General features: G+C 72.5%; 40 protein-coding genes and 1 pseudogene (2 of these 41 running past the window's edge). 26 read left to right on the top strand and 15 right to left on the bottom strand.

Going from position 1 to position 57,671, the window contains the following annotated elements:
- Positions 1 to 288, bottom strand: the beginning of a protein-coding gene (locus OOK41_RS20395; RefSeq protein ID WP_117667324.1) for an SDR family oxidoreductase. It extends 447 nt beyond the left edge of the window; only the first 288 of its 735 coding nucleotides appear in the window; its start codon is at positions 286 to 288; its stop codon lies beyond the left edge, outside the window.
- A 342-nt stretch (positions 289 to 630) separates the two neighbouring features.
- Between OOK41_RS20395 and OOK41_RS20390 the strand changes: the two genes are divergently transcribed.
- The 3 genes from OOK41_RS20390 (at position 631) to OOK41_RS20380 (ending at position 5,479) form a co-directional block, all read left to right on the top strand.
- Positions 631 to 2,781, top strand: coding sequence for a glycogen debranching N-terminal domain-containing protein (locus OOK41_RS20390; RefSeq protein WP_266266336.1), 2,151 nt, complete (start codon positions 631 to 633; stop codon positions 2,779 to 2,781).
- A gap of 108 nt (positions 2,782 to 2,889) precedes the next feature.
- The gene (locus OOK41_RS20385) at positions 2,890 to 3,390 is read left to right on the top strand and encodes a DUF2231 domain-containing protein (protein WP_266266335.1); all 501 of its coding nucleotides are present in this window, start codon (positions 2,890 to 2,892) and stop codon (positions 3,388 to 3,390) included.
- Positions 3,391 to 3,793: 403 nt separating this feature from the next.
- Positions 3,794 to 5,479 carry a sugar ABC transporter permease gene (locus OOK41_RS20380; RefSeq protein WP_266266334.1) on the top strand — a complete coding sequence of 562 codons (1,686 nt, stop codon included), beginning with the start codon at positions 3,794 to 3,796 and terminating at the stop codon, positions 5,477 to 5,479.
- A gap of 113 nt (positions 5,480 to 5,592) precedes the next feature.
- On the opposite strand, the gene OOK41_RS20375 is transcribed toward OOK41_RS20380, so the two are convergent.
- Positions 5,593 to 5,781 carry a hypothetical protein gene (locus tag OOK41_RS20375; RefSeq protein WP_266266333.1) on the bottom strand — a complete coding sequence of 63 codons (189 nt, stop codon included), beginning with the start codon at positions 5,779 to 5,781 and terminating at the stop codon, positions 5,593 to 5,595.
- Between OOK41_RS20375 and OOK41_RS20370 the strand changes: the two genes are divergently transcribed.
- Entirely contained in the window at positions 5,758 to 6,135 is a 378-nt protein-coding gene (locus OOK41_RS20370) for a CdaR family transcriptional regulator (RefSeq protein ID WP_165878054.1), read from the top strand. The genes OOK41_RS20375 and OOK41_RS20370 overlap by 24 nt on opposite strands.
- A gap of 63 nt (positions 6,136 to 6,198) precedes the next feature.
- Here the strand turns inward: OOK41_RS20370 and OOK41_RS20365 are convergent, their stop codons facing one another.
- Both OOK41_RS20365 and OOK41_RS20360 read right to left on the bottom strand, forming a co-directional pair.
- On the bottom strand, positions 6,199 to 7,176 hold the full coding sequence (locus tag OOK41_RS20365) for a glycosyltransferase family 2 protein (protein ID WP_117667313.1): 978 nt from the start codon (positions 7,174 to 7,176) through the stop codon (positions 6,199 to 6,201).
- Between the two features lie 59 nt (positions 7,177 to 7,235).
- The gene (locus OOK41_RS20360; RefSeq protein ID WP_266266332.1) at positions 7,236 to 9,080 is read right to left on the bottom strand and encodes a hypothetical protein; all 1,845 of its coding nucleotides are present in this window, start codon (positions 9,078 to 9,080) and stop codon (positions 7,236 to 7,238) included.
- Positions 9,081 to 9,732: 652 nt separating this feature from the next.
- Here OOK41_RS20360 and OOK41_RS20355 point away from each other — a divergent pair.
- Entirely contained in the window at positions 9,733 to 12,876 is a 3,144-nt protein-coding gene (locus OOK41_RS20355; RefSeq protein ID WP_266266331.1) for a GH92 family glycosyl hydrolase, read from the top strand.
- Positions 12,877 to 13,009: 133 nt separating this feature from the next.
- On the opposite strand, the gene OOK41_RS20350 is transcribed toward OOK41_RS20355, so the two are convergent.
- From OOK41_RS20350 to OOK41_RS20340, 3 genes are all read right to left on the bottom strand, one after another.
- The gene (locus OOK41_RS20350; protein ID WP_266266330.1) at positions 13,010 to 14,836 is read right to left on the bottom strand and encodes a glycoside hydrolase family 15 protein; all 1,827 of its coding nucleotides are present in this window, start codon (positions 14,834 to 14,836) and stop codon (positions 13,010 to 13,012) included.
- 136 nt (positions 14,837 to 14,972) lie between these two features.
- Positions 14,973 to 15,587: a peptide chain release factor H gene (gene prfH, locus OOK41_RS20345; RefSeq protein ID WP_117667307.1), complete on the bottom strand. Its 615-nt coding sequence runs from the start codon at positions 15,585 to 15,587 to the stop codon at positions 14,973 to 14,975.
- Positions 15,584 to 16,768: an RNA ligase RtcB family protein gene (locus OOK41_RS20340; protein ID WP_243639376.1), complete on the bottom strand. Its 1,185-nt coding sequence runs from the start codon at positions 16,766 to 16,768 to the stop codon at positions 15,584 to 15,586. Before OOK41_RS20340 ends, prfH begins: the two co-directional genes overlap by 4 nt.
- 547 nt (positions 16,769 to 17,315) lie before the next feature.
- Here OOK41_RS20340 and OOK41_RS20335 point away from each other — a divergent pair.
- Together OOK41_RS20335 and OOK41_RS20330 are read left to right on the top strand one after the other, a co-directional pair.
- Complete coding sequence (locus tag OOK41_RS20335) at positions 17,316 to 22,775, top strand: carboxyl transferase domain-containing protein (protein ID WP_266266329.1); 5,460 nt, start codon at positions 17,316 to 17,318, stop codon at positions 22,773 to 22,775.
- A gap of 495 nt (positions 22,776 to 23,270) precedes the next feature.
- Positions 23,271 to 23,507, top strand: coding sequence for a hypothetical protein (locus tag OOK41_RS20330; protein ID WP_266266328.1), 237 nt, complete (start codon positions 23,271 to 23,273; stop codon positions 23,505 to 23,507).
- Between the two features lie 256 nt (positions 23,508 to 23,763).
- Here OOK41_RS20330 and OOK41_RS20325 read toward each other — a convergent pair whose 3' ends face one another.
- A complete protein-coding gene (locus OOK41_RS20325) occupies positions 23,764 to 23,895 on the bottom strand; it encodes a hypothetical protein (protein WP_266266327.1) in 132 nt (43 codons plus the stop codon).
- 131 nt (positions 23,896 to 24,026) lie between these two features.
- Here OOK41_RS20325 and OOK41_RS20320 point away from each other — a divergent pair, with 131 nt between their 5' ends.
- On the top strand, positions 24,027 to 25,061 hold the full coding sequence (locus OOK41_RS20320) for an urea transporter (RefSeq protein ID WP_266266326.1): 1,035 nt from the start codon (positions 24,027 to 24,029) through the stop codon (positions 25,059 to 25,061).
- An 82-nt stretch (positions 25,062 to 25,143) separates the two neighbouring features.
- Here the strand turns inward: OOK41_RS20320 and OOK41_RS20315 are convergent, their stop codons facing one another.
- Positions 25,144 to 26,343: a DUF418 domain-containing protein gene (locus tag OOK41_RS20315; protein WP_266266325.1), complete on the bottom strand. Its 1,200-nt coding sequence runs from the start codon at positions 26,341 to 26,343 to the stop codon at positions 25,144 to 25,146.
- A 114-nt stretch (positions 26,344 to 26,457) separates the two neighbouring features.
- On the opposite strand from OOK41_RS20315, the gene OOK41_RS20310 reads away from it, so the two are divergent.
- Both OOK41_RS20310 and OOK41_RS32100 read left to right on the top strand, forming a co-directional pair.
- Positions 26,458 to 27,216 carry a TetR/AcrR family transcriptional regulator gene (locus OOK41_RS20310; protein ID WP_117667298.1) on the top strand — a complete coding sequence of 253 codons (759 nt, stop codon included), beginning with the start codon at positions 26,458 to 26,460 and terminating at the stop codon, positions 27,214 to 27,216.
- Between the two features lie 375 nt (positions 27,217 to 27,591).
- Positions 27,592 to 27,729, top strand: a pseudogene (locus OOK41_RS32100) (hypothetical protein); the annotation flags it as partial.
- 53 nt (positions 27,730 to 27,782) lie between these two features.
- Here the strand turns inward: OOK41_RS32100 and OOK41_RS20305 are convergent.
- Positions 27,783 to 29,420, bottom strand: coding sequence for a lipopolysaccharide assembly protein LapB (locus tag OOK41_RS20305; RefSeq protein WP_266266324.1), 1,638 nt, complete (start codon positions 29,418 to 29,420; stop codon positions 27,783 to 27,785).
- A gap of 951 nt (positions 29,421 to 30,371) precedes the next feature.
- On the opposite strand from OOK41_RS20305, the gene OOK41_RS20300 reads away from it, so the two are divergent.
- Positions 30,372 to 31,424 (top strand): S1 family peptidase, encoded by a 1,053-nt coding sequence (locus OOK41_RS20300; protein WP_117667294.1) that lies wholly within the window; start codon positions 30,372 to 30,374, stop codon positions 31,422 to 31,424.
- Positions 31,425 to 31,545: 121 nt separating this feature from the next.
- Here OOK41_RS20300 and OOK41_RS20295 read toward each other — a convergent pair whose 3' ends face one another.
- Complete coding sequence (locus tag OOK41_RS20295) at positions 31,546 to 32,094, bottom strand: winged helix-turn-helix domain-containing protein (protein ID WP_266266323.1); 549 nt, start codon at positions 32,092 to 32,094, stop codon at positions 31,546 to 31,548.
- A 332-nt stretch (positions 32,095 to 32,426) separates the two neighbouring features.
- On the opposite strand from OOK41_RS20295, the gene OOK41_RS20290 reads away from it, so the two are divergent.
- Positions 32,427 to 36,791: a S8 family serine peptidase gene (locus OOK41_RS20290; RefSeq protein ID WP_266266322.1), complete on the top strand. Its 4,365-nt coding sequence runs from the start codon at positions 32,427 to 32,429 to the stop codon at positions 36,789 to 36,791.
- 89 nt (positions 36,792 to 36,880) lie between these two features.
- On the opposite strand, the gene OOK41_RS20285 is transcribed toward OOK41_RS20290, so the two are convergent.
- Positions 36,881 to 37,414, bottom strand: a complete 534-nt coding sequence (locus OOK41_RS20285) for a winged helix-turn-helix domain-containing protein (RefSeq protein WP_266266321.1) — start codon at positions 37,412 to 37,414, stop codon at positions 36,881 to 36,883.
- A 377-nt stretch (positions 37,415 to 37,791) separates the two neighbouring features.
- Between OOK41_RS20285 and OOK41_RS20280 the strand changes: the two genes are divergently transcribed.
- Entirely contained in the window at positions 37,792 to 39,267 is a 1,476-nt protein-coding gene (locus OOK41_RS20280; RefSeq protein WP_266266320.1) for a glycosyltransferase family 39 protein, read from the top strand.
- A 150-nt stretch (positions 39,268 to 39,417) separates the two neighbouring features.
- On the opposite strand, the gene OOK41_RS20275 is transcribed toward OOK41_RS20280, so the two are convergent.
- Entirely contained in the window at positions 39,418 to 40,308 is an 891-nt protein-coding gene (locus OOK41_RS20275) for a GNAT family N-acetyltransferase (protein ID WP_266266319.1), read from the bottom strand.
- Positions 40,309 to 40,652: 344 nt separating this feature from the next.
- Here OOK41_RS20275 and OOK41_RS20270 point away from each other — a divergent pair, with 344 nt between their 5' ends.
- From OOK41_RS20270 to OOK41_RS20250, 5 genes are all read left to right on the top strand, one after another.
- Entirely contained in the window at positions 40,653 to 41,897 is a 1,245-nt protein-coding gene (locus tag OOK41_RS20270; RefSeq protein ID WP_266266318.1) for a CdaR family transcriptional regulator, read from the top strand.
- 77 nt (positions 41,898 to 41,974) lie between these two features.
- Positions 41,975 to 42,178: a hypothetical protein gene (locus tag OOK41_RS20265; protein WP_117667282.1), complete on the top strand. Its 204-nt coding sequence runs from the start codon at positions 41,975 to 41,977 to the stop codon at positions 42,176 to 42,178.
- A 290-nt stretch (positions 42,179 to 42,468) separates the two neighbouring features.
- Positions 42,469 to 42,750, top strand: coding sequence for a potassium transporter TrkA (locus OOK41_RS20260; RefSeq protein ID WP_117667280.1), 282 nt, complete (start codon positions 42,469 to 42,471; stop codon positions 42,748 to 42,750).
- Positions 42,751 to 42,845: 95 nt separating this feature from the next.
- Positions 42,846 to 43,130 (top strand): TraR/DksA C4-type zinc finger protein, encoded by a 285-nt coding sequence (locus OOK41_RS20255; RefSeq protein WP_128763540.1) that lies wholly within the window; start codon positions 42,846 to 42,848, stop codon positions 43,128 to 43,130.
- A 161-nt stretch (positions 43,131 to 43,291) separates the two neighbouring features.
- Positions 43,292 to 44,575, top strand: coding sequence for an FAD-binding oxidoreductase (locus OOK41_RS20250; protein WP_266266317.1), 1,284 nt, complete (start codon positions 43,292 to 43,294; stop codon positions 44,573 to 44,575).
- 121 nt (positions 44,576 to 44,696) lie between these two features.
- Here the strand turns inward: OOK41_RS20250 and OOK41_RS20245 are convergent, their stop codons facing one another.
- Complete coding sequence (locus OOK41_RS20245; protein WP_266266316.1) at positions 44,697 to 45,710, bottom strand: cupin-like domain-containing protein; 1,014 nt, start codon at positions 45,708 to 45,710, stop codon at positions 44,697 to 44,699.
- A complete protein-coding gene (locus OOK41_RS20240) occupies positions 45,707 to 45,904 on the bottom strand; it encodes a hypothetical protein (protein ID WP_266266315.1) in 198 nt (65 codons plus the stop codon). The genes OOK41_RS20245 and OOK41_RS20240 overlap by 4 nt, the downstream gene beginning before the upstream one ends.
- A 348-nt stretch (positions 45,905 to 46,252) precedes the next feature.
- Between OOK41_RS20240 and OOK41_RS20235 the strand changes: the two genes are divergently transcribed.
- The 8 genes in view from OOK41_RS20235 to OOK41_RS20200 are tightly spaced (at most 20 nt apart) and all read left to right on the top strand, a layout consistent with a single transcriptional unit that may run on beyond the window.
- Positions 46,253 to 47,911: an ABC transporter substrate-binding protein gene (locus OOK41_RS20235; protein ID WP_266266314.1), complete on the top strand. Its 1,659-nt coding sequence runs from the start codon at positions 46,253 to 46,255 to the stop codon at positions 47,909 to 47,911.
- Positions 47,912 to 47,931: 20 nt separating this feature from the next.
- The gene (locus OOK41_RS20230; protein WP_266266313.1) at positions 47,932 to 48,942 is read left to right on the top strand and encodes an ABC transporter permease; all 1,011 of its coding nucleotides are present in this window, start codon (positions 47,932 to 47,934) and stop codon (positions 48,940 to 48,942) included.
- A complete protein-coding gene (locus OOK41_RS20225) occupies positions 48,942 to 49,826 on the top strand; it encodes an ABC transporter permease (RefSeq protein ID WP_117667267.1) in 885 nt (294 codons plus the stop codon). The genes OOK41_RS20230 and OOK41_RS20225 overlap by 1 nt, the downstream gene beginning before the upstream one ends.
- Positions 49,827 to 49,831: 5 nt before the next feature.
- Positions 49,832 to 51,931 (top strand): ABC transporter ATP-binding protein, encoded by a 2,100-nt coding sequence (locus OOK41_RS20220; RefSeq protein ID WP_266267908.1) that lies wholly within the window; start codon positions 49,832 to 49,834, stop codon positions 51,929 to 51,931.
- Complete coding sequence (locus OOK41_RS20215) at positions 51,928 to 53,979, top strand: hydantoinase/oxoprolinase family protein (RefSeq protein ID WP_266266312.1); 2,052 nt, start codon at positions 51,928 to 51,930, stop codon at positions 53,977 to 53,979. Before OOK41_RS20220 ends, OOK41_RS20215 begins: the two co-directional genes overlap by 4 nt.
- Positions 53,976 to 55,664, top strand: a complete 1,689-nt coding sequence (locus OOK41_RS20210) for a hydantoinase B/oxoprolinase family protein (protein WP_266266311.1) — start codon at positions 53,976 to 53,978, stop codon at positions 55,662 to 55,664. The genes OOK41_RS20215 and OOK41_RS20210 overlap by 4 nt, the downstream gene beginning before the upstream one ends.
- On the top strand, positions 55,657 to 57,327 hold the full coding sequence (locus tag OOK41_RS20205; RefSeq protein ID WP_266266310.1) for a hydantoinase B/oxoprolinase family protein: 1,671 nt from the start codon (positions 55,657 to 55,659) through the stop codon (positions 57,325 to 57,327). The genes OOK41_RS20210 and OOK41_RS20205 overlap by 8 nt, the downstream gene beginning before the upstream one ends.
- Positions 57,324 to 57,671 carry the start of an amidohydrolase family protein gene (locus OOK41_RS20200; protein ID WP_266266309.1) on the top strand. The gene runs 924 nt beyond the window's last position, so the window shows 348 of its 1,272 coding nt (coding positions 1–348); its start codon is at positions 57,324 to 57,326; the stop codon falls past the right edge of the window. The genes OOK41_RS20205 and OOK41_RS20200 overlap by 4 nt, the downstream gene beginning before the upstream one ends.

Below are 57,671 nucleotides of genomic sequence, written 5' to 3'. Positions count from 1 at the left end.
GTGGACCGCGATCCCGGCCGAGTGCACGACGACGTCGATCCCGCCGTATGTTCGCTCGGTGGTGTCGAAGAGGTCGGCGACCGCGAACTCGTCAGCGACGTCGGCCTGCACTGCGACGGCGTTTCCGCCAGCGGCGATGACCTCGGCCACGGCCTGCTCCGCCTCGACCTTGCTGGTGGCGTAGTTCAGCGCGACCGCGTATCCGGCCGTCGCCAACCGTTTCACGATCTGTCGGCCGATGCCCCGAGAACCGCCGGTGACGATTGCGACGCGCTGCGAGACAGCCATGATTAGTTCTCCTTGATCCTTGAGGGACCGTCGCGGTGGAGCCGCTCCGGAGACCGGATTAGATCAAACGAAAGGCTTTTGATGGGCGCGGTCACCCTGCCTGCCACTTCGGTCGGGGAGCGGGGGCGGACGGCCGTTCGGTACCGAAGCGGGACAGGGTGGAACGGGAGGTGTACCGGCGACAGAGAGGGGTACGGGGTTCGTGCCCGCCGCCACCCGTGCGCTCGGGTTGTCCGCAGCTCGGGGGTGCACCGTGCCGCTGCCAGTGCCGAACGCATCGCCTGCCCGGCCCGTCCGGTCCGGTCACCGCGACGCGCCGTCGCGTCGACGGTCACCCGGTCGATGAGCCGGGTCCGCAACCTCCGCGTCCGGCCGGATCTGCTCTACGTGGCGAGCGGGTGGAGCACGCTGGTCACGGACGTGCGCGGCCGGATCACCGGTGCCGACCCACAGGGCTTCTTCGCCCGCAACACCCGCGTGCTCAGCGTCGAGCAGGTGGCGGTGAACGGCCGCGAGCCGGTGCCGTTCAGCACGGCGAACGTCCAGGGACATGCCCAACTCTCGTACGCCGAGATCAGCGACGGCGAGACCCTACCCTCCCGTGCCGCCTACCTGGTGACCGAACGTTTCGTCGGCGAAGGGCTGCGGATTCGGCACACCGTGGTCAGCTTCGCCCAGCAGTTGTTGACTCTCCGGTTGGGGATCCGCCTCGCCGCCGACTTCGCCGACACCGGCGAGGCCGAGCGGGGCCGCCGCGTGCAGTGCGGTGCCGTCGGTGCGAGCTGGGACGCCGGGGTGCAGGAACTGTGCCTGACCTACCTGCGCGACGACCTCGACCGCGCGGTCCTGATCCGGGTACGGGCCGATGCGCCCGTGCGGTACGCGGACGGCGCGCTGACGATCGGGTTCGCCTTGCCGCCGGGCGCAAGCAGCCGGGTGGACCTCACCGTCGAGCCGGTCTTCGACGGGGAGCGTCTGCCCGCGCCCCCGGCGAGCTTCACGGAGCCCGGCGACGCCGCGGCCGGCGCCCGGGCCCGGCTGACCCGCGAACTCACCCGGCTGGGCAGCACCAACTTCGACGTCGCGGCGGCCTGGCGGTGCGCCGTGGACGACCTGGCCCTGCTGCCGCTCGGTGAACCGTCCGGGCCCACGGCGCCGATGGCGGGACTGCCCATCTATCAGGAGATCTTCGGCCGCGACACGATGACCGCGTCGTGGCAGGCCCTGCTCGCCGGGCCGACCATGCTGGCCGACAGCCTCCGCCTGATCGCCCACCACCTCGGGCGGCGCATCGACGACTGGCGGGACGAGGAGCCCGGCAAGCCGCTGCACGAGGCCCGCCGGGGCCCGGTGTCCGTGCTCGGCCTCGACCCGTACACCAGCTACTACGGCGACTGGTCGACCGCGCCGGACTTCCTGGTTTTCCTGGGCCAGTACTTCGCCTGGACCGGAGACCTGGACATCCTGCGGGAACTGCTGCCGACGGCGCGCCGCGCCCTGGACTGGATCGACCGGTACGGCGATCTCGACGGGGACGGCTTCCTCGAGTACCGCTGCCGCTCCCGGACGGGCCTGAAGAACCAGGGGTGGAAGGACTCGGACTCGGCCATCGTCGACGAGCACGGGACGATCGTGCCGAACCCGATCGCGACCAGCGAGTTGCAGGCGTACTGGTACGCCGCGCTGCGGCACGCCGCCGTGGTGCTCACCGCGACCGGCCACCCCGCCGCGGGTGCGGTCCTCGTTGCCCGGGCCCACCGGTTGCGCCGCCGTTTCCACCGGGCCTATTGGCTTCCCGACCTCGGCTGTTACGCGATGGCGCTCGGGCCGGACAAGCGGCCGGTCCGGTCGGTCAACTCCAACGACGGCCACCTGCTCACCACCGGGATCGTGCCGCCCCGCGTCGCCCCCGCGGTGGCCCGCCGGCTGCTCGCGCCGGACATGTTCAGCGGCTGGGGTGTGCGTACCCTCTCCGCCGCGCATCCGGCATACAACCCCTTCAGCTACCACCGGGGCAGCGTCTGGCCGGTGGAGGCGGGCACGATCGGGCTCGGCCTGGCCCGGTACGGCTGCTGGGAGCACCTGCACCGGGTGGCCGAGGGGATGTTCGCCGCGGCGGCGATCTTCGAGGAGCACCGCCTGCCCGAGGTGCTGAGCGGTCTGCCGCGCGACGAACAGCACCCGCACCCCGGCGTCTACCCGAACTCCTGTTCCCCGCAAGCCTGGTCGGCCAGCTCGATCGTCGCGTTGGTCCAGGCGCTGCTCGCGCTGCGTCCGGCGGCACCGCTGCGGACGATCTTCGTGGATCCGCACCTGCCCGAGTGGTTGCCGGACCTCAGGCTGGAGGGCGTGCAGGTCGGTGGCGCGACCGTCGACCTGGTCGTCCGGCGCCGGCGCGGCGGCCGGACCACGGTCCGCGCCCGAGGCGACCGGATCGCGGTTGTCCGCCGCCCCACGGTGCAGGCCAGGTCCACCCGCCGCCACCAGTCCTGACCGGCGGTCAGCCATCCCGCGTCCGGCCGGCTTCTCTCCAAGGGACGTGTGACAACGCCGAAACGGGGAATCCGCCGAATCGCCTGGGGGGAGACAGGGAGACGTGTCATGGAGAGCCGAGCCAAGGCGATGGGCCATGGGGTCCACCCGATCCTGATCGTGTTTCCGCTCGGACTGTTCGCCACCTCGGTGATCTTCGACATCCTGTACCTGATCACCGACCGGCCGGGCTTTCAGATCTCCGCGGCGTACACGATGGGGGTCGGCATCATCGGCGGCCTCGTCGCCGCGGTGTTCGGTCTGATCGACTGGCTGGCCATCCCCGTCGGCACGCGCGCCAAGCGGGTCGGCGCGGTGCACGGTATCGGCAACGTCGTGGTCGTGCTGCTGTTCGCCGCGAGCTGGTTGCTGCGGCTCTCCGCGGACAACTGGGACCCGAGCGCCCTTGCCCTGACCTGTAGCTTCGTGGGCGTAGTCCTGGTCGGGCTGACCGGGTGGCTCGGCGGCGAACTGGTCGAGCGGCTCGGGATCAGCGTCAGCGAGAACGCGGGTGTCGACGCGCCGAGTTCGCTGTCGCGCCGGTCCGCCGGTCGGCCCCGCGGCGTCTGACCGACCTGCCGCTGCGGGCGCGGCGCGAGCCGCGGGTGGCCGGCCGGGTCCCCGGGCGTGAGCCGGACAGCAGCGGAGTCACGGCCTGGGCAGGAGGAGGTCCGCGATGTCGGCGCACGGTTGCTGTCAGGTGACCGGGCTTCCACCGGCCTGAGCGCGCGGGCCGGCCCGCGTCCTGTGCGGACGTTGTCCACGCTCTCCCGGTATCGACCGACGAGCCGCACCCGCTGTTTGCGCAAGCAGGCTGAGTAGGGGGCGTGCGGATCGCCGGCCCGGGTTTAGGCTGCCGGGTGTCGAATGCCGAACCCATCGACTGATGAGGATTCCCATGGTTGACGCTGGGCAGTCGCCCGCCGCCGCAGACGGGCCCGTGCCGCCGCGACGTCCTGACCGGACAGCCGTCGTGGGCGTCGGGCTGGCGCTCACGGCGCCGGCACTGATCGCCCTGATCTGGTCGTACCTGCTGCCCACCGTGACCACCCTGCGCCGCAGTTTCAGCGCCGGGCCGAGGGTGCGCGACCTGGGTCGTGGCGGTGACCTGGGGCTGGGCGAGAGCGTCGGCTTGGACAACTACCGCGCGCTGTACGAGGCCGGTTTCGTCGAGTCGGTCACGTTCGTGGTGCTGCTCGCGGTGGTGCCACTGCTCCTCGCGGTGCTGATCGCCCCGCTGCTGGCGGTGCTGGCCGACCGGGCGGGCCGGGTTGCCCGGCTGGCCACCCGGGGTGTTCTCGCGTTGCCGCTGGCCGGGCACGCGCCGGCGGCGGTGTATCTCGGCTGGCGGCTGCACCGCGTGGACGGCGGAGCCCAGTCCCGGGGCGCTGTGATCATGATGGTGGCGGTCACCAGCTTCGGTCTGGTCGTCGCGGTGGCGGCCACCGCGTACCTGGCGGCGCTGCGCAACCGGTCCTCCGGCCGCAGCCCGTTGCCCGCGCTGCTCACCGTGGGAGGTCTGCTCGCCCTGGGCGTGATCGCGGTGGCGTTGCAGAGCTACACCGTGGGCGCACTGACCCCGGTGCAGGGGCGTGGCGCACCACTGGTTGGCGTGTTCCAGTCGAGTTTCGGGCAGCTGCGGTTCGGGGTGGGCGCCGCCGGATCGGTGCTGCTGCTCGCTGTCCTGGGGGTGCTGGGGCTGGTGGCGGTCGGGTTGCTGCTGGCCACCCGGGCACGCATCGAGGTCGAGGGGCGGCGGCCAACCGCCCCGACCGGGGGCGATCCGCTGGCCACCGGGTTGGTCGTGGTGGCGCTGGTCGTCTTCGTCGCGGTCGTCGGCTGGGCGCTGGCGCCCTGGTTGCGGCACGGCTTCGAAGGGGTGCCCGAGGCGCGCGGCGGCGTCAGCCTCGCCACCGTACTGGCCAACACCTGGCTGCCGACGCTGATCGGTGCCACCGTGTCGGTCGGGCTGGCCGCAGTGGCGGGTTTCGGCATCGGGGCGTTGCGTCCGCTGGGTCGCTGGAGTGAGCTGTTGCTGCTGCCGTTCGCGCCGTGGCTGTTCGTCGGCACCGGCCCGCTGGCCATCGAAGGCTTCTTCCGGGCCCGTGAGCTGGGCCAGGTGAACACCTTCCTCGGCCTGATCCCGCCCGGCTGGGTGTCGATCCCCGCGCTGGTGGCGTTCACCCTGCTGTTCCGGGGCCAGCAGGCGCGCGGGCAGCACAGCGGGGGCACGGCGGTTCGTACCCTGGTGTTGCCGGCGCTGCCGATGCTGGTGCTGATCGGGCTGCTGACCTGGTTGATCCAGGCGCAACAGTTGCTCTGGCCGTCGATCGTCAGCGGCGATCCGGAGAACTTCACCGCTCCCCTGGCAGCGCAGTTCCGGGCCAACCGGTTCGGTCCCAGAGCTGACGGTGCCGGCCTCGGTTCGGTGCTGCCGGTCCTGATCCTGCTGCTCTTCCTGGTCGCCTTCGTCGTGTTGCAGACCCGCTACCTGGATCGCCTTGCCTTCCGGGTCGGCCGCGACGACGCCGTGGCACCGGTCGGCCCGACCGGCGTGCCGACACCGCGCGGACCGGTGGCGGGTGGACCGGCGCAGGCAGGGCTGGCGGTTCCGGGCGCATCGCGTCGAGATCAGCACCGAGACATCCAAGAGTCGTAGCCGGGTTTCCGGACCCCGGCAGACACGGCGATGCCCCCGGCCAGTTCCGGTCGGGGGCATCGCCGAGTGCTTCCGGCACTGGGGCGGAGTGTTTCGTGCCGAGGCCCGGCGAGCTACGAGAACAGGGGCATGCTCTGCCGGACGGTACGCTTGCGCCACCGGCCCTCTGCGGCCTTGACCAGGAAGGTCAACGGGACGGTGAGCATCAGATAGGTGACGGCCAGCGCGACGACCACGGGCAGCACGTCGTACGTGCGGTCCATCACCGAGCGGCCGGTGTGCAGCAGCTCCGGCAGGCCCACCGCGGCGGCGATCGCGGTCAGCTTGGTCAGCGCGACGGAGCAGCGCGGGCGGACGTCAACGACTTCATCGACAAGATCATCGGCAGGCTGCTCGCGTACGACCGCGAGCACCGGACCCAGCTCCTCGACACCGCCGAACGGTTCGTGTCGTGCGGCGGGAAGTACCAGGAGACATCCGTCAAGCTGCACGTGCACGTCAGCACGCTGCGCTATCGGCTGGAGCGGATCACCGAGCTGATCGGGCGCGACCTGAACGACGAGGAGGCGCGGTTCGAGATCATTCTCGCGACGCGCCTGTACCGGCTGCGGTCGGCCGCGCTCCGTGCCCGGGCCAACGACCGGCCCACCGCCTGACTCGCGGGCCCTGCGCTCCAGGGCCGTCACCCCGCACGGCCTCGGCGGGTGGCGGGCCCCGGGTCAGGCCGCCGAGGCGGTCAGGTCGACCGTCTCGTCCTGGTTGCGGCTCTCGCCTCTGGCGCCTCTGTCGGTTTCCTTGACGAGGAAGTGCGGCCGGCGCTTGGTCTCGTAGTAGATCCGTCCGATGTATTCGCCGATCACACCGAGGATCATCATCTGGATCCCGCTCATCCCGACGACCGCGGTGATGATCGTCGTATAGCCGGGCATGTCGATGCCCTCGATGATGGAGTGCGCGATCACCCAGGCCGCGTACCCGGTGGCGAGCAGCGTCTGTAGCAGGCCGGCGTAGATGGCGAGCCGCAGCGGCTTGTTGTTGAAGGACAGCACGCCGTCGATGGCGTAGTTGACCAGCTTGCCGAAGCTCCACTTACTGGCGCCGGCCTGCCGTGTCTCGTTGGGGAAGGGCAGCACGAAGGTGTTGAAGCCGATCCAGGAGAAGATGCCCTTGGAGAACCGGTTGTACTCGGGCAGTGCGAGGATCGCGTCCACGGCGGGTCGGGAGAGCAGCCGGAAGTCACCGGCGCCGTCGTGGAGGCGGACGTCGATCAGGCGGTTCACCGTGCGGTAGAACAGGCGGGTGGCGTACCTGCGGGTCATGTGCTCGCCGCGCCGGTCCCGGCAGGCGATCACCTGGTCGTATCCCTGCTGGTACAGGGCGATCATCCGGGGGAGGAGGTGCGGGGGGTGTTGCAGGTCGGCGTCGAGAACGACGACCGCGTCGCCGGTGGCGCGGCGTAGCCCGGCGAGCATGGCGGCTTCCTTGCCGAAGTTGCGGCTGAACGACGTGTAGCGGACCGCGGAGTCGGCGGCGGCGAGACGGCGCATCACGGTCAGGGTGCCGTCGGTGCTGCCGTCGTCGACGAGGACGACCTCGAGATCGTCGGTGAGTCCCGTTGTCGCGGCGGTCAGCGCCTCGTGGAGCGGTTCCAGGGACGATTCCTCGTTGAAGCAGGGCACCACGATCGACAACCGCATGCGTCCTCCGATCTACTGCTTCATCCGCGTGGCGGTCCGGTGGTGTGGGCGGCCGGTTGTCATCCGGTCGAGGGGTCGAGGTGGTAGACCAACGCTCCGTCGACCTCGTCGCGGGTGATGCCCAGTCCGTCCACCGGTCGGTTGGGGACGCCGTCCCAGGCGGTCCCGGCGAGGCGGTCGGGCAGGACCACGACGGACCGGATGCCGACCTGCCGCAGGTACGCGACGCTGGCCGGGTCGGGGAACGCCGCGGTGATCTCCCGGGTCCGCTGCTGGCTCGTGGGCACGAAGCCGGCGAGGCCGTTGGCGACCTGCGGGAAGCCGTCGGTGGACCACAGCATGATGTTCAGCTCCAGCAGGCCGTCGCTGGGCAGGACCAGCAGCGGCGCGGAGGCCGACCGCAGCGCGGTCGGCGCTCTGGGCACCTCGGGATGGGGGGTGCGGTTGACGCCCTCGACGAGCACGAGGGCCAGGGGCAACACCAGGGCCACCCGTGCGACGCGCCACCCGGGCCGGACGGTCGGTGCCACCTTCGGGTTGTCGGCGCTCTCGTCTGGCGTTCCCCGAGCCGCCCGGGCCATGTCGTCGCCGATCGCGGTGATCGCCCCGGCGGCGAGAATGGCCAGCAGGAGGCTCGTCCAGATCATCATGCGCCCCGGGGTGCGAAGCGCGTCCCAGCCGGGGAGCAGTCTCGACAGGGTCAGGTACCCCGGATCCCCGTCGGCGCCCAGGTTGCTGCCCAGTCCGAGTGCGCCGCTGACCAGCACGCCAAGGCCGAGCAGGACCCGATGGCGGAGCCGGAAGCTGGAGTAGGCCAGGCCCAGGGCGGCGAGGACGATCAGCGTCACCCCGGGCAACAGGGCCATCTCCGGCGCCCAGGACAACTGGGCCCGGGCGTAGGTGTGCCGGGTTCCCCAGAGCCAGGAGTCCGCGGGCGCGACGACGTATCCCCGCAGCGGTGGCGAGAGCCACCTGGTCCAGGCGAGATCCCGCTCGGCCTGCGGGTTCTGGTCGACGACGCGCAGGTAGACCGAACCGATCGACACACACGTCGCGGCGAGGACCGCGCCGCCGCCGAGATCGGCCAGCAGCAGCCGGCGGCCGAACAGGTACCGGCCGCGCCTCAGCCGGACCCAGCCGACGGCGGCGGCGACCACCACGCACCCGGCGAGCAGGAAGTAGACCAGCGGCAGGCCGATGCCGAAGCCGAGGCTGACCTGCCAGGCGGCGACCAACCAGCCGGCCAACGCCCAGCCCGGGCGGTGCCGCTGCGGCTGGTGCCCGTCCCGCAACGACCAGCCATGTCCCCGGGCCAGCATGGCCAGGCACAACGCGATGCCCCCGATGGAGAGGATGTTCAGGTGCCCGCTGTGGGCCAGCCGCCACGGGGCGTACGCCCACGCGACAGCCGCCACGGCAGCCGCGATCCGGCGGGCGCCCACCTGCCGGACCAGCGCGTACGCTCCGACGAAGGCGAGGGCGTGCGACAGGACGTAGAGGATGTTGTACCGGAGCACCGCCTCCTGCGGGTCGGAGACGAACAGCCCCGCCGGGGCGTAGCCGAGCAACGTGTCGCTGTAGGCGTACGTGTACCGCTCCGGAAAGAAGGTGTTGGAGTGCCACAGCGCCAGGGGATCGGTGAGCAGCGCGTGCCCGGACCAGGCGACCTGCCACGCCTGTAGGGTCGGGTCGCCCAGGTCGCCGGGGATCGTGGTCCACGGGTGGCGCAGCGTGGGCCAGGTGAGGACCACCGCCAGTAGCAGCCCGGCGAGCACCGCCAGGGTCCACTCGTGGCGCAACCACCACCACGCGGTCCGATCAGCGGCCGGGGGCGGCTCGCCCCCGCTGCCGCCGGGCCGCCCGCCGCGGTCCGCGTCCAGCAGGTTCGCCAGTCGTTTCGTCACCCTGGCGGAGCGGCCCGGCCCGGAAGCTCGGCCGGCTTCGGACGCACCCGTCTGTTCGGGCTGCGGCACGGCGGGCCGGACCAGCCGCCCGCTGACCGCCGGGGCGTGGACCTCGGGGCCGCCAGGTGATCGCGTCGCGGTTCCGTGACCGCGCGGGTGCGCGGGTGACCCGTGCTCTCCCGCCGTCGGGTCATCCGCCATGGCGCACCTCCAGCGGCCAGCCGGTGTGCGGGCCACCGAGGACGGTCACGGCTGTCTTCGCGCCGGAGCCCGAGCACCGGTGGGTCCACCCGGCGGTCGACCCGGTCGCCGCTGGCCACGGCCCGCGCACCGGGGACCGCGAGCACCGCGTCGCCGGTGCCGGCCACGGTGGGGAGGGGAGCCTCCGCGAGGCGCCCGCCCGGGGCTGTCCCATGAGTTGTCCTTCGGCCCAAGTCCCTGATTGGCGCACAATTCGCCATATCAGGAGTTGATAGTTGGCTATCTAAATTAACGGCGGAGACACGTGCGCGACAAGCCCCCGACGCGGACGGGCGCGCCGCCCCGCGTCATTGACAGCCGAGAGTTCGGAGCCTAGAACAAATAATCGACAGCTATGGATGGAAAGGTCGTCACCGAAGGCGCCACCCCACGCACAGGGAGGATCCGGAGCATGCATCGACCAGGCCCGTCCCGCCGGCTCGGCCTGCTGGCCACCGCCGTCACCGCCACGTTCGTCGTCGTAGCCGTCACCCCACCCGCCGAGGCCGCGGCGGCCGATCTCACGCAGTACGTCAACCCGTTCATCGGCACCGACGACAGCAACGCGCCCAACCCGGTGGGTGGCGGCGCCGGTGGCAGCACCATTCCCGGCCCGGTCCAGCCCTTCGGGATGGTGCAGCTCAGCCCGGACACGCCGACCGCCTCACCCTCCGGGTACCGGCACAGCGACACCGAGATCGAGGAGTTCAGCCTCACCCACTTCAACGGGGCGGGCTGCGCCAACAACGAGGATCTCGGCATCCTGCCGATCACCGGCGCCATCGGAGCCTCCCCCGGGACGTCCTGGACGTCCTACCGGGCCACCCAGACCAAGAGCCAGGAGCAGGCCCGCCCCGGCTACTACCAGGCGGTGCTCAGCAACTACGGCAACACCCGGGTGGAGGCCACGGCGACCACGCGCACGGTCGCCCTCCGGCTGACCTACCCGTCGACCGCCGCCGCCCGGGTGCTGGTCAACACCAGCCGCAGCGCCACCGGCAACCGGAACGGCTCGATCACCATCAGTGGATCATCCGTGACGGGCAGCGTCACCGGCGGCGGCTTCTGTGGCAGCTCGAAGACCTACCAGATCTTCTACCGGATGGAGTTCGACCGCGCACCGTCCGGGGTCGGTACCTGGTCGGGGGGTACGGTCAGCGCCGGGTCGACCAGCACCAGCGGCACGAACTCCGGCGGGTACCTGACCTTCGACACGTCCAGCAACCCGGTCGTGCAGGTCAGGGTCGGCATCTCGTTCGTCAGTCAGGCGGGGGCCCAGGCCAACCTCGTCAGCGAGCAGCCAGGCTTCGACTTCGACGCGCTGCGGGCGCGGGCCGACGAGCAGTGGAACGGCGTGCTCAACCGGGTGCAGGTCACCGGGGGCTCCGGCGCCGACCTGCAGAAGTTCTACACCGCGCTGTACCGCGTCTTCATCAACCCCAACGTGTCCAACGACGTCAGTGGGCAGTACCGGGGCTTCGACAACGTGATCCGCACCGCCAGCCACCCCGTCTACCAGAACTACTCCGGCTGGGACGTCTACCGGTCCTGGGCGGCGCTCATCGCGTTCATAGCGCCTGGGGAGGCGGCCGACATCGCCAAGTCGATGGTGCTCGACGGGCAGCAGGGCGGCCTGCTGCCCAAGTGGTCGCACAACACCAACGAGGCCTTCGTCATGACCGGCGACCCCGGCCCGATCATCGTGGACAGCCTCTACCAGTTCGGTGTCCGCGACTTCGACACCGCCGCCGCGCTGGAGCTGATGAAAAGGAGCTCCGCCGGCGGCACCACCCAGGGCAGCCCGATCCGCGGCCGGCAGGGCGGCTACGTGCAGCGCCACTACATCGACGGCGACCCCTCGGACTCGCTGGAGTACTCCGCGAGCGACTTCGCGGTCGCCCAGTTCGCGCGGGCCCTGGGGGACACGGCCACGTACGACACCCACATGGCCCGGGCCCAGTGGTGGCGCAACGTGTTCAACACCGAGTCCGGCTACGTCCACCCGCGAAACGCCGACGGCAGTTGGCCGTGGCCGCTCGACCCCGCCAGCCAGTCGAACTACGTCGAGGGCAACGCCTCGCAGTACACCTGGATGGTCCCCTACAACCTCGGCGGCCTGATCAACCTCATGGGCGGCCGGCAGACCGCGATCCAGCGGCTCGACCACCACTTCACCCAGACCAACGGGGGCCAGTCGCAGCCGTACTTCTACATCGGCAACGAACCGGAGCACGGCGTGCCGTGGGCCTACCACTTCGCCGCCGCGCCGGCCGGCACCAGCGCGGCGGTCCGGCGGATCATGAACGAGTCGTTCACCACCGGCGCCGGCGGCCTGCCCGGCAACGACGACCTGGGCGCCACCTCGGCGTGGTACGTCTGGTCCGCGCTCGGCATGTACCCGCCCACGCCCGGCGCGGACACCCTGGCCCTGCACGGCCCGGTCTTCCCGTCGATCCTGGTCGACCGGCCCACCGGTGACCTGCGGATCGACGCCACCAACGCCGGGCAGGGCAACCAGTACGTGCAGAGCCTGTCCCGGGACGGCTCGGCGACGCAGCGCACCTGGCTGCGCTACGGCGACCTCGCCGGTGGCGCGACACTGTCGTACACGATGGGCGCCTCGCCCTCGTCGTGGGGGACCGACCCCGCCGACGCGCCGCCGTCGTTCGACGACGGGGCCACCCCGCCGGCCGCCGCCGCCGAACTGGGCCCCAACCTGGCCGCCGGGAGGCCGGCCACCGGCTCGGCCGCGTGCAACGCCACCGAGGGCCCCGAGAAGGCGTTCGACAGCAGACTCGGCGGCGCCAGCAAGTGGTGCTCCCTCGCCACCGGCACCAAGTTCCTCCAGGTCGACCTGGGATCGAACCAGACGATCCGCTCCTTCGTGGTCAAGCACGCCGGGCTCGGCGGTGAGACCACCGGCTGGAACACCGGTGACTTCACGATCCAGACCAGCACCGACGGCAGCACCTGGACGACCCGCGCCACGGTGTCCGGCAACCGGGCGAGCCGGACACACCACCCGATCCTCGCGGCGCCGGCCCGCTTCGTCCGGCTGACCATCACCAGCCCCACCAACAACGGCAACAACGCGGCCCGGATCGACGAGTTCGAGGTGTACGGCACGAACAACCAGGCCAACCTCGCGCTGAATCGCCCGGCCACCACGGATGCCCAGTGCGCCGCGAGCGAGGGGCCCGAGAAGGCCGTCAACGGCAGCACCTCGGGCGGCGGCTCCGACAAGTGGTGCGCCAACGGCGGCACCAGGTCCCTGCGGGTCGATCTCGGCGCGGGCCACCGCGTCCAGTCGATCGTCGTCCACCACGCCGGCGCCGGCGGCGAGGACCGCGCGTGGAACACCCGGGACTTCGACCTGCAACTGTCCACCGACGGCGCGACCTGGACGACCGTGGCACAGGTCAGGGGCAACACCGCCGACATCACCAGTCACCAGGTCTCGGCCGACGCCCGGTACGTGCGGGTGAACGTCCGCACCGCCACCCAGACCACCGACACCGCCGCCCGGCTCTACGAGGTCGAGGTCTACGGAACCTGACCCTCCCCGGCCGGCCGCCCGCGTCCGGTGGCCGGCCAGGGCCAGGTCCTCGTGGACGACGCACTCCCGGCCCGGGCCGCGATCCGCCGCCCGGGCGCGGGAGCCCCGCCTCGCGGCCGGCGCCGCGGACCGCTCACGCCTCGGGCACCCGGGCCCACTTGTGGAGCGTGTCCTCGCGCCCGGTCGCGTCGAGGTGCAGCGCCGCCTCGATCAGCGCGAGATGGGTGAACGCCTGGGGGTAGTTGCCGGTCGCCGTCCCGTCACCGGCCATCTCCTCCGCGTACAGTCCGAGGTCGCCGGCCCGCGCGCAGAGCCAGTCGAAGGCCTGCTGCGCCTCCCGCCGCCGGCCGGTCAACGCCAGGCAGGAGACCATCTCGAACGAGGTGAGCAGGAAGCCCGGCTCGCTCCCGGGCAGGCCGTCGTCGACCTCGCGGGTGTCGTACCGGTGGACCAGCGCCACGCCGTCGCCGAGCCGGCGGTGGATGACGTCGATGGTGGAGCGGATCCGCGGGTCCTCGGGCGGCAGGAAACCGACCAGCGGAAGGCGCAGCACCGCGGCGTCCAGGGCGGTGGAGTCGTACGCCTGCACGAAGCAGCCCAGCCGCTCGTCGTAGCCGCGATCGATCACCTGACGGTGGACCTCGTCCCGCTCGGCGCGCCAGCGGGCGAGGTCACGGTCGTCGTCGAAGTGCTCGGCGAGCCGGATCGCCCGGTCGAGGCAGACCCAGGCCATCACCTTGGAGTTGACGTAGTGCCGGGGCACGTTGCGGATCTCCCACACGCCGTGGTCGGGCTCGCGCCAGCGTCCCAGGGCGTCCTCGACCCAGTGCCGCAGCCGCTCCCAGCCCTCCGGCGGGAGCCCCCCGCTCAGCTCGTGGTAGGTCAGGGCGGCGTCGAGGAGGTGGCCGTACACGTCGAGCTGGAACTGGTCGAACGCCTCGTTGCCGACGCGCACCGGCCGGGAGTCCCGGTACCCGCGCAGGTGCGGCAGCCTCGTCTCGGGTCGCCGGACGTCGTCGATGCCGAACATCGCCGGCAGGTACGGGTCGTCGGCCGCCGCGTCGAGCAGGAAACGCAGGAATCGGCCCCCCTCCTGGGCGTGCCGGAGGCGGAACAGGGCGAGCACCACGAGCGCCGCGTCCCGGGGCCAGGTGAACCGGTAGTCCCAGTTGCGGACACCGCCGAAGCTCTCGGGCAGCGACGTGGTCGCCGCGGCCAGCAGGGCGCCGGTCTGGTCGAAGGACAGCCCGCGCAACACCAGGGCGCTTCGCAGCACCTGCTCCCGGCCGGGCCCGTCGTAGGCGGCCCGCGCGGTCCAGTCGCGCCAGGTGTCGCACGTGCGGCGGAAGATCCGCTCCCCGTCGCCCGGTTCGAGATCCGACTCGGTCGCGCCGTCGTAACCGAACACACAGGTCCGCAACTCACCCGGGCCGACGAGTTCGTCGGCCAGCAGCCGGTCGTCCTCCTGGCGGAACGCCACGTTGGTCAGCAGCCTCAACTCGGGCAGCCGCCACCGGCCGGTTCCCTGCGCCCTCCAGCGCCCCGGACCGCGCCCGTAGTCGGGTCGGGCGTCCACGACGAAGCGCACCATCGCGTAGCCGGAGACCACCCGTACGCAGCGCACCAGCCGTCGCTCGGCCACGATCGGCACCTCGTCGCGGCTGCCCTGACGCACCGCCAGGAAGTCGTGGACCAGCACCTCCGCGCCCTCGTCGGTGAGGTAGCGACTCTCCAGCACGAGGGTGTCCTGGACGTACCGGCGTTGGGCGGCGCCGGCACCCACGACCGTGATCTGCGCGGCCCCGCCGCGCTCCCGGTCCAGCAGCCGACCGAACACGCTGGGCCCGTCGAATCGGGGCACGCAGAACCAGTCGACGGATCCGTCCGGACCGACCAGCGCCGCCGAGTGTGTGTCGGAGAGGAACGCGTACGCGTCGATGGCCGGGAAGGTGTCCGTCATGCGCCGTCCCTCTCACCGCGGGTGCGTCCGTCGTGCCCCGGCTACCCGTTGTGCCCGCCCTCAATCCCGGACCGTCTGCCGCCGTGCCCGCCGGGACCCGGGTGACGTCGACGACCCGCGCGACCGGGTGTTGTCGCTACCTCTCCGGGCGTTCGACGCGGGTGGGGTTGCCGCGGACGAGCTCGTCGTGGACGCGCCAGCGGGCGGTGGTGACGGCGCGTCCTGCCGTCTCGTCGCCCTGCTCGATGCGCTGTCGCAGCAGCCGCACGGCGATGCGGCGGTTGAGGCTGAACTGCCGCTCGGTGTCGACCACGAGGACGATCCCCGAAGGGCGGTGGGTCGCCCGTACCGCCGTGCTGGCCTTGTTCCGGTGTTGACCGCCGGGGCCGCCGGTGCGGCAGCCGACGATGTCGACATCCGCCTCCGCGAACGTCGTGCGCGGGGTGTCGACCTGGCACGGTCGGGCGATGACGTACCAGTTCTTCCGTCCGGTGCCGGGCCGGTAGGGGCTGGGGGCCTGCCAGCACAGGGTTCCGGTCCACGAGGCGGCGAACGTCTCGGCGCCGGCTCCGGAGATCCGGACCAGGACCGACCGGTAGGTGCCGGGCCGGTCACCGGGCACGGTGTGCGTCCGATGGGTCGTCAGGCTCTGCCGGACGGCGTCGGCTTCCAGGCGGCGCAGCAGCCGGGCCAGCGCCCAGGCGCACTCCTGCGGGCCGCGTCCGGCCGACACGAGCAGGTGGACGCTCACGGCCGGCCCCGCCTGCGGCGGTGGTCCCGGCGGTCGCGTGGGGGCGTCGACCCGAGGTCGGGCGTCTTGTAGGTGACCAGGGGGACCGTGGTGGCCACGGGCGTGGCCAGTTCGTGGTCGACGAGGTCGGCGATCACCTGCTCGATGCGCTTGTAGGCCGTCGGTGCCTCCTCGAAGAGCAGTTGGCGGTCGCCGCACACCACCAGCGACCCCAGCGGCGTGCGGCGCAGCTCCTCGACCGTGTGCTTGGCCCGGCCCCGGCGCAGGGCGTCGGCGCGCGACATCTTCCGGCCCGCGCCGTGCGCCACCGAGTGGTTGGCGCCCGGCCCGGAGTGGGCGGCCACCAGGTAGGAAGGGGTGCCTCGGGTGCCGGCGACGAGCACGTCGCGGCCGTCGCCCGGCGCCGCCCCCTTGCGGTGCAGGTAGACCCCGTCACGGATCTCGACCAGGTTGTGGCACTCGTCGACGATCGGCTCGGTGGGCTCGGTCCCCAGGGCGTGGGCGACCCGGGCGGCCATCAGCCGCCGGTTGAGCGAGCCCCACCGTACGGCGTCGTCGTGCATCGCCAGGTAGGCGGCGGGATCCGGGGCGGGGCCCGCGCCGTGCACCTCGGTGTGCGCACGCAGGATCCGCTCGCCCAGCCCCCGGGAACCGCTGTGGACGACGAGCACGAGGTCACCGGCGGCGAGCCCGAGCCGGCTCGCGTGGCCCGGCTCGAAGACGGTGCCGATCCGGGCCAGCTCGACGAAGTGGTTGCCCCGACCGACCGTCCCGAGTCCCTCGACGTGACCGGCGGGTACGTCGTCCGTCATGACGGCCCAGGCGGGGTCGTCGGCGTCCTGCGCGGGGTCCAACGCGCGGTCGAGGTCGGGAAACCGGGCGGCGAGCCGCTCGGGCACGGCCCGCTTGAGCCTGAGGGGGAACACGGCGATACCGCAACCGATGTCGGAGCCCACCAGGAACGGGTACAACACGGTCGACGCCATGGCGGCGCCGATGGGGGCGCCCTTGCCGGGGTGCAGGTCCGGCATGGCGGCGACGTGGATCATGCCGTCGAGGGCGGCCACCTGGTGACACTGCGCGAGGGCGTCGGACTCGATCCAGCTCGTGGGGGAGGCGAACACGGTGACGGTGGCCGAACCGGCGGCCGGGGCGGGCTGCGGCAGGGCCGCCCGCCGCAAGGGTGGCTGAGACAACGACGCTCACTTCGCTGAAAGTGGTCATGGACGGACGGCACGACGGCGCGGGTCGGCGCCGTGCGGCCGTGGGGCAACGGGGGTGCTGTCCGTCAGAACGTCATGGACATCACCTTCGCGGAGCCCACCGCGCGCGGCAAGCGCTTTTCGGCCGTGCGGGGCGTTCGATCAAGGTCGACCGGGCCGCGAGCCGAGGGGAGTCGGGCTCGCGGGATCGGAACCCCGCGGCAGGCGCCCCGGTTGCCCACCATGGGCCGGCGCGCCCACCGGGGTCCCGCCAAGGGACGGGCAGGGCATCCCGTAAGTTGTGTCCCGCGTCACATTTTGCCCGCGGCGGGAGGTGTCGCCGTTCCGTCCACCCAGGCCCTGGTCAGGCGTGGGTGGACAACGACCTTTGGAGGTTTCCCACAACTGAGGCCGTGCAGGATGCGCAATCTGCGATATGGCGTCGCCAGCCGGGAGACGGAAGGGTGAATACTGCCGGGACCGCCGTGTCCCGGCGCATCGTTGGTCTACAGAAGGGCTCGGTCGGGTGTTCAGTCGTGTCGCCATCGTCAACCGTGGTGAGGCCGCCATGCGGCTCATCCACGCTGTACGGGACATCGCCGCGGAGACCGGGACCCGGATCGAGACCGTCGCGCTGCACACCGACGTCGACCGGGCCGCCACGTTCGTGCGGGAGGCCGACATCGCCTACGACCTCGGTCCCGCGTCCGCGCGCCCGTACCTGAACCTGGAGGTGCTGGAGCGGGCGCTGGTGGAGACCGGGGCCGACGCGGCGTGGGTCGGCTGGGGCTTCGTCGCGGAGGACCCGAGGTTCGCGGAGCTGTGCGAGCGGGTCGGGGTCACCTTCGTCGGACCGAGCGCGGATGCCATGCGCAAGCTCGGCGACAAGATCGGCGCGAAGCTGATCGCCGAGGAGGTCGGCGTCCCGGTCGCGCCGTGGAGCCGCGGTGCGGTCGAGACCCTGGACGCCGCCCTGACGGCGGCGGCCGAGGTCGGCTACCCACTGATGCTCAAGGCGACCGCGGGTGGCGGCGGGCGCGGCATCCGCGTGATCACGAACGAGGCCGAGCTCGCCGACGCCTACGAGCGCACCAGCCAGGAGGCAGCGCGGGCGTTCGGCAGCGGCATCGTGTTCCTGGAGCGCCTGGTCACCGGCGCCCGGCACGTCGAGGTGCAGGTGATCGCCGACGGTCAGGGCACCGCGTGGGCGCTCGGCGTCCGCGACTGCTCGGTGCAGCGACGCAACCAGAAGGTCATCGAGGAGTCGGCGTCGCCGGTGCTCAGCCCCGCGCAGGCGGCCGAGCTCAAGGCGTCGGCCGAACGGCTGGCCGTCGCGGTCGGTTACTGCGGCGCGGCGACGGTCGAGTTCCTCTACCACCCCGGCGACGAGCTGTTCGCGTTCCTCGAGGTCAACACCCGTCTGCAGGTCGAGCACCCGATCACCGAGTCCACCACCGGGTTCGACCTGGTCAAGGCGCAGCTGCACGTGGCCGCCGGCGGCAGGCTCGACGGCGAGCCGCCGGTGGAGCGCGGCCACGCCGTCGAGGCCCGCCTGAACGCCGAGGACCCCGACCGCGACTTCGCGCCGTCCCCGGGCCGCATCGCCCGGCTGGCCCTGCCCGCCGGGCCGGGCATCCGCGTGGACACCGGCGTCAGCGAGGGCGACACCATCCCCGCCGACTTCGACTCGATGATCGCGAAGATCATCGCCTACGGCCGCGACCGCGACGAGGCGCTCGGCAGGCTGCGCCGGGCGATGGCGCAGACCACGGTGATCATCGAGGGTGGCGCGACGAACAAGAGCTTCGTGCTCGACCTGCTCGACCAGCCCGAGGTCATCGACGGCAGCGCGGACACCGGCTGGATCGACCGCGTCCGGGGCGAGGGCCGGCTCGTCTCGCACCGGCACTCGGCCGTCGCGCTGGCGGCTGCCGCCATCGAGGCGTACGAGGAGGAAGAGCGCGTCGAGCGGCAGCGGCTGTTGTCGACGGCGTTCGGCGGACGCCCGCAGGTGCAGCACGAGAGCGGCCGACCGCTGGACCTCAAGCTGCGGGGCGTCGGCTACCGCGTTCGGGTCGCGCGGGTCGGCGCGCACCGGTTCCGCGTCGGCGTCGAGGCGGGTGACGACGTCCGCACCGCCGACGTCGAGCTCGACCGCTTCGACCGGCACACCGGGCAGGTCGTCGTCAACGGCACCCGGTACCGGCTGCTCACCGGCACGCACGGGCCGATCCACCTGATCGAGGTGGACGGCGTGACGCACCGGGTCAGCCGCGACGAGGGTGGCGTCGTTCGCTCGCCCATGCCCGCGCTGGTCGTCGCCACGCCGCTGAAGGTCGGCGCCGAGGTCGAGGCGGGCGCGCCGGTGCTCGTGCTGGAGAGCATGAAGATGGAGACGGTGCTGCGGGCACCGTTCAAGGCGCGGCTGAAGGAATGCGCCGTGTCCGTGGGCAGCCAGGTGGAGGCCGGTGCGCCGCTGGTGCGGCTGGAGCCGCTCGCCGACGCCGAAGCGGAGAGCGACCCGGCGGGGGAGTCCGTCGAGCTGGACCTGCCCGCCGCGCCCCGGGAGATCCCGGCGCGGGCCCGCACCAGGCGCGGCCAGGAGGACCTGCGCAGCCTGCTGCTGGGCTTCGACGTCGACCCGCACGACGAACGCCGGGTGCTCGACGACTACCTCGCGGCACGCCGGGCGGCCATCGCGGACGGTCACCGGCCGCTGGCCGCGGAGCTCGAACTCGTCGACATGTTCGCCGACCTCACCGAGCTGAGCCGCAACCGGCCGACGGGTGAGGACGGCGGCGGTGACGGTCACCTGCACAGCGCCCGCGAGTACTTCCACACCTACCTGCAGAGCCTCGACGTCGAGCGAGCCGGGCTGCCGGAGGCGTTCCAGGCCAAGCTCGCCAAGGCGCTCGGGCACTACGGCGTCACCGATCTGGAGCGTTCCCCCGAACTCGATGCCGCCGTGTTCCGGATCTTCCTCGCCCAGCAACGCGCGTCCACCGACGCCGCGGTCGTCACGGCGTTGCTGCGCGCCTGGCTGCGGGAGCCGCCGCCGGACGAGGCGTTGCGCGAGCCCGCCGGCCTCGCGCTGGAGCGGCTGGTGGCCGCGACCCAGGTGCGCTTCCCCGTGATCTCCGACCTCGCGCGCGGCGTGGTGTTCGGCTGGTTCGCCCAGCCGCTGCTGCGTCGCAACCGCGCCAGCGTCTACGCCAGCGTCCGCAAGCACCTGCGCCACCTGGACACGCACCCGGACGCGCCGGACCGTGCCGAGCGCATCGCCGAGATGGTGCGTAGCACCGAGCCGCTGGTGCGGCTGCTCGGCCAGCGGCTGATCCGCGCCGACCTCGGCAACGAGGTCATGCTGGAGGTGCTGACCCGGCGGTACTACGGCAACAAGGGCCTCACCGGCGTGCGCACCAGCGAGGTCGCGGGCTGCACGTTCGTGGTCGCCGAGCGCGCGGGCTCGTGCGTGGTCTCCTCGGCGGTGGGCTTCGAGGCGCTGGGCGCCGCGCTGCGCGGGCTCGGGGAGCTGGCGAGCGGCGAGGACGTCTTCGACGCCGACATCTATCTCGCCTGGGAGAACCAGCCGGAGGACACCGACGCGATGGCCGCCGCGCTGCACGAGGTCGTCAGCGCGCACCCGTTGCCGGGCCAGGTCCGCAGACTCACCGCCACCGTCGCGGGCCGCAGCGGCGCGGTGATGCACCACCACTTCACGTTCCGCCCGTCGACCACCGGGATGGTAGAGGAACGGCTGGTCCGCGGTCTGCATCCGTACATCGCGCAGCGGATGCAGTTGGAGCGGCTGAGCAAGTTCGACCTCACCCGGTTGCCGTCGTCCGACGAGGAGGTCTACCTCTTCCAGTGCGTGGCGCGGGAGAACCCGTCGGACGACCGCCTCGTCGCGTTCGCGCAGGTACGCGACCTGACCGAGCTGCGCGAGCACGATGGCAGGCTGGTCGCGCTGCCGACCGCCGAGGACACCGTCGCCACCTGCCTCGACTCGATCCGCCGCGCGCAGTCGCGGCGACCGTCGAAGAAGCGCGTCAACACCAACCGGATCGTGATCTACGTCTGGCCGCCGAGCGACCTCACCCGCGCGGAGCTGGAGATGATCGCCGGGCGAGTGCTGCCGACGACCGCGGGCGCCGGGCTGGAGGAGATCCTGTTCATCGCGCGGCAGCGCGACCGGGAAACCGGCGAGCTGACCAAGATCGCCGTGCGTATCTCCTTCGACGCCACGGGCGGCAGCGAGCTGACCGTCGGCGAGCCGTCGGACGAGCCGGTCGAGCCCCTCGACGACTACCGGCAGAAGGTGCTGCGCGCGAGCAGCCGCAACACGGTGTACCCGTACGAGCTGACCGGCCTGCTCGGCGACTTCGTCGAGTACGACCTCGACGACGAGCACGCGCTGGTGCCGGTCGCCCGCCCGAAGGGACGCAACACCGCGGCGATCGTCGCGGGTGTGGTCAGCACGCCGACCCGGTGGCACCCACAGGGCGTCACCAGGGTCGTGCTGCTCGGTGACCCGACGAAGTCGCTCGGCGCGCTGTCGGAGCCGGAGTGCCGCCGGGTGATCGCCGCGCTGGATCTGGCCGACCGGATGCGGGTGCCGCTGGAGTGGTACGCGCTGTCCTCCGGCGCGCGGATCTCCATGGGGTCCGGCACGGAGAACATGGACTGGGTGGCCGCGGCGCTCAAGCGGATCGTCGAGTTCACCCAGGACGGTGGCGAGATCAACATCGTGGTCGCGGGCATCAACGTCGGCGCGCAGCCGTACTGGAACGCCGAGGCGACGATGCTCATGCACACCAAGGGCATCCTGGTGATGACGCCGGACTCGGCGATGGTGCTCACCGGCAAGCAGTCGCTCGACTTCTCCGGTGGCGTGTCGGCCGAGGACAACTTCGGCATCGGTGGCTACGACCGGGTGATGGGGCCGAACGGGCAGGCGCAGTACTGGGCGCCGAACCTGTCCGCCGCGCGGGACGTGCTGATGTCGCACTACGACCACACGTACGTCGCCCCCGGCGAGCAGGGGCCGCGGCGGGCGACCACGACCGACCCCGTCGACCGCGACATCTCCGACTTCCCGCATGTCGTGGCGGGCAGTGACTTCAGCACCGTCGGCGAGATCTTCTCCGCCGAGGCCAACCCGGACCGCAAGAAGCCGTTCGACATCCGGACCGTGATGCGGGCGCTCTCCGACCAGGACCACCCGGTGCTGGAACGCTGGGCGGGCATGGCCGACGCGGAGACCGCGGTGGTGCAGGACGTGCATCTCGGTGGCATGCCGGTGTGCCTGCTCGGCATCGAGTCACGGTCGGTGCCGCGGCGCGGCTTCCCGCCCACCGACGGCCCGGACACCTACACCGCGGGCACGCTGTTCCCGCGGTCGTCGCAGAAGACCGCGCGGGCGATCAACGCGGCCAGCGGCAACCGGCCGTTGGTGGTGCTGGCGAACCTGTCGGGCTTCGACGGGTCCCCGGAGTCGATGCGGAAGCTACAGCTGGAGTACGGCGCCGAGATCGGCCGCGCGATCGTGAACTTCCGCGGGCCCATCGTGTTCTGCGTGATCTCGCGGTACCACGGTGGCGCGTTCGTGGTGTTCTCGAAGGCGCTGAACCCGAACATGACCGTGCTCGCGCTGGAGGGCTCGTTCGCCTCGGTGCTCGGCGGTGCTCCGGCCGCCGCGGTGGTGTTCTCCGGCGACGTCAACGCCCGGACCGCGGCCGATCCGCGCCTGCGGGACCTGGAGGCCCGCGCTGCGATCGCCTCCGGCGCCGACCGCGCCGCGTTGACCGCCGAGCTCGACGAGATCCGTTCGTCGGTCCGCGCGGAGAAGCTCGGTGAGGTGGCCACGGAGTTCGACCGCGTGCACAACATCCAGCGCGCGGTCGAGGTCGGCTCCGTCGACGCCGTCATCCGCGCCGCGGAACTGCGCCCGCGGATCATCGAGGCCATCGAGTCGCGTCTGCGTTAGTCCGGTCCACTGCCGTGGACCAGGCGACCGTCGCGCCACGTGCAGTGGGGAACACCGCGACGGCCTGATCGAGCACCGCATGCGAACGGCCGACCGGTCGCGTGCGGTGCTCGATCAGAGTCGTCGCCACGCACCTACCGAGCTGCGGGCGGACCCGGAAGCGGCTGCGTCAGCCCGGCCCGCTACCAGGCCATCCGCGAGCTGCGACCACCGGTTCCACAGCTCTCGACGACCATGTTCGGTCCCTCGGCGGATCCTGCGGGAGCGCGTTCGCGTCCGGGACCTCATCCTGACGAGCGACCGCCGGTGCGCGGACGCCCTCGGGTTATTTCCCCCGTATTGAGCGTTCAGTCCCAGTTGAGCCAGTAACGTCTCATCCGACAGCGGGGAGACCGGCTCGACGGGTGAGTCTCCGGTCCAGCCGAGAAGGATCAGGACCAGTGCAGTGCATCTGACGCCCAAGGAATTCGACAAGCTGACGATTCTCTCGATGGCATGGTGGCCGACCAGCACTGGTCGGCCGCGGTCAAGGGCGCGAAGCGGTACGTCCCGCTCGCCGTGGACCGCAAGGTCATGGAGTCGGTGATGCGTACCCACGCGTTCACCGGGATCACCCATGGGTCCGTCCCCGGCACCGAGGTGATCGCGTACCTCGCGCCGCACGAGTCGCGGCGGTCGTTCGGCGGCGCGGACTCGACCCCGCACTCCCACCTGCCCGCCAACCTCGACTGAGGAGGGCTCGTGCGCGCGATGGTCGAGACGCTGAAGCTGTTGCAGTTCGTCCACGACCGAGCACCCTCCAGGACTTCGTCCGCACGATCACCCGGCTCGCCGCCACGGGGGACGGCGTCGCGCTGCTCACCGGGCACCGCGGCGCCACCGCCGGTCGTGTTCACCGACTGCAAGACGGGCGAGGGAATCGACGGATGGACGTCGACCTGGCGCCGGGCAGCCAGGCGCACGTGGTCACCCAGGCCGCCACCAAGATTCAGGAGATGGACGCGAACCACGGCTCGCAGAACCAGACCTGCACCCTCGCCTCGACACCCGTCTGGGCCGCCGCGACGCCGCTGGCCGGCGCCGTCAGCCGGCTGCCGAACGACGCCGGGCTGATCTTCAAGGTCCTGGGGCAGGAAACGGAGCCGGTGCGCGAAGCGATCCGCGCCTTCTGCGTGCCGCCCGCGAGGAAGTCACCGGTCGGACCTTCCCGCCGGCATCCAGTTGGCGTTGACGCAAGCGAAGGAGACAGAGATGGCCGAGGCCGCGCGGGGCTGGAAACGGCTGAGCGACCGCTACCCGGTGGTCGGGTTCGTCGACGCGTGTCTGCGCGGGACCGCGCAGGTCGTCCTGCAGAACAACCCGCTGACCGGCCTGCTCATCCTCGTCGCGATCGCCTGGGGCGCGTTCGAGAACGGCATTCCCCGGGTCTTCGGCGGCGCCGTACTCGGTGTCGTCGTCGGCACGGCGACGGCGGTCGCCCTCCAGGTCGACCGGACGTCGTTGCGGCACGGGCTGTTCGGCTTCAGCCCGCTGCTGACCGGGATCGGCGTCGCGACCTTCCTCGACCACCGGCCGTTGATGTGGCTCTACCTGGTGTTCGGAGCCGCCGCCACGACCGTGGTCACCCTGGCTTTGAACCGGGTCTTCAAGACCTGGGGGCTGACCGCGTTCACCTTCCCGTTCGTGCTCACCACCTGGGTGCTGTTGCTGGGGGCCTACCAGTTCAGCCGGTTCACCGTGCTGACCAACCTCAAGCCGATCTTCCCCGGCGAGGGGACGCTGGCCGCCGGCAGGTTCGACTGGGACCTCGTGCCGACCTTCCTCCGGGGGGTCTCCCAGGTGTACCTCACCAACAGCTGGGTCAGCGGGCTGATCATCGTGATCGCGCTGCTGGTCAACTCCCGCTGGTCGGCGCTGTTCGCGGTCGTCGGCAGCGTCGGCGCGACCCTGCTGGCGCTCTGGTTCGGCGCCGACGGGCTCTCGCTCGACAAGGGCCTGTACGGCTTCAACGCGGTGTTGACGGCGATCGTGGTGGGAGCCGTCCTGCACCGTCCCGGCCCGCTGGTGACGGTCTACACCCTGTTCGGCATCGGCCTGACGCTCTTCGTGCAGGTGGCTCTGGCGAGCGTGCTCACCCCGCTGGCCATCCCGGTGCTGACCGGGCCGTTCAACTTCGCCACCTGGTTGCTGCTGCTGCCCCAGCGGCACTTCGCGTCGGTGCCCGACCACGAACGTGTCAAGGAAGCCGCTGTCTCGGCGGTGAAGCGTACTGGAGCAGGGCGTTGAGCGCCGTCAGGACCGACCTGGCGAGCACGGTGACGGCGAGCCCTCGAACCCGGCCGGCCGGGGCGGTTCTATGCTGCGGCGACTACGTCCGGGCCCCGTAGGTCAGGCGGCGTAGGACGATCTCGGCGGGACCGGCCTGCCCGCGCTTGTCGAGCAGGTGGGCGATCAGAACGGTCGCGAGCCAGACGGCCACCGCGATGATCAGGCCGGTCGCCGTGGGGCTGCCGAAACGGTGGCCGAGCGCGAGCGTGAAGGGCGCCAGGAGGACCAGCCAGGCCACCGACTGGAACAGGTAGCCCGACAGGGAACGCCGGCCCAGGGCCGAGAGCGCGCCGACGACGGGGCCGGGCCGGGTGACCCGCATGGCGATCAGGCCGAAGACGGCCACGTAACCCGGGCCGGCGAACATGCCGCTACCGCCGTGGAGCACCAGCATCAGGCTGGCGGTGGACTCGTCGGCGTTCAGCCATCCGGCGTTGACCAGGGCGGCCGGGAGGCCTCCGGCGATGGCGACGCCGAGGCCGAGGACGGCGGTCCACGTGAGCAGGCTCCGGTGGCGGGCCGGCTCTTCGAGGACCCGGCGGCGGGCGGCCCACATGCCCAGCCAGGTGATGATGATGAAGGGTAGGACGGTCAGCGTGTGCACCGGCCATTCGCCGAGGCGAGCCAGCATGGACGCGAGGTACCCGGGGGCGGCGAGGGAGTCGACGTGGCCCGACGGCAGCGGGACCGACCCGCCCGAGCCGCCGAGGAGGCCGCTCGTCACGACGGCGCCGATGACCAGGATCTCGACCGCCGACAGTGCCCAGAGCACCAGCGCGATCCGGTGGAACCTGTCGCCCCGGCGCAGCAGCACCAGGGTCATCACGATCCCGACGATCCCGTAGGCGCCGAGGAAGTCGCCGTAGTACAGCAGGGTGGCGTGTGCGAACCCGAAGACGACGAGCCAGAGGTTGCGGCGCAACAGCACCGAGCGGACCTGCTTCGGCGTGGCGCCGGAGGCGTCCTGGCGGCGGGCGAGCTGGACGAGTCCGTAGCCGAACATCACGGCGAAGACCGGGTATCCGCGGGCGTGGACGAGTTCGAAGAGCAGGAGGTTGAGCCCGCGTTCGGCGCCCTCCGGCGTGGCGTCGAGGCCGGGCTCGCCGGCGAAGACGACTCCGGCGGCGTTGGCCAGCGCGATGATCAGCAGCATCGCTCCCCGGGCAAGGTCCGGCGCGAGGGCGCGTTCGGCACGCCGTACCGGTCCTCTCGGCGTCCGTGGTGCGGTGTCAATGCTCATGGTCGTCCCTCTCCCCGAGAAGCCGTCTTTAGTTTCCCAGGGAAAGTATCACAGACAAACTAACGAGGTCTGGCATGATGGGGCCGGATTTCGGCCGGGCGAACGAGGGAGCCAATGACCAGCGAGGACTTCGTTCCGGCGTCGCTGCGCCGGCTGTGGGGCATGTCGGAGCCATCGCGTCTCGGGCGGCCGGCGGCCCTCGACGTCGGCCTGGTCGTCCGCGCGGCGGTGGAGATCGCCGACCGCGACGGGCTCGGCGGCGTGACGCTTCCCAAGGTCGCCAAGAGCCTCGGTTTCACGGGGATGTCGCTTTACCGGTACGTCGGCTCCAAGGACGAGCTGCTCACGCTCATGGCCGACTGTGCCCTGGGTGCGCCGGGGGAGATGGACACCGACGACTGGCGCGCAGGGCTGCGCGGCTGGGCCTTCGCGCAGCGCACGGTGTTCCAGCGTCGGCCGTGGCTGACACGGTTGCCCACCTCCGGACCGCCCTCCGGACCGAACCAGATCGCCTGGATGGAGGTCGCGCTGGCGATCATGTCCGGCACCCGTCTCGACTGGGCGCACAAGGTCGGCACCCTGTCACTGATCAGCGGCTACGTGGTCCAGTCGGTACGGCAGGACCGCGAACTCGCCGAGGGCAGGGCCGAAGGTCAGGGGCAGGCCGACGCCGAGCGTGACTACGGCCGCGCGCTGGCGCGGCTCGTCAAGCCCGAGCGCTTCCCCGAGATGGCACGACTGTTCTCCTCGGAACTGTTCGAGGCGCCGCCGCCGGACACCCCCGACGCGGCGATCGCCGACGCGGACTTCTCGCTCGGGCTGGAGTTGATCCTCGACGGCGTCGCCGTCCGCATCGGACGCTCCGGCTCCTGACGCGCGCCCCCGGACGGCCCCGGGGCGCACGTCGACGGCCGGTTCAGTCCGTCGTCACCCTCTGTCTGAAGAGGCCGTCGCTCGGGCGAGGGGGCGTCCGCCGGTCGTCGAGGGCGGCACCCGATTCGACAACCTCGACGTCTTCCTCTGGTCCGTCGTGCGCTACCACGCGGTGCGGGCCGGCGTGCTGGAGCGGGCCACGGTCGAGGCGGACTTCCTGCGCGCCCCGTCCGCTATTGTCAGCCGGTGCTCCAGCGACGGGTGACGCTCTTGTGGGCGGGGTTCGTGTCGATCGCTCTGGTCTCCTGCGGCCTGGTCCTGCGCCGCGACGAGCCGCTCTCCGATCTGCACATCTACTACGGAGCGCTGGCGCACATGCAGTCGGGGCGCCCCCTGTACGAGTACGTCGCGGAGAACGGGGGCCCCTTCACGTACCCGCCGTTCGCGGCCCTCGTCCTGTGGCCGATCACCGCCGTCCCCGAGTCGGTGGTGCGGGTGGCCTGGCTGGCGATGACCTGCCTTGCCGTGGTGCAGGTGGCGGCACTGTCAACCCGCCCCGCCCGCGGTCACCCGACCATCGCGCGACGGCAGCGGTCAAGCTCCGCGCGCAGGTCGCGCCGCAGCGCCCGGTCCAGGCCGGGCTGGGCGAGCGCGTCGGTGAAGTCGCGGGCGGCCTCGTCCCACCGCCCCAGCCGCATGAGCGCGGTGCCCCGGTTGTAGCGGGGCACGGGCGCCGCCGACAGCGCCACCGCCCGGTCCAGGTCGGCCACGGCGGCGGCCACGTCGCCGCGTTCGAACCGGACGGCAGCCCGGTTCGTCCACGCCTCGACCAGCCCCGGATCCCCGGCCAGGGCCCGGGTGAGCAGCTCGTCGGCCTCGGCGAGGCCGCCACGCTCCGAACGGATGAGCCCGAGGGTGCACAGCAGCGCCGGCTCCTGCGGAGCCAGCGCCAGCCCGGCCAGCGCGCCCGTCTCGGCCGCGTCGAACGCACCGCGCTCCACGTGCAGGTTGACCAGGGCGATCCGGGCGTCGAGGTGTCCGGGGTCGATGGCGAGCACCCGGTCCAGGTCCGCGCGCGCCCGCTCGGGGCGGCCCCGTTCCTGCTGGAGCACGGCCCGGTTGTAGTACGCCTCGGGCAGGTGTGGTCCCAGGCGGATCGCGGTGTCGTAGTCCCTGATCGCGGCCGAGGACCGCCCCGCCGCCCGATGCAGGGCCGCCCGGTCCACGTAGTACTCACAGTTGTCGGGATCATGGGCGATCACGGTGTCGAGGTCGGCCAGGGCCTGCGCCGGATCGCCGAGCGCCAGGTGTACCTGCGCCCGGTTGTGCCGCAGCCGGGCCAGGTCCTGCGGGCGCTCACCGGGGCCGAGCACCGCCGTCAGCCGGGCCAGCCCGTCGTCGATCAGCCGCAGCGCGCGGGCGGGTTCGCCCGCCCTGCTGTCCAGCAGCGCCAGGCCCTGCTCGTAGAAGACGGTGGACAGCACCCGCTGCCGCGGGTCGTCCAGGCCGGTGGCGAGGTGGATCGCCTGCTCCAGCCAGTGCCGCGCCTGCGCCGGGTCCTGGTCGGCCGCCGGTAGGTGCCGGGCGTACAGCATGGCGGTGGCGTACGCGGCCGACATGGTGATCTTCGGGTCGTCGGTGGCGGCGCGCGCCTCGCGATAGAGGTCGAGCGCCTCGGTGGCCTCGTCCAACGCCGCCAGGGCGGTGGCCAGGCCGGTGGTGAACGCCCACCAGTGCCGCAGGTCGCCGTCCGGGGTCACCGTGGCACGCCCGCGCCGCGCCACCCGGGCCGCGTGGTGGTAGAAGCCACGGGCCAGACTGTCGCCCAGGGCCCTGCGCGTCGCGTCCGGTGTCGGGTCGGCCGCTGCCGGCTCGCGGTCGCCACCGTCGCGCAGCTCGAGGCGTACCGGGGACGACCCGATCCGGCGGGTCAGCGCGTCCAGCAGCTCGCGGGTGGTCTCGTCGGCGCTGGCGATGTGGTCGAACCGGACCGTCGCCGGGCGTCGCAGCTTGCTCGCCCAGGTGGCCACGAACTCCGCCGCGCCGTAGGCCAGGCAGGCGGTGCGCCGGGCGGGATGGAACCGGATCGGCTCCTCCTCGGCGGCGCGGGGACTGTCGGCGGCGATCCGGCCGAGGAAGTCGGCGACCCCGGCGTACGGCCCGTGGGCGCGGTGGCAGTCGTAACCGCCCGGCTCACCGGTCACGGCGGGCCCCTCTCCGCAGTGGCGGGCGCCCGAGGGCGCCCGCCGTGCCGGGAACTACCAGCACCACTCGATCCAGAGCCGGCGGGCACCGGACACCAGACGCAGCGCGCTCGTGCGGCGGACGGTCATCTTCTTCACGGGAACCTCCACAGTGATTCACTTCAGGACAGAGGCAGAGCGTAAACCCGATCAAGGAGAATATGAAGACCACTCGTGACCGGACTGGGGGCATCGCCCCCGCGACCCCTACCGGACACGGGTGAGGTGCTGCAGGCAGCCCAGGCGTCCCCGCGTTGCCGGCGCGGCGTCGGTGGCCGCCGACGACGATCTGCGTCGCTCCGGTCGGGCGGCGCGATCAGGGCTGCTGTTCGTCGTCGTCCACCGGCCCGCTCTCGCCGTCGTGCTGGTAGCGCACGACCAGGTGCTCGTCCGGCTGCTCCGCCGTGGGGGTGCCACGGGTCTGTGGCACCGGCCGGCCGGACCTGACGGCCCCGGCCGGCCGGACCTGACGGCCCCGGCCGGCCGGACCTGACGGCCCCGGGCGGGGCCGTGCCGGTGCCCCGGACGGCCCGGCCGGCCGCGAGCGCGGCGGGCGGCCCGGCCCGCCGAGGGTGCCCGAGCAGCCAGCGCCGGCGGCGATTTTCGCCGGAATCGATCCTGTCCCGCCATCCGGTCGGACAGGCGCGCCGACCGGCCCGACCGGGGTTGCCGACCGGGCTTGCTGACCTGCGAAGTTTCGGCGAATAGCCGCCAATCATCCGACATGCCGCTCGTCGGACTGTCGGGACCCAAGCTGTGAGAAGTGGCCGATTCCGGCCAACCGTCACTCTTGCAATCATTGTTAAATCTATGAATACTTCGACGCCTCCGATCGGGTGGGTCTCACCGGCCGATCGGTTGCCCGGGGCTACCCGAGAGGGCAGCCCGTGCTCAGCTCCAGGAGGTATCCACATGCGACTCTCCGGGTCCCCGCTGCGCCACGTCACCGCCATCTCGGTGGCCGGCGCCCTGGTCGTCGGCGCGCTGACCAGCGCTCCTGCCCAGGCCGCACCCGCGAAGAACGCCTCCCCCGACCAGGCCACCGCGCTCGCCGCCGCACTCGGCGAGCGCTCCGGCGGGGCGTACGCCCAGGCCGACGGCACCATGGTCGTCACCGTGACCGACGCCGCCGCCGCCCGAAAGGTCCGCGCGGCCGGCGCGACCCCGAAGCTCGTCGCCCGTGGTGCGGACGACCTGGCCCGCGCCACCGCCACCCTCGACAGTTCCGCCCGGATCCCCGGCACCGCGTGGTGGACGGACCCGGCGACCAACCAGGTCGTCGTCTCCGTCGACAGCACCGTTACCGGCGCGAAGCTCCAGCGCGTCGAGGGCGTCGCCGAACGGCTCGGCGGCACCGTCCGCATCGAACGGGAGGCCGGAAAGCTCAGCACCCGGGCCGCCGGCGGCGAGGCCATCTGGGCCGAGGGCGGCGGTCGCTGCTCGCTCGGCTTCAACGTCCGCAGCGGCGACAGCTACTACTTCCTCACCGCCGGGCACTGCACCGCCATCGCCGCCAACTGGTACGCCGACTCCGGGCAGAGCAGCCCGCTCGGCTCCGGCGGCACCGGCAGCTTCCCCGGCGACGACTACGGCATCGTCCAGCACAGCAACGCGTCCGCCGCCGACGGCAGCGTCTACCTCTACGACGGCACCACACAGGACATCACCGGCGCGGCCGACGCCTTCGCCGGGCAGTCGGTGCAGCGCTCCGGCAGCACCACGGGCCTGCACGGTGGCACCGTCGAGGCGGTCGGCGCCACGGTGAACTACGCCGAGGGTACGGTCACCGGCCTGATCCGCACCACGGTCTGCGCCGAGCCGGGCGACAGCGGCGGCGCGCTCTTCAGCGGCAGCACCGCTCTGGGCCTGACCTCGGGCGGCAGCGGCAACTGCTCCTCCGGCGGGACGACCTACTTCCAGCCGGTCACCGAGGCGCTGAGCGTCTACGGGGTGGAGATCGTCTGATCGACGCACCACCAGTGAGGGCCGCCGCGACACCGGCGGCCCTCACGCCTGTTCCCGGGACGGACGCCGGGTGAACGGGCGCGCCGACTGGTGACCGCGCTCCGCGGTGGCGGGTCAACCGTCACGCGCCGCTGACCCTCGGCTGTCGGTGGTCGGTCAGCCGGAGCCCGACACCGCGTACCGCGACGACGGTGACGCCGGTGCCGAGCTGGCCGAGCTTGCGCCGCAACCGCTTCACCAGGGACTGCACGTCCGCCGTGTGCTGGCGTCCCTCGGCCCGCCAGACCGAGCGGTGCAGCTCGGCGTAGCTCCAGACCCGGACCGGCTCGGTGACCAGGCAGGCCAGCAGGTCGTGTTCGAGCCGGGTGAGGGAGACCTCGCGGTTGCGGCAGCGGGCGGTCAGCCGGGCCGGGTCGATCCGCAGGGTGTCCTCCGGTGGCGCCGGTGCGGCGGCCCGGGCCCCCGCCGCCGCGCCGGGCGGCGGCTGCGAGGCCGCGATCAGCCTGCGCAGCTCGTCGAGGTCGGCCACCAGCAGCAGCGGCGCGATGCCGTCGAGGCGTTCGGCGAGCCGGATCCGTTCGGCCGGCGACGGTGTCACCGCGATCACCAGCGGGAACGGGCTGGCGGTCTCGTCGAACCCGTCCGGCGTCGTGCTGTCGTCCTCGGTCACCGCACCCACCCGGAAAACGATGGGCAGTTTCTGCCCGACTTGGTCATGGCCGTGACAGTAATTGTCAAACCCGTCGTCAAGCGGGCAACTCCTAGCGACAAGTTGCTCACGTGGCGTGCTTGATCGTTCACCTTTTTCGATCATAGTGTCCACACAGGCAGCCGGCGTGACCCGCTCGGCGCCTGGGGGGCCTGGGGGGTTCGTTCCGGTGTGATCCAGACGGGAGATGGGTCGTCTGCACCCTTCGCCATGGCTCGACTGACCGCGGGTCGTTTCTGGAGGAGACAGCACCGATGCTGAGACGTCCACACGGGAGGCGCCTGATCAGGCGCTTGGCGAGCGCGGGCGCGGCGATCGCCCTCGCCGCGACAGCTCTGGCGGCAACCGGCTCCGGCGTACAGGCCGCTCCGGGGGGAACCGACGCGTCCGCGTCGGCGGAGAAGATCCGACCCGAACTGATGAGCCAGCTCCAGGCCAAGAGCGAGAGCGACTTCTGGATCCGCTTCACCGACCGGGCCGACCTGAGCAAGGCCAGCGCGATCAAGGACTGGACCAAGCGGGGCGCCGCCGTCGCCGACGCGCTGCGCAGGAGCGCCGTCGACAGCCAGGCCAAGGTCCGGGCCGAGCTCGACGGCTCGGGCGCCAAGTACCAGTCCTTCTGGGCGACCAACGCCATCAAGGTCAGCAGCGGCTCCCTGAGCATGGCGCAGAACTTCGCCGCGCACGCCGAGGTCGAGGGCGTCTACGCCTCGACGGCCTACGAGCTGCCCAAGGTCACCAAGGGCAGCGACGAGAAGGCGGCGAACGCCCTCGAGTGGGGCATCGCCAACATCAACGCCGACGACGTCTGGTCCCAGTACGGCGTCACCGGCGCGGGCATCACGGTGGCGAGCATCGACTCCGGGGTGCAGTTCGACCACCCGGCGCTGGTGGGCGCCTACCGCGGCAACAACGGCGACGGCACCTTCGACCACAACTACAACTGGTTCGACGCCGCCGGCGAATGCGCCAGCGCGCCCTGTGACGGCGACGGCCACGGCACGCACACCATGGGCACGATGGCCGGCTCCGCCGACGCCAACCAGATCGGCGTCGCGCCCGGGGTCAGGTGGATCGCGGCCAACGGCTGCTGCCCGAGCGACGCCGCACTGATCACCTCCGGTCAGTGGATGCTCGAGCCCACCGACCTCGACGGCCAGAACCCGGACGCCAGCAAGCGGCCCAACATCATCAACAACTCGTGGGGCACCCGGACCCCCTCCAACGACCCGTTCATGGAGGACGTGACGCTGGCCTGGGCCGCGTCCGGCATCTTCGGGACCTGGTCCAACGGCAACAACGGCCCGGCCTGCCAGACCAGCGGCTCACCGGGCAGCCGGAGCAGCAACTACTCCACCGGCGCGTACGACGTCAACAACACGATCGCCAGCTTCTCCTCCCGGGGGACCGGGCAGAACGGCGACATCAAGCCCAACATCTCGGCGCCCGGCGTCAACGTCCGCTCCAGCGTTCCCGGCAACGGCTACGGCAGCCTCAGCGGCACCTCGATGGCCGCGCCGCACCTCGCGGGCGCGGTCGCGCTGCTGTGGTCGGCGGCGCCCGCGCTGGTCGGTGACGTCACCGCGACGCGCGCCCTGCTGGACGACTCGGCGATCGACAAGGCCGACACCCAGTGCGGCGGCACCGCCGACGACAACAACGTCTACGGCGAGGGTCGACTGGACGCGCTCGCCCTGCTCGCCGCCGCCCCGATCGGCGACACCGGCACCCTGGCCGGCAAGGTCACCGACGCGGCCGGCGCCCCGCTGCCGGGCGCCACGCTGGCCCTCACCGGCCCGGCGACCCGCGAGCTGACCACCGGGACCGACGGCACGTACTCGACCCTGCTCCCGGCCGGCGAATACCAGGTCGCCGTGACCGCGTTCGGCTACGGGAGCAAGACGGTGCCGGCGACGGTCACCAAGAACGTGACCACGACGCTCGACGTCGCCCTGGCCGCCGTGCCGAGCGTGACGGTCAGTGGCTCGGTCACCGACGGCTCCGGACACGGCTGGCCGCTGTACGCCAAGGTCAGCGTCGTGGGCCTGCCGGTGTCCGACTACACCACGCCCGCCAACGGCCGGTACAGCTTCACGCTCCCCGCCGGCGCGACGTACCAGGTCAAGGTCGAGCCGCAGTACCAGGGCTACCAGACCGTGACGAAGGACGTCAGGGTCGGCTCGGGCAACACCACCCACAACGTCGCCGTGCCCGTGGACTCCGCCGCCTGCACCACGGCGCCCGGGTACACGTACGGCTCGGACGGCGTGTACGAGACCTTCGACGGCGACCGCGTGCCGGCCGGCTGGTCGGTGGTGGACCACGCCGGCACCGGCCAGGTGTGGGACTTCGCCGACGCCGGCGACCGGGGCAACCTCACCGGCGGCACCGGCCACTTCGCGATCATCGACAGCGACAACTACGCCAGCGGTGGCCGGCAGGACACCTCCCTGGTCAGCCCGGTCGTCGACCTCACCGACGTGGCGACCCCGGTGATCCGGTTCAACCAGGACTACAACTGGCTGAACTCCGACCGCGCGGACGTCGACCTCAGCCTCGACGGCGGTGCGACCTGGGCCAACGTGCTCCGGCAGGCGGCGGACGTCCGCGGCCCGCGGGTGACCGAGGTGCCGATCCCGCAGGCCGCGGGCAAGGCGGAGGTCAAGGTCCGGTTCCACTACTACGAGGCGTCCTGGGAATGGTGGTGGCAGGTCGACAACGTGCTGATCGGTAGCGAGATCACCTGCAAGCCGACCAACGGCGGCCTGGTGCTCGGGCACGTCCGGGACAAGAACGACAACGGCTACGTCAACGGCGCCACCGTCACCAGCGACGACCGGCCGGCGGAGACCGCCACCACCGTGGCCACCCCCGACGACACCGGTCTGCAGGACGGCTTCTTCTGGCTGTTCTCGTCGCTGACCGACGCGCACCGCTTCACCGCCAAGGCCGGCAACTACGTCAGCCAGAGCAAGCAGGTCGACGTCCAGGCCGACTGGGCCACCCCCGTGAACTTCCAGCTCGCGGCCGGCCGGCTGTCGGTGCAACCGGCCGCGGTCAACGCCACGGTCCGGATGCCCAGCGGCAAGGCCACCAAGACCGTCACGGTGACCAACACCGGCGGGGCCCCCGTCAAGATCCAGTTCAGCGAGCGCGACGACGGGTTCGAGCTGCTGCGGGCCGACGGCTCCCGCCTGTCCGAGCAGCAGATCCTCAGCTCCTCCGGCGCTCCGGCGCAGCGGCTCACCGCCGCCACGTCGTTCGCCGCGCAGGCGTCGGGCAAGGCGAGCACCGCCACCTCCGCCCCGGTCGGCCCGCAGGCCGAGCCCTGGACGGACATCGCCGACTACCCGACGAACCTGATGGACAACCGGGTGGTCAACCTGAACGGCAAGGTGTACTCGATCGCCGGCGGCAACGGCACGGCGTCGACCGCGAAGAACTACGTCTACGACCCGATCGCGCAGAGCTGGACGGCGATCGCCGACCTGCCCGGCGCGCGCAACGCCGTGACGGCGGGCGTCGTCGACGGGAAGATCATCGTGACCGGCGGCTGGGGGCCCTCCGGCCCCGACGGCACCACCTGGTCGTACGACCCGGCCGCCAACACCTGGACCGAGAAGGCGGACAACCCCGCGCCGCGGTCCGCCGCCGGTCAGGCGGTCGCCGACGGCAAGCTGTACGCCATCGGCGGGTGCACCACGGCGAACTGCACGCCGATGTCGAACGACGTCGTCCGGTACGACCCGGGCAGCAACAGCTGGGAGGCGCTGCCCGACTACCCGAAGTCGGTGGCGTTCCTGTCCTGTGGCGGGATCGGCGGCACCGTCTACTGCACCGGCGGTAACGACGGATCGGCGGCGCAGAAGGTCGGCTACGCCTTCGACCCGGGCGCCAACGCCTGGACCGCCATCGCCGACGCGCCGGTCGACAACTGGGCCAGCTCGTTCGCCGTCGCCAACGGCAAGCTCCTGGTCGTCGGCGGTTCGCAGGGCGGTGCCATCACCAACGCCGGCTTCGCCTACGACCCGGCCACCAACTCGTGGTCGAACCTGCCCAACGCCAACACCGCCCGGTACCGTGGCGGCGCGGCGTGCGGCTTCTACAAGGTCGGCGGCTCGTCCGGTGGCTTCACCGCCACGGCGGACAGCGAGGCCCTGCCCGGGTTCGGGGAGTGCGCCGAGGCTGCCGCGGACGTCAGCTGGCTGACGATCGACAAGACGGCGGCCACCCTGGAGCCGGGCCAGAAGGTCACGGTCACCGTGGGCATCGCGGCCACCGTCGACCAGCCGGGCACCTACTCGGCGTCGATCCTGATCAAGGAGGACACCCCGTACACGGTGCCGCCGGTGGCGGTGACGATGACCGCGCAGCAGCCGACCACCTGGGGCAAGCTGATGGGCACGGTCACCGGGACGAGCTGCCAGGGGGCCAGCGCGCCGATCGCCGGCGCGGTGGTCCAGGTCGACTCCTGGGCGATGTCGTGGACCTTCGCCACCGACGCCGAGGGCCGGTACGCCTACTGGCTGGACAAGCGGAACAACCCGCTGACCATGATCGTCGCCAAGGACGACTGGAAGCCCCAGACCCGGCAGACGAAGATCACTACCGCCACGCCCACCGTGGAGAACTTCGCCCTGTCCCCGATCCGTTGCTGACCACTGACCGCTGACGAACAGATCCGGCCCGCCTGGTCGCCCGACCAGGCGGGCCGGACCCGTCCCGCAGCGGCGTGCCGGCCTCGCGGTCAGTACACCGTGAGGCGGAGGCCGACCCCACGCACCGCGTGGATCGTCGCCGACGCGCCGAGCCGGACCAGCTTGCGCCGTATCCTGCGGACCACGGAGTGCATGTCGGAGCGCCGGCCCAGGTGTTCGGTGCCCCAGACCTCGCGGTGCAGCCGCTGGTAGCTCCACATGTGTCCGGGCGTGCCGACCAGGCAGCGCAGGAAGTCGTGCTCCAGCGGGGTCAGGTCGATCTCGCGGCCCTGCCAGCACAGCACCCGGCGATCCGAGTCGATGCTCAGTTCCGACGCCGGCGGGCCACCGTCGGCCACCGGTTCGGCCGGCGCGGTCCGCTCGGCCGGCGCGGCCCGCTCAGCCGGCGCGGCCCGCACGGACGCCGCGGCGGCAGGCCGGCGGACCACGTCGAGGAACCGCCGCGCCTGGTCCACGCTCGACACGATCAGGAACGCCTCGGTGCCGCCGAACAGTTGCGCGAGTTGCCGGCGGTGCGCCGGTGAGGAGGCGATGCCGATGACCAGGGACGCGATCCCGCTCATCCTCCGCCCTTCCCCATCCCCTGCTCGCGGGATGGTGTCTTGCTGACGCCGTTCGATCGCTTCGGTGGTGGTGGCGTGGCGGGACCGGGGCGCAGCCGGTCGGCGCGCTGACGGTCCGCGACGGACCGGTGACGCCATGGTCGCCCCCCGGGCATCGGTATAGTAATGCACGTCTATGTGGCCGGCAACGCCCCAAGCCGGACAGACGTGCTCCCGGCGGGCACGTGCCCCGTCCCGCCGCCCCCGCTGTCGGAGCCGGGCGCGGGCGACGGCCCGCCGGACGATGACGTCGGTGGGTTCCAGGCTCTACGGTGAGGGTCGTGACGCTGCCGGTGACTTTTCGTCCGCCGTCCGATGTGCCCCGCCCAGGGCCCGCCGTGCCCGCCTTCGCCGCGGCGCCCGTCGCCCTGGTGGCCTCGGTGGTGGCGGGCCTGCTCGCGGTGACCGCCGACGGGTACGGCTACCACCGCGACGAGCTGTACTTCCGGTTCCTGGGCTTCCACCCCGGGTGGGGCTATGTCGACCAGCCGCCGGGCACGCCGCTGCTCGCCCGCGCCGCGGTGGAGGTCTTCGGGGACAGCGTGTGGGGGCTGCGGGTTCCGGCGGTGCTGGCGGCGGTCGCCGTGGCGGTGCTGCTGGCCCTGATCGCGCGGGAGGCCGGCGCCGGCCGGTTCGGGCAGAGCGTCGCCGCGTGCGGCGCGGCCGGCACGTTCGTGCTGCTGCTCGGCCACGTCCTGCTCACCGCGTCGGTGGACATGGTGATCTGGCTGGCTGTGCTGCTGTTCGCCCTGCGCGCGCTGCTGCGCGCCGAGCCCCGCTGGTGGCTGGCCGCCGGCGTGGCCGTCGGGGTCGGGCTGTGGTTCAAGCTGCTGATCGTGCTGCTGCTGGCCGTGTTGGTGGCGGCGGTGCTGGTCACCGGGCCGCGGTCGGCGCTGCGCTCGCCCTGGCTGTGGGCGGGGGCGCTGGCCGCGCTGCTGATCGGCTCGCCGAACCTGGTCTACCAGGTGGCCAACGGCTTCCCGCAGCTCGCCATGGCGGACGCGCTGCGGGCGAACAAGGGCGCCGAGGCGCGCGTCCTGCTGGCGCCGTTCCAGTTCGTGGTCGTCGGCCTGCCGCTGGTGCCGGTCGTCGTCGCCGGCCTGGTCGCCCTCCTGCGCCGGCCGGCGCTGCGGCCGGTCCGCGCGCTCGCCCTCGGGTACGGCCTGCTGCTGGTGGTGCTGTTCGCGCTGGCCGCGCAGCCCTACTACACCGTCGGGCTCGTCCTGGCCCTGTACGCGATCGGTGCGAGGGTCGTCGAGGGGTGGGCGACAGGGGCCGCCCGCCGGGCGGTGCTCGCGGCGGCACTGGCCCTGAACACGATTGGGGCGGTGGCGTTCGCCCTGCCGGTGTTCCCGCTGTCGGTGCAGGAACGCATCGGTGTCGCGGAGGTCAACCAGGGCACCCGGGACCAGATCGGCTGGCCTGCCTACACCCGGCAGGTCGCCGACGTCTACGCCGCCCTGCCGCCGCCGGACGCCGCGCGGGCGGTGATCGTCACCGGCAACTACGGGGAGCACGGCGCGATCCACCGGTACGGCCCCGCGTTGGGGCTACCCGTCGACCGGCTCTACAGCGGCCAGAACGAGCTGCACCGCATCGCGGCCCCCGGCGAGGGCGGCACGGTGGTCGTGCTCGTCGGCCTCGGCGAGGACGGCAGTGTCATGCGTACCTGGTTCGCCTCGTGCGAGACCGTCGCCCGCCTCGACCACGGACTCGACATCGCCAACGAGGAGCAGGGGCGGCCGATCACCGTCTGCCGCCAGCCGCGCCAGCCCTGGTCGGTGCTGTGGCAGCGGTTCCAGCACTACGACTGACGCCGCGCCGGCTGTGGCGCGTGCCGCCGGAGACCGGGCGGTGCTCGTCCTCGGGGCGCGCCGGCACCCCGCAGACCTGCCCGCGACCGGGGCGACGGGACGGTCGTTGGCCGCCCCGGTCCGCCACGAGGACGGACCGGGGAGCGGGCTTCACACCAGGTCGACGCGTTCGTACTCGATCGGGTAGCCGGCCCGGGCGAAGGTGGCCGCCATCGGGGTGTTGTGCTGGTCCGTGGCCGCCGCGATCCGGTCCGCGCCCGCCTCGACCAGGAGATGGGTGGCCTCGGCGAGCAGGTCGTAGGCGTAGCCGTGGCCGCGTCGCTCGGGCAGCACGCCGATGAACGCCACCACCGGGTCGGTGTGGTTGCGGCTCGGCACGGTGATGCCGGCCAGGTGCCCGTCGGCGGTGTACGCCAGCCGCCACCAGTCGCGCGGGCCCGGCATCCAGAGCAGGAGGTCGAGGTCCTCCTGCGCGGCGGCCTGCGGGCCGTGCCGCTGTGCCGCGTGCCGGAAGTGCGCGTCGAGGCTGCCCTCGCCGACGCGGCGCAGCACGTCCAGGATCACCGTGTCGTCGGGCTCGGGGCGGAACTCCAGCCGTCCCGGCCGCTCGGGCAGGCCGCAGTCGGCGGTCCACCGGTAGCGGTAGCGCTCGACGAGCACCGCCATGCCGGCGGCGGTCGCGGCGTCGATCCGGGCCTGCGCCTGCGCGCGGACGGCGGGCGCGTCCCGCCACCCGGGCGGCAGCGAGATCGAGTACTCGGCCCGCAGCGGCGCGGCGCGCAGCAGTTCGACGGCCGCCTCGGCGTCGGTGAAGTCGAACCAGTCGAGGGCGAGCGGGGCCGGGTCGTCCGGTCCGGCCCACCAGGCGGCGCGGGCGACCACGGTGCCGTCGCGCAGGGCGACCCAGGTCCACTCGGGGCGGTACGTGCCGTCGGCGTACGTCTGACCGAACGCGGCGCGTCCGACGAGCCCGGGGTCGGGCAGAGAGTCGAAGAGGTGTTGCTCGCCCGCGACGAGCGGGCGGATGACCAGGTCGGTCATGGGGGTCCTTCCGGGAGGCGTGTGCCCCCGGTTCAGGAACCCGGCGTCCTCGCGGCCGGCGGGGAGCACATGACGGTGGTGCGGGTCATGGCGCTCACCTCCCTGCCGGTGTGTTGATCGAGGACGCGGGGGAAACCGTAGCAGACGCGGCGGGCTCCCCGCCTGGGCAATCCCGACAGGGGGGCCCGCAGCCGGAGCTAGACTGCCGGTACCCGGCAACGAAGCGCCGGGCCGTCCGGTCGATCCCGCCCGCCGGGCCGACCGTGGGTCGCGCGGGACGGCTGGCGGCGCTGCCGCCGGAGTCGCAGCGCGCCGATGGCGGTCAGGCGTGAAGGCGAGGCGCGATGGTGGACAACACCCGGTCGACCGGCCGGCGTCCCGGGGCTGCCGTCGCGCCCGAGGACCGTTGGCTGGCCGAGGTGGCCGCGGGCGCGAGCCGCGACGCCGGCGGGATCGACGTGCGACTGCTGGGGGAGTACCTGCCGATGCTGGCCGACGCGGCGGTGCACGGACGCCGCCCCCGCCGCGAGGAACTGGACGTGGTGGAGGCGCTCGGCAGGCGGGCCGCGGAGCAGGGCATATCGGCGGGGCGGGTGGTGCAGCTGTACCTGTCGGCGGCCCGCCGACTGTGGCACGACCTGCCGGCCGTGGCGCGTTCGGGTGACTGCGAGGCGGTGCGGGTCGCGGCGACCGCGGTGCTGCAGGTGGTCGACGACGCGGTGGCGACCCTCGCCGAGGGCTACGCGGTGGCGCGACGCGACCTGGTGCGCCGGGAGGAGGCGCTGCGGCGCGAGCTCGTCGACGACCTGCTGCGCGGCGACTCCGACCTGGGCACGCTGGTCGAACGGGCCGAGCCGTTCGGGCTGGACCTGGCCCGGGCGCACCGGGTGGCGCTGGCCGCGCCGAGCCGCCGGCTGCCCGACGCCGACGCGGCGATCAGCGCGCTGGAGTCGGTGATCTTCGACCGGCTCGGCGACCGCGACGTGCTGGTGGCCACCAAGGAGGGCCTGCTGGTGGTCATCGCGCCGGCCGACGCGGCCACCGCGCAACTGGTGGCACCGGTTTCCGAGCCGCGCGGTGAGCTGGGGCGGCTGATGCACCGGGAGCTCACCCGGCTGCCGCGCGGGGATGCGTGGCGGGTCGCGGTGGGCCGGGCCCATCCCGGGCTGTACGGCATCGCCCGCTCCTACGAGGAGGCCCGCGAGGCGTTGTCGATGGCCGAACGGCTACAGGTGAACGCCCCGGTGGTCGACGCCCACGACCTGCTGGTCTACCGGGTGCTGCTGCGCGATCAGCCGGCGATCGTCGACCTGGTGCAGGCCGTGCTCAGCCCGCTGGCCGACGCCAGGGGCGGTGCCCAGCCGCTGCTGGACACCCTGCGGGAGTATTTCGACACCGGGGCGGTGGCCACCGAGTCGGCCAAGCGCCTGCACGTGTCGGTACGCACCGTCACCTACCGGCTCGACCGCGTCCGGCGGCTGACCGGCTACCACCCCGCCGACCCCGCCCACCGGTTCACCCTGCAGGCGGCCGTGCTCGGCGCGAAGGCCCTCAACTGGCCGGCGCAGCCCCTGCCGACCGCCGGCTGAACGCCGCCCGCCCGACGGTCGGCGGCCGGCCCAAACGGCGATCGGGCACGGCCCGGGAGGTGGGCTATAGTCGCCGCATGCACGCCGGGCACGCCTACCTCGGCGTCGGCGAGCGCAGACCGCTGTCGACGCTGTTCGTGCTGGCCGTGCTCGTGGTCGTCCTCTGCGCGGCACGGGCGGTGGGCCTGTGCATCGTCTTCCGACTGGGACGTCGCGCCGTGCCGGGCTGTGTGCCGGCCTGGTCCGCCGACCGCGCTCCGCCGCAGCTCGCCGTCGCCTGACCCCTGCTCCCCGCGCACCGGCCGCGACCGGCCTGGTCGTCGTCCGGGCCGGCGGCGGCCCGCGTCGACACCTGCCGGCGCCGTGCGCTGCCCGCTGCCTGCGTCCTGCCGGCCCCGCTGACCTGCCAGACCTCGGCAGGTGCGGCCGGCACCGGAGTCATCCACCCACCGATCTCGGCACGTCAGCCGGGTGGACGGCGGCTCCGGCGGCCGACCGTCGGCGAGCCCCGCGTGGCCGCCGACCAGCCCACCCGCGCCTCACCCGTCACACCTTCTGCGGAGCTGCCCCCATGGAAGTCGAACACACCCCACTGCCCGGTATCGGAATGCGCCACTGCTTCACCACCGAGCGCGGGCGCAGGGTGGGTGTCGTCACCCACCACGCCAGCGGCCGTCGCGACCTGGTGCACGACGACGGCAGCGACCCGGACAGCAGTTGCAGCCTGACACTGACCCGCGCCGAGGCGATCGCGCTCGCCGGGTTGCTCGGCATCCTGGACATCGTCGACGTGACCGACGGCCCGGACCACCGCATCCCCGACCCCGAACCGCAGACCGGACCCGGATCATGACCGCCGCCGCCCCTCGTGCGCCTCGGTTCCCACGAGCGGAGAACGGGACGAGGATCCGTTCGGTCAGCCGACAGAACGACCTTGACGTGCTGCGGATGGTGCTGGAGGAACAGTACGCGCGACACCACACGCAACTCGCCCTGCTCGCCCGGCAGGGCGCCCAGCCCGACCACCCGGCGGCCGACACGGACACCACCGCGGCGTTGACGGCCGCGTCGCGTCGCGCGCTCGACGACCTCGCCCGCGCCCTGCGCCACCTGGAACAGGGCCGGTACGGCACCTGCCGGCGATGCCGAACCGACATCCCCATCGAGTACCTGGCCCACCGGCCCGGCGCGAGGTTCTGCCCGCGCTGCGACGCCGCGTCCACCCGCCGGTGAGCCGGCGGCGCGACCCGGCGCCACCACCACGGATTGCCGGGCGCCGGCAAGACGACAGGCCCAGCTTGACCGGTGGCGGCCCTGGCCGGGGTGGGCGGCGCGCGGCCATGGTTGGGCCATCTGCGGCCGGGCGTGTGCCCGCCCCAGGAAAGGAGCAGGCAATGTCACCGGAACCCGAGCAGCAGCACGCGCCGGCGTTCGTGGCCGACGCACCGCGTGACGTTGCGGTCGTCGGGGCAGGGATGGTGGGTCTGTCCACCGCCTGGTTCCTGCAGGAGGCGGGCGTGCACGTCACGGTGTACGAGCGGGACCACGTGGGTTCCGGGGCCTCCTGGGGCAATGCCGGGTGGTTGACGCCGGGCTTGACCGCGCCGCTGCCGGAACCGGCGGTGCTGCGGTACGGGCTGCGGGCGGTGCTCAGCCCCCGGTCGCCGGTGTACCTGCCGCTGCGTGCCGACCGTGGCCTGGCGCGCTTCCTCACCTCGTTCGTGGCGCACAGCACGGCACGGCAGTGGCGGCGGGGGATGGCGGCCTACGTGCCGCTGAACGAGCGGGCCCTGGAGGCGTTCGACGCGTTGGCTGCGGGCGGGGTCGCCGCGCAGACGACCCGGGCGGGCAGTTTCCTGGCCTGCTTCGCCGGGGAACGCGACGCGCGGGGCCTGCTGGCCGAGCTGGAGCAGATCCGCGACGCCGGCCAGGAGGTCAGCTTCCACCCGGTCACCGGCTGGCGGGCGCGTGCCCTGGAGCCGGCGCTGACCAACCGGGTGGCCGCCGCGATCCAGATCTACGGGCAGCGCTACCTGGACCCGCCCGAGTTCGTGCGCTCGCTCGCCGAGGCGGTGCGGGCACGCGGCGGTGAGATCGTCGAAGGCGTCGAGGTGGCCGACCTGCGGCCCCGGTCCGGCAGTGTCTCGGTGCTCTCGGGTGCCGACGAGAGACAGCACGACGCCGTTGTCGTCGCCACCGGCGCGCTGCTCGGCGGGTTGACCGCCCGCTTCGGCGTGCGGCAGCCGGTGCAGGCGGGCCGCGGCTACAGCTTCAGCGTGCCGGTCCGGCAGATGCCGCGCGGCCCGCTCTACTTCCCGACCCAGCGGGTGGCGTGCACGCCGCTGGGCGATCGGCTGCGGGTGGCCGGGATGATGGAGTTCCGTCGTCCCGGCGACCCCCTCGACCCACGGCGGATCACCGCCATCGTGGACGCCGTCCGCCCGTTCCTGACCGGCGTGGACCTCGACGACCGGCGCGACGAGTGGGTCGGCTCCCGGCCCTGCACCCCCGACGGGCTGCCGCTGGCGGGCGTCACCGCCTCCCCACGGGTGTTCGTCGCCGGTGGCCACGGCATGTGGGGCATCGCGCTCGGCCCGGTCACCGGGCAGCTGATGGCCCAGACCGTGCTCAAGGGGGAGGTGCCGCCGGAGTTGGCGCCGTTGGACCCGCTGCGCTGAGCCGGCACCCGCGAGGGGCGGGCCGCCCGCGCCGACCCGGGCCACCTACCCCGGGTACGCGCACGGATGGTCACGCCACGTCAAGGCGGCGTAGCCGGTCGGCGGCCCGGCCCCGGGGGCGTCACTCGTCCTGGCCCGCGGCCGGCGGGGTCGCCATCTTGTGGTTCTGCCCGGCAACCCGGAAGTGGTGGAAGGTGACCGTGGCGCTGACGTCCAGGGCCTGCACCCAGTGCCACCAGCCGACGGGGATGAGCAGCATCTGACCCGGTTCCAGGACGGTCTCCAGCACGGTCGCCTCGGCGAACCGGGGGTGCCGGGTGAGGTCCGGTCGGGCGGCGTCGACCGCGCTGAACGTCCCGCCGCGCGGGTAGACCAGGTGCCGCTCGTACGAGGGCACGAGGCGTACGTGCTTGCGGCCGAGCACCTGGCACAGCAGTACCGTGCTGTTGTCCACGTGCAGCGGTGTCACCGTGCCCGCCGGGCCCAGCAGCAGATGCCCGAGGGCAGCCGGGTCCACGATCCCCTCGGGCGGGCGCACGTCGGCGGCGAGCGGGCGCAGCGCCTGCGACCAGTTCTCGTTGCGGGGCACCATGTAGTAGTCGTTGGTGCGGGTCCCGGACCGGAGCAGCGCCAGGTAGTCGCGGAACGGCATGGTGGTGCGGTGGCGGTCGTACTGCCAGGCGTGGTCGGGGTTGGCCTCCCGCCCGGTCATCACCTCGACGACCGCGTCGCCGCAGGCCGCGGCCAGGCCGTCGAGGGTCCAGTCGAGCGCGGGCCAGTCCGTCATCAGGCCGTCCAGCACGACGGGCCGGTGGCCGAAGTAGTACCGGGCGAAGAACTCCTCCGGTGTGATGCCCGCACGGCGCTCCAGGGTGCCGCCGCCGTCGCTGTTGCGCAGCGTCCGGTAGGTGTCCAGCACGGACTCCATCCAGTCGTAGCGCAGCGCGAGGCGGCGGCACACGGCGAAGTACGGGTGGGCGGTGAGCTCGCGCAGCTCCGCGTCGACGGCGTCCGCGTCGGCGCCCGCGGCGACGGCGGCGGCCCGTGCCTGCTCGACGGGGGCGCCCATGGCCAGGTTCTCGACCAGCCACTCCTGCCAGACGCGGTCCAGCCCGGGGGTGGCGAGCACGGTCATGCCGCGCCGCCCGGGACGGCGGTGAGTTGGGCCGGGCGGGTGTACTCGGTGCAGTTGACGTAGGAGTTCTTGACGTGGGCGGGGAAGTGGTCGGCGTCGGGGACGGCGGTGAGTTGGGCCGGGCGGGTGTACTCGGCGCAGTTGACGTAGGAGCCCTTGACGTGGGCCGGGAAGTGGTCCGGAAGTGAGGTCATGGATCAGAGTCAACGTGCCGGGTCGACCCGGCCGCCAGGGACAGTTGTCCCGTCCGGCCGGGAGCCTCCGGCGCCGTCGGCGGATCGACCCGGCGGGCGGTGGGGCCGGCGGTCACCGCCCGGGCGGTGTCGCGCCGTTCCGGACGTATCGTCGCGTGTATCAACTGTGTGAACTTGTGTGAACATTGACTTCGCAGGTCATCGGCCATTCGGCCAGCGTGGGTGGTCGCTTTCGGGAGTTCGGTAGCGAACAAGGTTCAGACTCTTGTTCACTCTCACTTAATCCGGTAGAACACGAGTAGGTCCGCAGCGCGGACCATCTGCCTCGTGGTTCTAGGAGGACTACCCATGGCTCGTTCCCACCGCGCGGGCGGCGCCTCCTCGCCCGCCCTCTCCCGCCGCGGGGTCCTGCAGCTCGGCGGCAGCGTGGCGCTGCTGCTGGCTACCGGCGCCTGCGCCGCGAACAGCGAGTCCAAGCCCCGCGACGGCGCGTCGGGCGGCCCCACCGCCAAGGCCCTGCGGATCGCGGTCTCGAGCTACCTGTCGAGCTGGGACCAGGACTTCGTGGGCTTCGACCTGACCGCGCTGATGCTGTACAAGAACGTCTTCCCGTACCTGATCGACTACGGCGTCACCGCCGCCGGCGACAGCCAGATCCTCGACACCCAGAACGTCACCCCGACGTTCGCCGAGTCCTTCGAGCCGGACGCCACGCAGCGGGTCTGGACGCTCAAGCTGCGCCGCGGGGTCAAGTTCGCCAGCGGCAACGAGCTGACCGCCGCCGACGTGAAGTGGTCCAAGGACCGCGCCTTCGCCGCCCAGGCCAACGTCGCCGGCATCTACCGCACCATCGGCCTCACCGGCCCCGACCAGGTCAAGGTGGTCGACGACCACACCGTCGAGTTCCACCAGGCGTTCCCCAGCGCCCTCACCCGGCAGATCCAGGCCATCTCGCTGTACGTCTTCGACTCCACCGAGGCGAAGAAGCACGCCACCGCCAGCGACCCCTGGGCCAAGGAGTGGTTCGCCAAGAACCCGCCCACCGGGGGCTACTACAACGTCGCCAAGGCCACCCAGGGGCAGGAGATCGAACTCTCCGCGAACCCGGGATACCCGGGCCCGGATCCGGCCAAGACGCCCACCATCAGGATCTCTGTGGTGCCCGCCGCCTCCAACCAGCGGCTGCAACTCCAGGCCGGCGACATCGACATCGCCCTCGGCATCAGCCAGCGCGACATCCAGGACCTCAAGAAGGCCCCCGGCATCAAGGTCATCTCGGCCGCCAGCAACCGTCAGGTGACCATCCAGATGTCGGTCACCACGGCGCCGTTCAACGACGTGAACGTCCGCAAGGCCCTCGCCCACGCGGTGCCGTACGAGCAGATCATCAACAACGTCTACGGCGGGGACGCCCGCGCCGCCAAGAGCCCCGTGCCGCTGGACATGCCCGGCTACGACGCCGTCGGGTACCCGTTCACCCACGACCTCGACCAGGCCAAGGCCGCCATGGCCGCGGCCGGCAGGAGCACCGTCGACTCCGAGCTGGTCTTCGAGTCCGACAACGAGGAACAGCAGAAGATCGCCGTCCAGGTGCAGAGCGAGGCGGCGAAGGTGGGGATCAACCTCAAGCTGACCCCGCTGGACCCGGCCACCCTCGGCGAGCGGCGGTCCAAGAAGAACGTCCCGCTGCAGATCACCTCCGGCCAGCTCTGGGTCAACGACGTCGAATACATGCTCGCCACGAGCTTCGTCAAGGGCGCGAACCTCAACTACTCCAACTACAGCAACCCGGAGATCGAGAAGATCTACGAGCAGTCGCACACCACCGTCGACCAGGCGGCCCGCGGCCGGCTCTGGAAGCGCGTCCAGGAGATCCTCGCCGCGGACGTGCCCTGGGTGGTCGTCTGCCAACCCAACTTCAACCTGCCCGTACGCGACGACGTCGCCGGCTGGGTGCAGCCGATGGACGGCCTCGCCCGGCTGCGCTACCTGACCGCGTCGGCCTAGGACGGGCGGGACCGCTGCCCATGCGCATCCTCCGGTTCGTCGCCAGAAGACTGCTCCAGCTCATCCCGGTGCTGCTCGGCGTGATCGTCCTGACCTTCCTCCTGGTCCGGGTGCTGCCCGGCGACCCGGTGCGGACCATCCTCGGGCAGAACGCCACCGAGGCCGACGCCGCCGCCGCCCGTGCCCGCTTCGGGCTGGACCAGCCGCTCTGGCGGCAGTTCCTCGAATACCTGACCGGGCTGGTCACGGGCGACTTCGGCACCTCCATCCAGAGCGGCGCCCCGGTCGGCACGGAGATGGCGCTGCGGGTGGGGCCCACCCTCGAACTGGTCGTCATCGCCGTGACCATCGCCCTGATGGTGGCCACCGTCCTCGGCGTGTGGTCGGCCCGGCGCGCCGAGCGGCCGGCCGACCACGGCATCCGGGTCCTCGCCCTGGTCGGTAACTCCGTGCCCGAGTTCTGGCTCGGACTCGTGCTGGTGCTGGTGGGCTACAGCGTGCTCGGCTGGTTCCCGGCCCCCAACGGGCGGGTGGACCCCGACACCGGCCTGACCCCGCTGACCGGCGCGGACCTCGTCGACGCCGTGCTCACCGGGAACGGACCGGCCATCGCCTCCGCCGCGGCGTACCTGGTCCTGCCGGTGCTGACCCTGGTCATCGGTGTCGTCGCGCCCCTGCTGCGCAGCGTGCGGGCCTCGGCCCTGGAGGTGCTGCACTCCGAGCCGTACGCCGCGGCGGCGGCGCACGGCCTGCCCCGGCGCACCCTGCTGTACGGCTACCTGATGCGCGCGACCCTGGTCCGGCTGCCGTCCCTGGCCGCGCTGGTGTTCGGCACCGCCATCGGTTCCACCGTGCTCGTCGAGTACGTCTTCTCCTGGCAGGGCTTCGGCCAGTGGGCGCTGCGCGGCCTGCTCTACCGCGACTACCCGGTGGTGCAGGCCTCCGTGCTGGTGATCGCGCTCTGCTACGTGCTGGTGTTCCTCATCGCCGACGTGGTCCACGCCATCCTCGACCCGAGAGTGAGGATCTGATGGCCGACCTGCGCACGAGCGGCCCGACCGAGGCCACGGACCCGCCCGGGCCCGTCGCCGGCGCCCGGGACAGCCGCTTCGCCCGCGTCCTGATCATCACCGGCGCCGCGATCCTCGCGGTGATCGCGGTGGCCGCGCTGTGCGCGCCGCTGCTGAGCTCCTGGGGCGAGACCGAGATCGACCCCGCCGCCACCCTGACCGCCCCCGGCGGCGGCCATCTGCTCGGCACCGACGGCAACGGCATGGACATCTGGAGCCGGGTGCTCTACGCCGCCCGGCTGGACCTGGGCATCGCGGTGGCCGCCGTCGCGCTCGCCGTCACCGTCGGCACGCTGCTGGGCCTGGTCGCCGGCTACCGCGGCGGCTGGCTCGACGACGTGCTGATGCGGGTGGTCGACATCTTCCAGGCGTTCCCCACCTTCATCCTGGCGCTGGCGGTGGCCGCCCTGCTCGGCAACGGCACCGTCAACCTCATCATCACCATCGCCGCGGTGAACGCCCCGGCCTACGCCCGGCTGGTCCGCGCCGAGGTACGCACCCTGCGCGAGCTGCCCTTCGTCGACGCCGCCGTCACCTCCGGGGCGTCGACCACGGGCATCCTGTGGCGGCACCTGCTGCCCAACAGCCTCACTCCGGTGCGGGTGATCGCCCCGCTCAACTGCGGCTGGGCGATGCTGACCCTGGCCGGGCTGTCCTTCCTCGGCCTCGGCGTGAGCATCCCCGCCGCCGAGTGGGGGGCCATGATCAGCCTCGGCGCCGCGGACGTGGTCGGCGGCCGGTGGTGGACCTCGGTCCCACCCGGCCTGGCCCTGCTCGTCTGCGTCCTGGGATTCAGCCTGCTCGGCGAAGGCCTGCAGGAACGCGCGGACGCGAAGCGGCGGTGACCGGAATGCTGTCGATCGAGAACCTGTCGGTGGCCATCCGCCGCCCCGGCCGCGAGGTGGCCGCGCTCAGCGACGTCACGCTCGCCGTACGACCCGGCGAGGTCGTCGGCCTGGTGGGGGAGAGCGGCGGCGGCAAGAGCATGGTCGCCCGCGCCGTGGTCGGACTGCTCCCCGGCGGCTCGCACGCCACCGGGCGGGTCGTCTTCGACGACGCGGACGTGCTGCGGATGGACGAGTCCGCGCTCAGCGCCCACCGCGGTCGGGGAGTGGCGATCTGCTTCCAGAACCCGCGCGGCGCGCTCAGCCCCACCCGCACCGTCGGCCGGCAGCTCGTCGACCGGCTCGTCACCCACCAGGACATGCCCGCGGAACGGGCCCGCGAGGCCGCGCGGGAGCTGTTCGAGTCCGTCGGCATCCGCAGCCCGCAGCGCCGGCTCGACGCGTACCCCCACGAGCTGTCCGGCGGGATGGCCCAGCGGGTGATGATCTCCCTGGCCACCGGCTGCGCCCCCGGCCTGCTGATCGCCGACGAGCCGACCACCGGCCTCGACGTGACCCTGACCCGGGAGATCCTGCGGCAGTTCCGGCACGCCGCCGACACCGACGGCCGAGCCGTGCTGCTGATCTCCCACGACCTCGCCTCCATCGCCCAGGTCTGCGACCGGGTGGTGGTGCTCTACGCCGGCACCGTGGTGGAGAGCGGCCCGGCCGCTCAGGTGCTGCGCCAGCCGGCGCACCCGTACACCCGCGCGCTGCTGCGGTCGGTGCCCGACCTCGGCGGCCGGCCCGTCGTCGCCACCCCCGGCGCGATGCCCCTGCTGACCCGGGCGCCGCTCGCCTGCCCGTTCGCCGCCCGATGCGCGCACGCCGACGACACCTGCGCCACCCGCCGGCCGCCCACCGAGCCCCTCGCCGGCGGCCCGGACGGCTGGTCGCTGGCCTGCTTCCACCCCCGCACCGGCCCCCTCGACGCCGACCCGGGCGACGCCCCGCCCGGCTCGGGCGGCCCGGTTGGTTCGGTCGGTGCGGTCGGCACGGTCGGCTCCGCCGTCGTCGCCGCGGCGGCCCCCGTATCCGAGGCCGCGGACCCGGCACCGCGCGGCGCCGGTCCCGCCGTACTGGAGATCGACGACGCGCACGTCGTCTACCGGAGCCGGTTCTCCTCCGGCGGCCACCACGCGCTGCGCGGGGTGAGCCTGCGGCTCGCGCCCGGCGAGACGCTCGGCGTGGTCGGCGAGAGCGGCTGCGGCAAGAGCACCCTCGCCAAGCTCATCATGGGCCTGGTGCCGCCCACCTCCGGCACGGTCACCGTCGCCGGGCACCGCGCGGCGCCCGGCCGGGGTCGCCCGTCCGGGCGGGCGGCGCGGCGGCTGCGCACCCGCGCCCAACTGGTGTTCCAGGACCCGATCGGGTCGCTCAGCCCGCGCCGCACGGTCGGCGACTCCATCGCCGAGCCCCTGCGGGCCGCCGGCCTGCCCGCCGCTGAGCGCGACGCCCGGGTCGCCGCGGTGCTGGACCGGATGGAACTGGACCGCGCGATCCTGCGCCGCTACCCGCACGAGCTGTCCGGCGGGCAGGCGCAGCGGATCGGCATCGCCCGCGCCCTGGTCGGCGAGCCGGACCTGATCGTCTTCGACGAGCCCACCTCGGCCCTCGACGTCACCGTGCAGGCGCAGATCCTCGACCTCATCGCCGACGTGGCCGCCGACGCCGAGCGCGCGGCGGTGTTCATCTCCCACGACCTGGCCACGGTGCGCGGGTTCGCCGACCGGGTGGTGGTGCTCTACCTCGGACGCGTCGTCGAGGAGGGCCCCGTCGACGTCGTCTTCGACCACCCCCTGCACCCGTACACGCGGGCCCTGCTGGCCAGCGCCCCCCGCCTCGGCGGGACCCCGCCGGCCGACGCCGCCCCGGTGGAGCTGGTCAAGGACCTGGAGGAGGCGGACGCGGTGACCGGCTGCCCGCTGGCCGCCCGCTGCCCGTTCGTCACCGACACCTGCCGCACACAGCCACAGCAGCTCCAGTCCCACGGCGCGAGCCAGGCCGCCTGTTGGCGGATCCCTGAGCTCCCCGCCCTGATCGGAAAGCAGGCCACCACGCCATGACACGTCGTCCCGTCCGGCTGGCCGTCGACATCGGTGGCACGTTCGTCGACGCCATGGAGCTGGACACCCGCACCAACCGGGTCCGCTTCCGCAAGGCATCCACCACCCCCGCGCGCCCCGCCGACGGGGTGCTCGCCGCCATCGCCGCCCTGGGCACCGACCTGTCCGAGGTGGAGCTGTTCATCCACGGCACCACCCTCGGGCTCAACGCGGTGCTGGAACGCCGGGGCGGACGCACCGGCATCATCACCAACGACGGCTTCCGGGACGTCTTCCTCATCGGCCGGGGCAACGTCCCCAACGACCACATGTACGACTTCCAGTACGAGCGGCCGGAGAGCCTGGTCCAGCGCCGGTTCACCGCCGGGGTGCGGGGCCGGCTCGACCACCGGGGCCGGGTGGTGGAGGAACTGGACCCCGACAGCGTCCGCGCCGCTGCCCGCGCCCTCGTCGTCGACCAGCAGGTCACCTCGATCGCCATCTGCTTCCTGCACTCGTTCCTCGACCCGAGCCACGAGCAGGAGGCCGCCCGGCTGATCCGCGAGGAGTTCCCCGAGGTAAGCCTGTCGCTGTCCACCGACATCGTGCGTGAGTACCGGGAGTACGAGCGGACCAGCACCACCGTGCTGGAGGCGTACATCCGGCCGATCTTCGAACGGTACGTCGACGAGCTGGAGGCCGGGCTGGCCGAGCGGGGCTTCACCGGCCGGTTCCTGATCATGCGCTCCGGCGGCGGCTCGATGACCAGCGCGGTGGCCAAGACCTCGCCCACCCACACCGTGCTGTCCGGCCCGGCCGGCGGCATCGTCGGCGCCGCGTACCTCGCCGCCGAGCTGGGCCGCGACAACCTGCTCACCTTCGACATCGGCGGCACCTCGCTGGACGCCTGCGTCATCGAACGCGGCACCCCCGTCGCCGCGTACGAGGCCCAGCTCGAACACTTCCCGCTGCTGATCCCGACGTACGACATCCGGACCATCGGCGCCGGCGGCGGCTCGATCGCCTGGCTGGACCGGGGCCTGCTCAAGGTCGGCCCGCACAGCGCCGGCGCCGACCCCGGCCCGGTCTGTTACGGCCGGGGCGGCACCCGACCGACCGTCACCGACGCCGCCGTCGTGCTCGGCTACGTCGACCCCGACCGCTTCCTCGCCGGCACCATGGGGCTGCACGACGAGGCGGCGCGCGACGCCGTACGCGAGCAGCTCGCCGAGCCGCTCGGCCTGAGCGTGGAAGCCGCCGCCGCCGGCGTGTTCGACGTGCTGCTGGCCCGCACCGTCGGCGCCGTCCGGCAGATCACCGTCGAACGCGGCCACGACCCCCGGCAGTTCTCCCTGCTCGCCTTCGGCGGGGCGGGGCCGCTGCTGGCCCCGCTGCTGGCCCGGGAGATGGGCATCGGCGAGGTGATCGTGCCCTTCGCGCCGTCCGGCTTCTCCGCCTGGGGCATGCTGTCGGCCGACATCGTCAACGACTTCAGCCGCACGGTCATGGCCACCCTCGACGACGCGGACCTCACCGAGCTGGACCAGCTGTTCAAGGCCGTCGAGGCAGAGGCGGTCGCCTCCCTGGTGGCGCAGGGCGTGCCGGCCGGCCAGGCCGTGCTGGAACGGCAGTTCGAGCTGCGCTACCTGGGCCAGGAACACAGCCTGATGGTCACCGTCGGCGGCACGCTGGACCGCGACGCGGTCCGGACCGCCTTCGACGAGCTGCACCGCAGCCGGTACGGCCACACCATGGGCAACCCGCTGCAGATTCTCAACCTGCGGGTCCGTGGCATCGGCCGCACCGACCGGCCGGAGCTGGGCACCCGCCCGCGCGGCGACGGCGACCCGGGGCAGGCCCTGCTGGCCCACCGGGACGCCTACGACGTCGGGCGGCGCGCGGTCGTGCCGTTCGCCGTGTACGACCGGTCCGCGCTGGACGCGGGCGACACGTTCGCCGGTCCGGCGCTGGTCGACGAGGGCACCTCCACGACGGTGGTGCCCAGTGGCCAGCGGGTCACCGTCGACGACCACGGCCACCTGCTCGTCACCCTGGAGGATGTCGCATGACCACCCTGGACGGCGCCCGGGTCGAGGTCGTCCGCAGCTACCTGCTGTCGGCCGCGGAGGAGATGCGGGCCACCCTGATCCGCACCTCGTTCAACCCGGTCATCTACGAGGTGCACGACTTCGGCCTGTCGATCTACGACCCCGACCTGCGGCTGGTCGCCGAGGCCACCGGCCTGACCTTCTTCCTCGGCGCCAACGACCACTCGTTGGCCAAGGGCGTCGAGTACGTCGGCCGGGACAACCTGCACCGCGGCGACGTGGTGCTGCTGAACTACCCGTACTGGAACGCGGCGCACGCCTACGACGCGACCCTGTTCGCGCCGGTCTTCCGGCCCGACCCGGCCGACGCGGACGCCGACGGCGACCTGGTGGGCTTCCTCTGCGTCCGGGCGCACTGGATGGACCTGGGCGCCAAGGACCCGGGCTACGTGCTCGACTCCACCGACATGCACCAGGAGGGCCTGATCTTCCCGGGCACCAAGGTCGTCTCCCGGGGCGAGCCGGTCCGCGAGATCCACGAGCTGATCCGGTTCAACTCGCGGATGCCCGACGCCGTGCTCGGCGACCTGCACGCGCAGATCGCCGCGCTGCGCACCGGCGAGCGCCGGCTGCTGGAGATCGTCGAGAAGTTCGGGCGGCCGACCGTGGACGCGGCCGTCGACCGGATCATCGCCGACGGCGAGGCCCGCGCCCGGGCCGCGCTCGCGGCCCTGCCGCAGGGTAGCTGGACCGCCGAGGACTGGGTCGACGACGACGGCATCACCGACGACCCGGTGAAGATGCGGGTCACCGTCACCATCGCCGACGGCACCTTCACGGTCGACTTCGCCGGCTCGGCGCCGGCCACCCGGGGTCCGATCAACATGCCGTTCGGCGCCACCGAGGCGATCTGCAAGGTCATCCTCAAGTCGCTGACCTCACCCGACGAGCCGTCCAACGCCGGCACCGTCGCGCCGCTGGAGGTACGGGCCGAGCCCGGCACCCTCTTCCACGCGGTCTACCCGCAGCCCACCTTCACCCTGTGGACCGGCATCGTCGCCGTCGAGCTGATCCTCAAGGCCCTGGCCCAGGGCATGCCGGACCGGTTGCCGGCGTCCAGCGGCGGTGACGTGCCGGGGTTCATGATGGTCGGCCTGCACCCGGACACCGGGCAGATGTTCGCGGTCAGCAACAACGACCTGGTCGGCTGGGGCGGCACCCCGGACCACGACGGGATGGACGCCGCCACCCACGTCTCCGGCAGCACCGGCCGGGGCACCCCGATCGAGGTGCTGGAGGCGCGGACGGGGATGTTCTTCGAGCGGGTGGAGATTCGTACGGATTCGGGTGGTGCTGGTCGGTTCCGGGGTGGGTGTGGGTTGCGGCGGGACATTCGGTTCTTGTCGGCGGGGGAGTTCCTGTCGGTGATCAAGAAGACGAAGTCCGCGCCGTGGGCGCTCGATGGCGGGTTGTCGCCGGAGCCGAATCGGGTGGTGGTGTTCCCGGGTACGGATCGGGAGGCGCGGGTGAGTACGAAGCGGACTCCGGTCGAGGCCGGTGACCGGGTGACGCTGTTGACCGCCGGTGGTGGTGGGCACGGTGACCCGAGGCGACGTGACCCGGAGTCGGTGCGCCGGGACGTCGCCGAGGGCTACGTCTCCGCCACCGCCGCCCGCGAGGTGTACGGGGTGGACCTCGATGGGTGAGCCGACCGTCGACGGGGCCACCGTCGAGGTGGTCCGCAGCTACCTCGTCTCCGCCGCCGAGGAGATGCGCGCCGCGCTGGTCCGCACCGCCTTCAACCCGGTCATCTACGAGGTCTACGACTTCGGCATCTCCCTCTACGACCGCCACCTGCGGCTGGTCGCCGAGTCCACCGGCCTGTCCCGCTTTCTCGGCGCCAACGACTACTCCATCCAGCGCGGCGTGGAGTACGTCGGCCGGGACAACCTGCACCCCGGCGACGTGGTGCTGCTGAACTACCCGTACTGGAACGCCGCGCACAGCTACGATGCGACGCTGTTCGCCCCGGTCTTCCTCCCCGACGGCGGGGAACTGATCGGCTTCCTGTGCGTCCGCGCCCACTGGATGGACCTGGGCGCCAAGGACCCGGGCTACGTGCTCGACTCCACCGACATGCACCAGGAGGGGATCATCTTCCCCGGCACGAAGGTGTACGCCCGGGGCGAGCCGGTCCACGAGATCCACGAGCTGATCCGGTTCAACTCGCGGATGCCCGACCTCGTCCTCGGCGACCTCAACGCCCAGATCGCCGCGCTGCGCACCGGCGAGCGGCGGATGACCGAGCTGTACCGGCAGTACGGACCCGTCACGGTGGACGCCGTGATCGACCGGGTGATCGCCGCCGCCGCCGACTCCGCCGCCGAGGCGGTGGCCGCCCTGCCGCAGGGTAGCTGGACCGCCGAGGACTGGCTCGACGACGACGGCGTCACCGACGACCCGATCCGCATGCGGGTCACCGTCACCGTCGCCGACGGCGCGTTCACCGTGGACTTCACCGGCTCCTCCCCGGCGGTGGCCGGGCCGGTGAACCTCCCGCTCGGGGCCACCATCGCCACCTGCCGGGTCGCGTTCAAGGCGATCACCACGCCCACCGAGCAGACCAGCGCCGGGCACTTCGCCCCGCTGCGGGTGCGTACCGAGCCCGGATCGCTGTTCCACGCGCGGTACCCGGCGGCCACCTTCACCCAGTGGACCGGCACCGTCGCCCTGGAACTGATCTACCGGGCCCTGGCCCAGGGCATGCCGGACCGGTTGCCGGCGTCCAGCGGCGGTGACGTGCCGGGGTTCATGATGGTCGGCCTGCACCCGGACACCGGGCAGATGTTCGCGGTCAGCAACAACGACCCGGTCGGCTGGGGCGGCACCCCGCAGCACGACGGGATCGGGCCGGCCAACCACCTGTGCCAGACCCAGGCCCGCAACACCCCCGTCGAGGTGCTGGAGGCGCGGACGGGGATGTTCTTCGAGCGGGTGGAGATTCGTACGGATTCGGGTGGTGCTGGTCGGTTCCGGGGTGGGTGTGGGTTGCGGCGGGACATTCGGTTCTTGTCGGCGGGGGAGTTCCTGTCGGTGATCAAGAAGACGAAGTCCGCGCCGTGGGCGCTCGATGGCGGGTTGTCGCCGGAGCCGAACCGGGTGGTGGTGTTCCCGGGTACGGATCGGGAGGCGCGGGTGAGTACGAAGCGGACTCCGGTCGAGGCCGGTGACCGGGTGACGCTGTTGACCGCCGGTGGTGGTGGGCACGGTGACCCGAGGCGACGTGACCCGGAGTCGGTGCGCCGGGACGTCGCCGAGGGCTACGTCTCCGCCACCGCCGCCCACGACCTGTACGGAGTGACCGCATGACCGCCGCAAGCACCCCCATGCCGCCGAGCCTGCTGCTCGGCAACTGCACCGTGCTGGACGCCCGCGTGACGGACGGCACCGGTCCCCTGCCCGACGCCGGCGTCTGGGTCCGCGGCGACCGGATCGCCGCCGTCGGCCCGTACGCCGAGGTGGCCGCGCGGGCCCGGGCCGCCGGCCCGGTGACCGACCTGGACCTCGACGGGGCGTACCTGACCCCCGGCCTGGTCAACATGCACACCCACTTCTCGCTGTCGCTGCCCGGCTCCGGGGGCGACAGCGTCAAGGGCATGGGCCCGCACGACCTCGCCCTCTACATGGCCGACGGGGCCCGGCGGACCCTGCAC

It is taken from the genome of Micromonospora sp. NBC_01655, from assembly GCF_026339755.1.
GTDB lineage: Bacteria > Actinomycetota > Actinomycetes > Mycobacteriales > Micromonosporaceae > Micromonospora.
This window is presented reverse-complemented; position numbering and strand designations above follow the sequence as displayed.

Excerpts from the sequence above, each read along its gene's own strand:
- OOK41_RS20275 (WP_266266319.1), bottom strand. The coding sequence starts at position 40,308 with ATGACCGACCTGGTCATCCGCCCGCTCGTCGCGGGCGAGCAACACCTC.
- OOK41_RS20255 (WP_128763540.1), top strand. The coding sequence starts at position 42,846 with ATGGTGCTGGAGGAACAGTACGCGCGACACCACACGCAACTCGCCCTG.
- OOK41_RS20245 (WP_266266316.1), bottom strand. The coding sequence starts at position 45,710 with ATGACCGTGCTCGCCACCCCCGGGCTGGACCGCGTCTGGCAGGAGTGG.
- OOK41_RS20210 (WP_266266311.1), top strand. The coding sequence starts at position 53,976 with ATGACCACCCTGGACGGCGCCCGGGTCGAGGTCGTCCGCAGCTACCTG.
- OOK41_RS20240 (WP_266266315.1), bottom strand. The coding sequence starts at position 45,904 with ATGACCTCACTTCCGGACCACTTCCCGGCCCACGTCAAGGGCTCCTAC.
- OOK41_RS20250 (WP_266266317.1), top strand. The coding sequence starts at position 43,292 with ATGTCACCGGAACCCGAGCAGCAGCACGCGCCGGCGTTCGTGGCCGAC.
- OOK41_RS20220 (WP_266267908.1), top strand. The coding sequence starts at position 49,832 with ATGCTGTCGATCGAGAACCTGTCGGTGGCCATCCGCCGCCCCGGCCGC.
- OOK41_RS20300 (WP_117667294.1), top strand. The coding sequence starts at position 30,372 with ATGCGACTCTCCGGGTCCCCGCTGCGCCACGTCACCGCCATCTCGGTG.
- OOK41_RS20310 (WP_117667298.1), top strand. The coding sequence starts at position 26,458 with ATGACCAGCGAGGACTTCGTTCCGGCGTCGCTGCGCCGGCTGTGGGGC.
- OOK41_RS20365 (WP_117667313.1), bottom strand. The coding sequence starts at position 7,176 with ATGCGGTTGTCGATCGTGGTGCCCTGCTTCAACGAGGAATCGTCCCTG.
- OOK41_RS20260 (WP_117667280.1), top strand. The coding sequence starts at position 42,469 with ATGGAAGTCGAACACACCCCACTGCCCGGTATCGGAATGCGCCACTGC.
- OOK41_RS20230 (WP_266266313.1), top strand. The coding sequence starts at position 47,932 with ATGCGCATCCTCCGGTTCGTCGCCAGAAGACTGCTCCAGCTCATCCCG.
- OOK41_RS20355 (WP_266266331.1), top strand. The coding sequence starts at position 9,733 with ATGCATCGACCAGGCCCGTCCCGCCGGCTCGGCCTGCTGGCCACCGCC.
- OOK41_RS20270 (WP_266266318.1), top strand. The coding sequence starts at position 40,653 with ATGGTGGACAACACCCGGTCGACCGGCCGGCGTCCCGGGGCTGCCGTC.
- OOK41_RS20235 (WP_266266314.1), top strand. The coding sequence starts at position 46,253 with ATGGCTCGTTCCCACCGCGCGGGCGGCGCCTCCTCGCCCGCCCTCTCC.
- OOK41_RS20330 (WP_266266328.1), top strand. The coding sequence starts at position 23,271 with ATGGTGGCCGACCAGCACTGGTCGGCCGCGGTCAAGGGCGCGAAGCGG.
- OOK41_RS20285 (WP_266266321.1), bottom strand. The coding sequence starts at position 37,414 with ATGAGCGGGATCGCGTCCCTGGTCATCGGCATCGCCTCCTCACCGGCG.
- OOK41_RS20320 (WP_266266326.1), top strand. The coding sequence starts at position 24,027 with ATGGCCGAGGCCGCGCGGGGCTGGAAACGGCTGAGCGACCGCTACCCG.
- OOK41_RS20215 (WP_266266312.1), top strand. The coding sequence starts at position 51,928 with ATGACACGTCGTCCCGTCCGGCTGGCCGTCGACATCGGTGGCACGTTC.
- OOK41_RS20385 (WP_266266335.1), top strand. The coding sequence starts at position 2,890 with ATGGAGAGCCGAGCCAAGGCGATGGGCCATGGGGTCCACCCGATCCTG.
- OOK41_RS20390 (WP_266266336.1), top strand. The coding sequence starts at position 631 with ATGAGCCGGGTCCGCAACCTCCGCGTCCGGCCGGATCTGCTCTACGTG.
- OOK41_RS20315 (WP_266266325.1), bottom strand. The coding sequence starts at position 26,343 with ATGAGCATTGACACCGCACCACGGACGCCGAGAGGACCGGTACGGCGT.
- OOK41_RS20205 (WP_266266310.1), top strand. The coding sequence starts at position 55,657 with ATGGGTGAGCCGACCGTCGACGGGGCCACCGTCGAGGTGGTCCGCAGC.
- OOK41_RS20265 (WP_117667282.1), top strand. The coding sequence starts at position 41,975 with ATGCACGCCGGGCACGCCTACCTCGGCGTCGGCGAGCGCAGACCGCTG.
- OOK41_RS20350 (WP_266266330.1), bottom strand. The coding sequence starts at position 14,836 with ATGACGGACACCTTCCCGGCCATCGACGCGTACGCGTTCCTCTCCGAC.
- OOK41_RS20225 (WP_117667267.1), top strand. The coding sequence starts at position 48,942 with ATGGCCGACCTGCGCACGAGCGGCCCGACCGAGGCCACGGACCCGCCC.